This window comes from Streptomyces sp. NPDC056486, assembly GCF_042795295.1.
Taxonomy (GTDB): domain Bacteria; phylum Actinomycetota; class Actinomycetes; order Streptomycetales; family Streptomycetaceae; genus Streptomyces.
The window spans coordinates 37,295-94,965 of sequence record NZ_JBHTSF010000015.1; the positions used below are offsets into that span (position 1 = coordinate 37,295).

At 69.0% G+C, this 57,671-nt stretch carries 45 protein-coding genes (1 of these 45 cut by a window edge); 22 read left to right on the forward strand and 23 right to left on the reverse strand.

Going from position 1 to position 57,671, the window contains the following annotated elements; all coding sequences use genetic code 11:
• From ACFQ7F_RS09270 to ACFQ7F_RS09285, 4 genes are all read right to left on the reverse strand, one after another.
• Positions 1 to 1,058 (reverse strand): ATP-binding protein (locus ACFQ7F_RS09270; protein WP_383268464.1); only part of this gene is annotated, 1,058 nt, incomplete at its 3' end.
• Positions 1,045 to 2,346 carry a cation:proton antiporter gene (locus ACFQ7F_RS09275; protein ID WP_383268467.1) on the reverse strand — a complete coding sequence of 434 codons (1,302 nt, stop codon included), beginning with the start codon at positions 2,344 to 2,346 and terminating at the stop codon, positions 1,045 to 1,047. The genes ACFQ7F_RS09270 and ACFQ7F_RS09275, both read right to left, overlap by 14 nt.
• A gap of 60 nt (positions 2,347 to 2,406) precedes the next feature.
• Positions 2,407 to 3,699: an NAD(P)/FAD-dependent oxidoreductase gene (locus tag ACFQ7F_RS09280; RefSeq protein WP_383268470.1), complete on the reverse strand. Its 1,293-nt coding sequence runs from the start codon at positions 3,697 to 3,699 to the stop codon at positions 2,407 to 2,409.
• Positions 3,700 to 3,848: 149 nt separating this feature from the next.
• Positions 3,849 to 5,831: a BTAD domain-containing putative transcriptional regulator gene (locus ACFQ7F_RS09285; protein WP_383268474.1), complete on the reverse strand. Its 1,983-nt coding sequence runs from the start codon at positions 5,829 to 5,831 to the stop codon at positions 3,849 to 3,851.
• Between the two features lie 798 nt (positions 5,832 to 6,629).
• Here ACFQ7F_RS09285 and ACFQ7F_RS09290 point away from each other — a divergent pair.
• Positions 6,630 to 7,301 carry a helix-turn-helix domain-containing protein gene (locus ACFQ7F_RS09290; RefSeq protein WP_383268477.1) on the forward strand — a complete coding sequence of 224 codons (672 nt, stop codon included), beginning with the start codon at positions 6,630 to 6,632 and terminating at the stop codon, positions 7,299 to 7,301.
• Between the two features lie 367 nt (positions 7,302 to 7,668).
• Here ACFQ7F_RS09290 and ACFQ7F_RS09295 read toward each other — a convergent pair whose 3' ends face one another.
• From ACFQ7F_RS09295 to ACFQ7F_RS09340, 10 genes are all read right to left on the reverse strand, one after another.
• Positions 7,669 to 8,430, reverse strand: a complete 762-nt coding sequence (locus tag ACFQ7F_RS09295; RefSeq protein WP_383268480.1) for a thioesterase II family protein — start codon at positions 8,428 to 8,430, stop codon at positions 7,669 to 7,671.
• Positions 8,427 to 9,509, reverse strand: a complete 1,083-nt coding sequence (locus ACFQ7F_RS09300) for an alpha/beta fold hydrolase (protein ID WP_383268484.1) — start codon at positions 9,507 to 9,509, stop codon at positions 8,427 to 8,429. The genes ACFQ7F_RS09295 and ACFQ7F_RS09300 overlap by 4 nt, the downstream gene beginning before the upstream one ends.
• A 5-nt stretch (positions 9,510 to 9,514) precedes the next feature.
• The gene (locus ACFQ7F_RS09305) at positions 9,515 to 10,390 is read right to left on the reverse strand and encodes a 4'-phosphopantetheinyl transferase family protein (protein ID WP_383268487.1); all 876 of its coding nucleotides are present in this window, start codon (positions 10,388 to 10,390) and stop codon (positions 9,515 to 9,517) included.
• A complete protein-coding gene (locus ACFQ7F_RS09310; protein WP_383268490.1) occupies positions 10,311 to 11,156 on the reverse strand; it encodes a 2-oxo acid dehydrogenase subunit E2 in 846 nt (281 codons plus the stop codon). Before ACFQ7F_RS09310 ends, ACFQ7F_RS09305 begins: the two co-directional genes overlap by 80 nt.
• The gene (locus ACFQ7F_RS09315) at positions 11,153 to 11,389 is read right to left on the reverse strand and encodes an acyl carrier protein (protein WP_383268493.1); all 237 of its coding nucleotides are present in this window, start codon (positions 11,387 to 11,389) and stop codon (positions 11,153 to 11,155) included. Before ACFQ7F_RS09315 ends, ACFQ7F_RS09310 begins: the two co-directional genes overlap by 4 nt.
• A 24-nt stretch (positions 11,390 to 11,413) precedes the next feature.
• Entirely contained in the window at positions 11,414 to 13,360 is a 1,947-nt protein-coding gene (locus ACFQ7F_RS09320; RefSeq protein ID WP_383268496.1) for an HAD-IIIC family phosphatase, read from the reverse strand.
• Between the two features lie 49 nt (positions 13,361 to 13,409).
• Positions 13,410 to 14,432: a 3-oxoacyl-ACP synthase III family protein gene (locus ACFQ7F_RS09325; RefSeq protein ID WP_383268499.1), complete on the reverse strand. Its 1,023-nt coding sequence runs from the start codon at positions 14,430 to 14,432 to the stop codon at positions 13,410 to 13,412.
• Positions 14,429 to 17,440 (reverse strand): type I polyketide synthase, encoded by a 3,012-nt coding sequence (locus tag ACFQ7F_RS09330; RefSeq protein WP_383268502.1) that lies wholly within the window; start codon positions 17,438 to 17,440, stop codon positions 14,429 to 14,431. The genes ACFQ7F_RS09325 and ACFQ7F_RS09330 overlap by 4 nt, the downstream gene beginning before the upstream one ends.
• A complete protein-coding gene (locus ACFQ7F_RS09335; protein WP_383268505.1) occupies positions 17,437 to 17,712 on the reverse strand; it encodes an acyl carrier protein in 276 nt (91 codons plus the stop codon). The genes ACFQ7F_RS09330 and ACFQ7F_RS09335 overlap by 4 nt, the downstream gene beginning before the upstream one ends.
• 123 nt (positions 17,713 to 17,835) lie before the next feature.
• A complete protein-coding gene (locus tag ACFQ7F_RS09340; RefSeq protein WP_383268508.1) occupies positions 17,836 to 19,605 on the reverse strand; it encodes a fatty acyl-AMP ligase in 1,770 nt (589 codons plus the stop codon).
• A 458-nt stretch (positions 19,606 to 20,063) separates the two neighbouring features.
• Between ACFQ7F_RS09340 and ngcE the strand changes: the two genes are divergently transcribed.
• The 13 genes from ngcE (at position 20,064) to ACFQ7F_RS09405 (ending at position 37,258) form a co-directional block, all read left to right on the forward strand.
• Positions 20,064 to 21,497 (forward strand): N-acetylglucosamine/diacetylchitobiose ABC transporter substrate-binding protein, encoded by a 1,434-nt coding sequence (gene ngcE, locus ACFQ7F_RS09345; protein ID WP_383268511.1) that lies wholly within the window; start codon positions 20,064 to 20,066, stop codon positions 21,495 to 21,497.
• Positions 21,498 to 21,774: 277 nt separating this feature from the next.
• Positions 21,775 to 22,641: a carbohydrate ABC transporter permease gene (locus ACFQ7F_RS09350; protein WP_383268582.1), complete on the forward strand. Its 867-nt coding sequence runs from the start codon at positions 21,775 to 21,777 to the stop codon at positions 22,639 to 22,641.
• Between the two features lie 20 nt (positions 22,642 to 22,661).
• Positions 22,662 to 23,558 (forward strand): carbohydrate ABC transporter permease, encoded by an 897-nt coding sequence (locus tag ACFQ7F_RS09355; protein ID WP_383268514.1) that lies wholly within the window; start codon positions 22,662 to 22,664, stop codon positions 23,556 to 23,558.
• Between the two features lie 149 nt (positions 23,559 to 23,707).
• Positions 23,708 to 24,970: an ABC transporter substrate-binding protein gene (locus tag ACFQ7F_RS09360; protein WP_383268517.1), complete on the forward strand. Its 1,263-nt coding sequence runs from the start codon at positions 23,708 to 23,710 to the stop codon at positions 24,968 to 24,970.
• 68 nt (positions 24,971 to 25,038) lie between these two features.
• The gene (locus ACFQ7F_RS09365; RefSeq protein WP_383268520.1) at positions 25,039 to 25,986 is read left to right on the forward strand and encodes a carbohydrate ABC transporter permease; all 948 of its coding nucleotides are present in this window, start codon (positions 25,039 to 25,041) and stop codon (positions 25,984 to 25,986) included.
• Positions 25,986 to 26,870 carry a carbohydrate ABC transporter permease gene (locus tag ACFQ7F_RS09370; RefSeq protein ID WP_383268523.1) on the forward strand — a complete coding sequence of 295 codons (885 nt, stop codon included), beginning with the start codon at positions 25,986 to 25,988 and terminating at the stop codon, positions 26,868 to 26,870. The genes ACFQ7F_RS09365 and ACFQ7F_RS09370 overlap by 1 nt, the downstream gene beginning before the upstream one ends.
• 199 nt (positions 26,871 to 27,069) lie before the next feature.
• The gene (locus ACFQ7F_RS09375; RefSeq protein WP_383268526.1) at positions 27,070 to 28,269 is read left to right on the forward strand and encodes an ROK family protein; all 1,200 of its coding nucleotides are present in this window, start codon (positions 27,070 to 27,072) and stop codon (positions 28,267 to 28,269) included.
• A gap of 120 nt (positions 28,270 to 28,389) precedes the next feature.
• Entirely contained in the window at positions 28,390 to 29,505 is a 1,116-nt protein-coding gene (locus tag ACFQ7F_RS09380; protein WP_383268529.1) for a sugar ABC transporter substrate-binding protein, read from the forward strand.
• Between the two features lie 223 nt (positions 29,506 to 29,728).
• Positions 29,729 to 30,517, forward strand: a complete 789-nt coding sequence (locus tag ACFQ7F_RS09385; protein ID WP_383268531.1) for an ATP-binding cassette domain-containing protein — start codon at positions 29,729 to 29,731, stop codon at positions 30,515 to 30,517.
• Positions 30,518 to 30,531: 14 nt separating this feature from the next.
• Positions 30,532 to 31,833 (forward strand): sugar ABC transporter permease, encoded by a 1,302-nt coding sequence (locus tag ACFQ7F_RS09390; RefSeq protein ID WP_383268585.1) that lies wholly within the window; start codon positions 30,532 to 30,534, stop codon positions 31,831 to 31,833.
• 210 nt (positions 31,834 to 32,043) lie between these two features.
• Positions 32,044 to 33,978, forward strand: coding sequence for a 1-deoxy-D-xylulose-5-phosphate synthase (gene dxs / locus ACFQ7F_RS09395; RefSeq protein ID WP_383268534.1), 1,935 nt, complete (start codon positions 32,044 to 32,046; stop codon positions 33,976 to 33,978).
• A gap of 172 nt (positions 33,979 to 34,150) precedes the next feature.
• Positions 34,151 to 35,644, forward strand: coding sequence for an amino acid permease (locus tag ACFQ7F_RS09400; protein ID WP_383268536.1), 1,494 nt, complete (start codon positions 34,151 to 34,153; stop codon positions 35,642 to 35,644).
• 93 nt (positions 35,645 to 35,737) lie between these two features.
• Positions 35,738 to 37,258, forward strand: coding sequence for an ArnT family glycosyltransferase (locus tag ACFQ7F_RS09405; protein WP_383268538.1), 1,521 nt, complete (start codon positions 35,738 to 35,740; stop codon positions 37,256 to 37,258).
• Here the strand turns inward: ACFQ7F_RS09405 and ACFQ7F_RS09410 are convergent.
• Positions 37,255 to 38,226, reverse strand: a complete 972-nt coding sequence (locus ACFQ7F_RS09410) for a hypothetical protein (protein ID WP_383268541.1) — start codon at positions 38,224 to 38,226, stop codon at positions 37,255 to 37,257. The two genes, ACFQ7F_RS09405 and ACFQ7F_RS09410, sit on opposite strands and share 4 nt — an antisense overlap.
• Before the next feature lie 23 nt (positions 38,227 to 38,249).
• Here ACFQ7F_RS09410 and ACFQ7F_RS09415 point away from each other — a divergent pair, with 23 nt between their 5' ends.
• The 5 genes from ACFQ7F_RS09415 (at position 38,250) to ACFQ7F_RS09435 (ending at position 45,084) form a co-directional block, all read left to right on the forward strand.
• Positions 38,250 to 39,458: a CapA family protein gene (locus ACFQ7F_RS09415; RefSeq protein ID WP_383268543.1), complete on the forward strand. Its 1,209-nt coding sequence runs from the start codon at positions 38,250 to 38,252 to the stop codon at positions 39,456 to 39,458.
• Positions 39,459 to 39,736: 278 nt separating this feature from the next.
• Positions 39,737 to 41,977 (forward strand): HAMP domain-containing protein, encoded by a 2,241-nt coding sequence (locus tag ACFQ7F_RS09420; RefSeq protein ID WP_383268587.1) that lies wholly within the window; start codon positions 39,737 to 39,739, stop codon positions 41,975 to 41,977.
• A gap of 5 nt (positions 41,978 to 41,982) precedes the next feature.
• A complete protein-coding gene (pgsB, locus tag ACFQ7F_RS09425; RefSeq protein WP_383268546.1) occupies positions 41,983 to 43,512 on the forward strand; it encodes a poly-gamma-glutamate synthase PgsB in 1,530 nt (509 codons plus the stop codon).
• Complete coding sequence (locus ACFQ7F_RS09430) at positions 43,509 to 43,991, forward strand: poly-gamma-glutamate biosynthesis protein PgsC/CapC (RefSeq protein ID WP_249587145.1); 483 nt, start codon at positions 43,509 to 43,511, stop codon at positions 43,989 to 43,991. The genes pgsB and ACFQ7F_RS09430 overlap by 4 nt, the downstream gene beginning before the upstream one ends.
• 16 nt (positions 43,992 to 44,007) lie before the next feature.
• The gene (locus ACFQ7F_RS09435; RefSeq protein ID WP_383268549.1) at positions 44,008 to 45,084 is read left to right on the forward strand and encodes a C40 family peptidase; all 1,077 of its coding nucleotides are present in this window, start codon (positions 44,008 to 44,010) and stop codon (positions 45,082 to 45,084) included.
• Positions 45,085 to 45,091: 7 nt separating this feature from the next.
• On the opposite strand, the gene ACFQ7F_RS09440 is transcribed toward ACFQ7F_RS09435, so the two are convergent.
• Positions 45,092 to 45,460, reverse strand: a complete 369-nt coding sequence (locus ACFQ7F_RS09440) for an NTP pyrophosphohydrolase (protein ID WP_383268552.1) — start codon at positions 45,458 to 45,460, stop codon at positions 45,092 to 45,094.
• A gap of 100 nt (positions 45,461 to 45,560) precedes the next feature.
• Between ACFQ7F_RS09440 and ACFQ7F_RS09445 the strand changes: the two genes are divergently transcribed.
• Complete coding sequence (locus ACFQ7F_RS09445; RefSeq protein WP_383268554.1) at positions 45,561 to 46,616, forward strand: hypothetical protein; 1,056 nt, start codon at positions 45,561 to 45,563, stop codon at positions 46,614 to 46,616.
• A 93-nt stretch (positions 46,617 to 46,709) separates the two neighbouring features.
• Here ACFQ7F_RS09445 and ACFQ7F_RS09450 read toward each other — a convergent pair whose 3' ends face one another.
• From ACFQ7F_RS09450 to ACFQ7F_RS09470, 5 genes are all read right to left on the reverse strand, one after another.
• Positions 46,710 to 48,851, reverse strand: a complete 2,142-nt coding sequence (locus tag ACFQ7F_RS09450; RefSeq protein WP_383268556.1) for a 3-hydroxyacyl-CoA dehydrogenase NAD-binding domain-containing protein — start codon at positions 48,849 to 48,851, stop codon at positions 46,710 to 46,712.
• Positions 48,848 to 50,074 (reverse strand): thiolase family protein, encoded by a 1,227-nt coding sequence (locus ACFQ7F_RS09455; protein WP_383268559.1) that lies wholly within the window; start codon positions 50,072 to 50,074, stop codon positions 48,848 to 48,850. The genes ACFQ7F_RS09450 and ACFQ7F_RS09455 overlap by 4 nt, the downstream gene beginning before the upstream one ends.
• Before the next feature lie 624 nt (positions 50,075 to 50,698).
• Complete coding sequence (locus ACFQ7F_RS09460; protein ID WP_383268562.1) at positions 50,699 to 51,970, reverse strand: HRDC domain-containing protein; 1,272 nt, start codon at positions 51,968 to 51,970, stop codon at positions 50,699 to 50,701.
• Between the two features lie 78 nt (positions 51,971 to 52,048).
• Entirely contained in the window at positions 52,049 to 52,711 is a 663-nt protein-coding gene (locus ACFQ7F_RS09465; protein WP_383268565.1) for a LuxR C-terminal-related transcriptional regulator, read from the reverse strand.
• 302 nt (positions 52,712 to 53,013) lie between these two features.
• The gene (locus ACFQ7F_RS09470) at positions 53,014 to 53,685 is read right to left on the reverse strand and encodes a DUF3000 domain-containing protein (protein ID WP_383268567.1); all 672 of its coding nucleotides are present in this window, start codon (positions 53,683 to 53,685) and stop codon (positions 53,014 to 53,016) included.
• A 120-nt stretch (positions 53,686 to 53,805) separates the two neighbouring features.
• Here ACFQ7F_RS09470 and hemE point away from each other — a divergent pair, with 120 nt between their 5' ends.
• Positions 53,806 to 54,873 carry a uroporphyrinogen decarboxylase gene (gene hemE / locus ACFQ7F_RS09475; RefSeq protein WP_383268569.1) on the forward strand — a complete coding sequence of 356 codons (1,068 nt, stop codon included), beginning with the start codon at positions 53,806 to 53,808 and terminating at the stop codon, positions 54,871 to 54,873.
• Between the two features lie 145 nt (positions 54,874 to 55,018).
• Here the strand turns inward: hemE and ACFQ7F_RS09480 are convergent, their stop codons facing one another.
• Positions 55,019 to 56,401 carry an FAD-dependent oxidoreductase gene (locus ACFQ7F_RS09480; protein ID WP_383268572.1) on the reverse strand — a complete coding sequence of 461 codons (1,383 nt, stop codon included), beginning with the start codon at positions 56,399 to 56,401 and terminating at the stop codon, positions 55,019 to 55,021.
• 36 nt (positions 56,402 to 56,437) lie between these two features.
• Entirely contained in the window at positions 56,438 to 57,394 is a 957-nt protein-coding gene (locus ACFQ7F_RS09485; RefSeq protein WP_383268574.1) for a DUF4349 domain-containing protein, read from the reverse strand.
• A 139-nt stretch (positions 57,395 to 57,533) separates the two neighbouring features.
• On the opposite strand from ACFQ7F_RS09485, the gene hemG reads away from it, so the two are divergent.
• Positions 57,534 to 57,671, forward strand: partial view of a protoporphyrinogen oxidase gene (gene hemG / locus ACFQ7F_RS09490; RefSeq protein ID WP_383268577.1) — the beginning only. Its footprint extends 1,314 nt past the window's final position; 138 of the gene's 1,452 nt are visible here — the first part of the coding sequence; it begins with the start codon at positions 57,534 to 57,536; the stop codon falls past the right edge of the window.

Sequence of the window (57,671 nt, forward strand, 5' to 3'; positions counted from 1 at the left end):
GGGGGGTTATTCGGGGGGGGTGGGTGCGTGGTTTGTTGTCGCCGCCGGGGCCCCGGGGGGGGGGTTTGCGGCTCGCGGCGCGCCGGGGGGCGCCCGCCCGCTTCCAGGGCGATGCGGCACTGTTCGACCGCGGTCGCCTCCTCGTCGAGGAGCCGGACCGGTCGGCCGGTTCCGGTGTCCGGTTCGTCGAGGATCGCGAGTGCTTGTGCCAGCCGCAGCGCAGGGGTGCGCCCTCGGTGCAGACAGCTGAGCACGGTGTCGGCATAGGCATCGCCGACCACGAGTTCCTGCCTCGCGTCGGTCAGCGCCGCAGTGTGCCGCTGGTCCTCCACCAGAGCACGTACGAGAAGCGGGTTGCCGCCGCTGATGCGATGGCAGTCCGCCGTCAACGCGGCCGCACGGTGCGCGTCCATGTGCCCGGCGAGCACCGCACCGACCCCGGCCGGGGACAGCGCACGCAGATCCAGGCGCCGGTAGTTGGGCTGGCGCAGCAGTTCCGTGTGCAGATGCGGATGGGCGGACTTCGAGAGGGTGCACTCGGCGACCACCAGGGCGATGCGTGAGGAACGCAGGGCATGCACCAGTTGCAGGATCCAGTGCAGGGACAGCGAGTCGGTGAACTGGATGTCGTCGACGCACAGCAACACCGGCGCTTGTGCGGAGATCCGCACGATCTCCGTGGACAGCTGATGCAGGGCGGCCGCGGTGGCGGCGTCCAGCGGCCATCGCTCAAGGGTGCGGCCGTCCGCGTCCGCGCGGATGGCGCCCAGACGGGCGAGCACCTTCGAGACGGCACCGCTGTGATCCGGCGCCGTGTCGGCATACCGGGGCAGTTGCTCGAGGACACTGCCCGGCGAGAGCCGCTCCGCCCAGGAAGCGGTGGCCTGCAGTGCGACGAATCCGGAGTCGGTGGCAAGGCCGCGCACGATATTGAGGAGTTCGGTCTTGCCGCTGCCCGTGCCGCCACTGACCACGGCGATGCCGCCGTGGCCCTGCTCGGTCTGGCGGAGCAGGTCAGTGAGCGCGGCGACCTCACGTTCCCGCTCAACCAATCGCATGGTTGCCTCTCCCTCCTGCGCTCGCCCGATCTGATGCGGCGGCCTTGTCGGCCTGCCCCTTCGGTGCGTCCTCGTCGTCGGGGCGTTCGGCCTTCGTCCGGCGGTCGATCAGGTGGAGCAGTGGTCCGGTCATCGCTGTGGTCACAAGCGCCATGACGACCATGAGCGAGTACAACCGCCCGTCCAGCAGCCCCAGTTCGAGGCCCACGCCGAGGATGACCAGCTCGGTGAGGCCGCGGGTGTTCATGAGAGCCGCGAGCGTCGCGGAGCCCTGGGCGGGCAGCCCCTGGCTGCGGGCACCGATGTAGGTGCCGCTGACCTTGCCGCCGATGGCGACGAGCAGGATGACCCCGAGTTCGGCGAGTCCGCTGAGGCCCACTCCGCGCAGGTCCACCTTGAGCCCTGCCACCACGAAGTAGACCGGCAGGAGCAGCGTGGTGATCTGCCCGGTGCGTTCGCACAGTTCGTCGCGCACCGCTCCGATGCCCTCACGCGGCATCACCGCGCCGAACAGGAAGGCACCGAAGATGTAATGCATGCCCATGGCCTCGGTGGCTGCCGCGGACAGCAGGGCACCGATCAGCGCGACGGCGATCCCCGACGAGGAGATCGGCTGTCCTGCGTTCTTGGGCTCGAACACCCGCCGCAGCAAAGGCCGCAGGAGGAGCAGCACTGCCGTGAAGGGGATCAGGAGTGCCACCCGCCAGTAGTCGTCGGCTCCGCCGACCACCGCCTGCACCGCGGCGAGGGCCGACCAGGCCACGACATCGACGAGCGCGGCCGTGGCCAGAGCGAGGCCCCCGATGTGGGTGCGGGACAGGCCACGGTCGGCGAGGATCCGGGCGAGCACCGGGAACGCGGTGACCGACACCGACAGGCCGACGAACACCAGGAACGCGGCGCGCTGGCTGGTCTGGTGATCCCGTAGCAGAAAGAGGGCGAGGCCGATTCCGAGGACGAAGGGCACCAGCGTCGAGCCGAGGGCGGCGCCCGCCGTGACCCTGGTCCGGCCGCGCAGCGCCCGGTGCTCCAGCTCCAGCCCCACGACGAACATGAACAGTGCCACGCCGATCTGGGCGAGCGCGGTCAGGAACGGGCGTACGTCATCCGGAAAGAGACGGTCGGTGAGTGCCCCGTCGAACAGTGTCGGGCCGAGCAGAATGCCGGCGAGGATCTCGCCCACGACGGGAGGCTGCCCGATGCGTGCGGCCAGCGCTCCGAGTCCTCTGGCGATCATCAGAATGAGAGCGAGATCCAGGAAGAGCAACTGCACTTGGTGGCTGGTCATGGGCTGCGGAGACCTCAATCAGCACGCGGGGAACAGTGGGGGGCGCGGGACGCGGCGCGGTCACGCGGCCGACTCGTCCTCGTCCTTGTCCTCGTCCCCGCTGTCCGGGACGAGGTCGTCGAGCGTGATGTTGAACATCGCGTGGGTACCACTGAGACCGGAGATCAGCTTCACGAAGTCCGCGGACGGCTCGTCCTTCTTCTCCGGGTCGATCATTTCCTGGGCGAGGCTGAAGTAGAACTCCTTGTACTTGGTGCGGTCGTAGAAGCGCTCGACGAACTCGCGGATCTCGTCGAAGAACCCCGAGTAGGCGGTGGCATACCGGTCGAGCGCCTTCTCCTCGATCTCCGGGTGCTTGATCACCTGGTCGACGATCTTGGCCAGGACACTGCCCGCCAGCGTGGCGAGCGCCACTCCGGTGGAGAACAGCGGGTCGACGAAGGCCGCGGTGTCACCCACGAGCACCCAGCCGTCCCCGTAGAAGCGATTGCTGTGGTACGACCAGTCGCGGGCGGTGCGGAAGCCGGCGGAGCGACGTCCGGGCGCCAGCATCTTCTTCAGCTTGGTGGACTTCTCCAGTTCGGCGGCGAAGTGCTCCTGGAGCGACTGGTCGGACTCGCCGACGGTGGCGGAGCGCGTCACGTAGCCGACGCTGATGGTGCCCTTGTCGATCGGAATGGCCCAGAACCAGCCGTCGTCGAGTCCCTCGATCAGGATGTTGGTGTACTCGTCGCCGGGCAGCCGGTCGCAGTTGTCGAAGTAGGTCCACACGGCGACGTTGCGCAGCTCGTCGTGCCAGCGCAGATCGGTGAAGCGGCGGCTGAGCACGCGGGCCTGCCCCGACGCGTCGATCACCAGGCCGGCGGTCGCCTCCTTGATGTCCTCCTCGCCGCGTACGGCGAAGCGCACCCCGGTGACCCGGCCGTCCTCGTTCTGCAGCGGCTCCTTCACCGTGGCGTCCTCGATGATGTACGCACCCAGCTCCCTGGCCCGGTCGAGTATCAAGGAGTCCAGGTCGGCGCGGCGTGTGTGGTAGGCGTACGCGTGGGCGCCGCCTTTCACGAAGGAGAAGTTCCAGGGCACCTGCTCGTTGCCCCACACCAGCGAGCCGCCGTACTTCCGCTCGAAGCCGCGGGCGTCCATCCTCTCGGGCAGCCCGAGCTCTTCCATCGGGCGCATGAACGCGGGGATGAGCGACTCGCCCACGTGGTAGCGGGGGAACCGCTCACGGTCCAGGACGAGGACGCGGTGGCCGCGCTTCGCCAGGAGGCCGGCTGTGGTTGCTCCGGCGGGACCGCCACCGATCACGATGGCGTCGAAGTGCTCGGGGATGCCGTAGAGAGTGGATGACATGCGTAGACCTTCCCTTTGCCGACTTCTGGACGGCCCGCAGAACGCGGGCATCGTTCTCTTGCGCACGGTGCACGATCAGTCTGCGTCGCTGTATCTGCAGAGCCTCTGGACACCCTCTGGATGCTGTTGGCGGAGGCCCCAGAAGGTGGTCAGCGGCAGTCGCTTGAGGCCAAGTGGCGCCTGCTGAAGAGGCTTTCGCCGTGCGTCGGTGCGTCGTCGTGGCGGGCGTACAGACGCAGTGCGCGGTCGAGTGCCTCGGTTCTGGCCGGGACTGGTTCCTCGTCCGAGCACTCGTTGGCGTAGGCACCGATGAGCTCTTGGAAGCGATAGGTGCCTTCGCCGGTCTCCATCAGCAGATGCGCCTCGGCGAGGGACTGCAGCAGGCGGCGTGCGTGCCCTACGTCCGTTCCCGCGAGGGTGGCAGCGGCGTCGGCGGTGATGGTGGCTCCCTCGCACAGCCCCAGCAACCGGAACATGCGTGAGACATCGGGCGACAGTGTGCGGTAGGACCGGGCGAAGGCGCTCCGCAGGCTTGCCGCCGCGTCGCGCACCACGTCGAGCCGGTCCATCCGGCGGTCCGCGACGGCCTTCACGAACTCGTGCGCCGACACATGGGGCATCGTGGCGAGCATCTCCGCGATGATGCGCAGGGCCAGCGGGAGGTGACCGCAGAGCCGGGTGAGGGCCGCTATGTCGTCGGCCTCCGCCTTCATCCGCTCCAGGGGGGTCAGACAGGCCAGGAGATTCATCGACTCCTCGGGGCTGAGCGGGCTGAGCTCCACGCGGTAGGCGCCGTCCCGCGCCACGAGGCCGCTGTGTCGCCAACGGCTCGTGATCAGGACGTAGGCGGGCCCTTGCGGAATGAGCGGCCGCAACTGGTCGGCGGCGTACGCGTCGTCCAGGACGAGCAGCGTGCGTTTGCCGTAGAGCAGGCTGCGGTACAGGGCGGTTCGCCCGGCCAGGTCCCCGGGAATGAGCGTTTCGTCGATGCCCAGACTGCGCAGCACCTGCGCAAGCGCCTCCGTCGCCGTGAGCGGTTCGCGGTGCGCGTTCGTGCCGCACAGGTCGACGTACAGCTGACCGTCCGGAAACTGATCGGCCAGGTCGTAGGCGACGCGCAGCGCGAGCCCACTTTTGCCCACGCCGGGCGGACCGGTCACCACTGCCATGGTGGTGCGCCCCGACGGGGTGCCGTCAGAGTCTGTGGCGAGCCGTATCAGTTGCGCCTTCTCCGCGGCTCTTCCGGTGAACCCGCGTGCTATGGGAGGGAGTTGGGCAGGGCGTACTGCGCTCCAGATGGCGGGTGCGCGATCGTCGGCCGACGCAGCTGTGTGCGCCGTGGCACTTCCGCGGCCGTCGGGCTGCGCGTCGGCGCCCAGATCGGGATGGTCGGACAGCATCTGTTGGTGCAGGAGGCTCAGGTCCCGCCCCGGTTCGATGCCCAGTTGGTCGCGGAGCAGGATGCGGGTGTCGTGGTATAGGTTGAGCGCCTCGGCGCGGCGGCCACAGCGATAGAGGCTCAGCATGAGCAGCCAGCGCAGCTTCTCACGCAACGGCTCCCTCGCCATCAACGCGCTGAGTGGCGACCACACTTCGGAGTGCCGCCCCAGCGCGAGCAGGGCGTAGGCCCACTCCTCGGTGGCCGAGAGACGCAGCTCCTGCAGGCGGATGCGCTCCATGTCGGCGAAGGGTCCTGGCACGCTCGCGAACGCGTCACCGTGCCACAGGGGAAGTGCCGTCTCCAGCACCCCGATTGCGCCCGCCAGGTCACCGTCGGCCCGCAGCCGGCGTGCCCGGGAGTGGCGGCGGGCGAAGACATGGGCGTCCACCTCTTCCGGCGCGAGGCGCAGAAAGTAGCCACCGCTGGATGAGACGAGCAGGCCGCTGGTTTCCCGGCTGCCGCGCTCCGGTTCCAGGACGCGGCGTAGCCCGCCCACGTAGGTGTGCACTCCGTTGACGGCTGTGCGCGGGACGTCGCTGCCCCATACGGCGTCGATGATCTCTTCGACGTGCACGACCTCGTTCGCGCGGCTGGCCAGCAGTCCCACGACCGCCAACTGCTTGGGAGGGCCTAGCGCCAGTTCGGCATCATCGCGCCACGCTCGCACTGGGCCCAGCAGTTGAAGCCGCATGTGGTTCCCCCGTTTCTAGGACATGCCAAGGGTTTAAGCCACCCCTCGTTCCGGCATTCCGTCGGCTTATTCAAGCTTCCTGTTTTCGTCAACTCACTGTCATCGCTCAGATTGCTCGCGGGCCGGTCGGGCTTCTGCCCGCTGCGCCGCACTGGGCGTCTCTCGCTGGTCGCGGGCCTTGTCACGGCGAGTGCGAAACCTCGGTGCCCCAGTGGACGGCCGGGATGTCACTCGCGATTTTCGGTCAGAGGCAATCCAATTCCGGCCATACTGCGTTCCGGCTTCCTTGCTCCTCTCCTTCGTCCTGAGGCGTGTGTCGGCCATCGAAGCCGGATCCTTTCGTTCGTCCGGCCGTGATCGCCCAGGGGCGTGTGCGACCTGGCTGAATCGTTTCGTCGGCCCGTCCGTGGGCCCGGCCGACGCGGCGCTCTCGACGCCGCGTCGCCGCCACTCGTGCTCACAGGACCGTTCGGCCGTCGACGGCGGCCGAACGGGTTAGCCGGTGACCTGTCGGCGCTGATCGTGGGGCTCCCCGTCGCCACAATCTTCCGAACAAGAATCAGTGTCCTATTGATCAAGAAATGCTGCTGTCGACGACAGTCGGTGTGCTTGATCGGCAGCTTAGACTGCCCTTGACAAGTTTTGTAGGCCCTTGGTTCACTACCGCGATTGCTTCATTTTTGCTTGTTTCTCCGCTACAGTGTCACGGATTTTGCACCAAACACGGGGGTCCGGATGAGGGTAGAAATAGAGCGTGTTGTCCAGGGAATAAGAGAGAGGTACGAGGAGCCGCTGTCCTTGAGTGATCTCGGGGAGATAGCCAGGCTCACTCCCTTTCACATGGCCCGGCTGTTCAGGGCTGAAACGGGTTTGCCGCCGGCGCAGTTTCTTACTGCGGTGCGCCTGGAGGAAGCGAAGCGGAAGCTGCTCAACACCGACACAAGCGTCGCCGACATTTCGAACCAGGTCGGCTACACCAGCCAGGGCTCCTTCACCACGCGCTTCAGCAGGACGTTCGGTGTGTCGCCCGGGCAGTACCGCAAGATGACGAGCCTCGGTCCGGACGCGGTCGAGGTCGCGGGTGGGCAGGATGACGCGTCCTTCGCCTATGGCACCGTCAAGGGCCGTCTGTACAGGTCCGACGGCTTGGACGACGCGGCCGCCTTCGTGGCGGCCTTCCGTGCCGGGCCCGCCGGTAGCAGCGTGCCCGCCCGCTGCTACCGCATGCAGAGGTCCGCGGACACCTGGAGTATTTCTCACGTGCCCGCAGGCATGTGGAAGATCGAGGCGGTTTCGCTCACCTCCGCGACGGGACGCAATGCCGTCGTCGCGGGAAGCGTCGGACCGGTCCGGGTGACCCCGGGAGCAGTGCTCGAAGCGGATGTCACACTTCAGTCGGCGCGCACTGCCGACGTGGAAGGCGACCGTTGCTCGTTCGCCTTTGCGCTGCCGGAACTCTACGGCTCCTGATGGAGATGCCCCGCTTCCCTTCCTCGTAAATGCGCGAGGAAGGGAAGCGGGTCCCGGGCGGCCCTTGGCGGGCCTTGTTTCTGGAAATCCCCAGAAACTCCATGACCGGAGGCAATGAATCCGTATTGTCGCGCAGACAATAAGGAACTACGGGTTCCGCCGTGCGGGGTCCGGCCCGTTCAGTCATCTCCCGCCGAAGAATGCGTCAAGCGCACGGTTCAAGCGGAATGAGAACGGCGTGGACAGACGTCCTTAACATTCGGCGGTCGCTCAGTGCCGCGTAAACTATCCGCGAAGGTGGATGGAAATCCAATGCGGATATGGATGTGAATCGCGGCCCCTCATTCTCCTGTGGTGCCCCGCTGATTCAGCAGGCGTTGAGGAAGCTGCTGCTGGGGACGTGTGCGTGCACGGCCCAGATCAGGGCGCTGAAGAATGCCTCGGGTCGGTCCCTGGCGAAAAAGTGGCCCCCGGGGAGCACCTCGGCCCGGAAGGATTCCGACGTGTGCTCCTGCCAAGCGAGGACCTTGTCGACGTCGACGAGGAGGTCGTCGTGCCCGGCGAGTACGTGCAGGGGGACGGGCAGCCGGCGCGACGGGGCCGGGCAGCGATCGCCGCAGACCGCGAGATCGTCACGGATCACCGGCAGCAGCGCCGCCAACCACTCGGGCTGGTCGGCCAGTTCGGCGGGGAGTCCGCCCATCCCGATCAGGAGCTCGGCGAGCTCTGGGTCGGACATGCCCCGGGGCAGGTTCAGGGTGGGCCCCTCGTGCGGGGCGGGGCAGCCGCCGACGATGAGCGTCTCGGGCAGCCGCGTACCGGGAGCCGCCCGGTCGACCAGCGCGTGCGCGAGCAGAGCACCCATGCTGTGCCCGTAGAACGCGTACGGTTGGTCCAAGTAGCCCGCGAGGGCGGCCTCGACCTCGGTGACGAGCGGCATGAGCCGGGTGAAGCGCGGTTCGCGGATCCGGCTCTCGCGGCCGGGCAGCTGCACCGGCACGACTTCGACCCGCGGGCCGAGGACGTCGCTCCAGCCGCGGAACGCGGAGGCGCTGCCGCCGGCATGGTGGAAGCAGAACAGCCTCAGGTCCGCGCCGCCCGCCGGAGGGTGCGGCAGGTAGCGGGTCATTGACGGCCCTCCCCGCCCTGCAGCGCGCCGACGGTGGGAACCCTGTCGTCGTCGCCGACGCCTGCCCCGGTCATTCGGGCGACGGCCCTGGCCATCCACGCGCGGGTCTCGTCGACGTGAGACGGCGAGCCGTGCACGTCGTCGAAGGAGATCAGGTCCAGATCGGGGACGTGCCGCGTCAGGAGGTCCGCATCGGCGCCCGGGATGATCTCGTCACGCAGGCTGCGCGCGTACGCGACCGGAATGTCCAGTGAGGCCAGTTCGGAGTCTGTCAGACCCCAGTCCTGGAGATGGGCGCGCAGACCTTCGAGCGGGACTCCGCAGTGGTGGGCGATCGTGTGGGTGGTGAGCGCCGGTACACGCGGCCACCACTGTCCGTCGGTGAAGAATCCCCGCACCGGCGCGCCGACCGTGATGACGCCGCGGATCCGGGCGTCGTCGACGGCTTGCCGGAGTGCGAGATGGCCGCTGAAGCTGAGGGCGACAAGGACGGCACGGGTGGTGTCGGCGCGATCCGTGAGGGCGTCAAGCACCGCCCCGTACATGCGGTGGCTGTCGCGTCGGTAGGGCAGGGAGTTCTCGCCGACGCCCGGCATCTCGGTGACGACCGCCGCGACACCCAGTTGCTGTGCCAGGAGCAGGAACGGCGCCCACTGCTCCTTCACGCTCACGATGCCTCCGGTGACGACGACGACCGGTTTCAGGACGGGGCCGTCGAGCCCCGTGGTCCAGCAGCGCACGGTCGCGTCGCCGATGGCCACATCGAGGCGGCCGACATCCGGAAGCGTGCGTCGCCAGCGGTCGAAGGCGCTCAGGGCGCGGTCGCGGGCGGTTCGCCGCGCCGCGCCGTCGGGATAGGGGAAGCTCGCCAGGATGGCGCGGCAGACGACGCCGGGGAGATCACCGGCGGCCTCGGACCGGTCGATCAGGGAGCTCCACTCTCCCGTCCATGAGCCAGGTCCGTCCCAGCCGTCGTCGTGCCGGATGCGGCCGAGCACGGTGGCGGCATCGCCAGGGTCGAGCCCGAGGGCCCTGGCGTGCAGCATGACGAAGTTCTTGAGTTCCGTGAGGTCGTGCACGGGTCTCAGCCTCTCTGTCGCTCTGGTGGAGGTGGAGTGGTCGGGCCTTGTTCGGCACTCATGAGCCAGGAGGTCAGACCGGCGTTGAACAGGTCGTCCGCCGCGCGCTCGGCGAGCGTGCCGCCCCCGGCGTCCTGGACGACGACGCCGACGCGGTAGCCCTCCTTGAGGACGAAAGTGCGAGAGATCCACTCACTGTCGGCGTCGACCTGCCCGTCCGGGTGCAGCACACGCCCTTCCTCGCGGCCGACGGAGAACTCGACCTCGGTGAACCGGAGGCGCAGCCCCTGTCCGACGGCCTTGCTGTACGCCTCTTTCAGCGTCCAGAGCCGGACGAGCTCCGCGTTGCGACGCTCCGCGGGAAGCTGTTCCAGGAGACCGAGTTCATGTGGGGTGCAGATCTTCCGGTCGAGCCCGAACCCGTACATCGGCCGCTCGGTGCGTTCCACGTCCACGCCGATGAGGCCGCGGGTGGTGATGCCGACCAGCAGCACGTCGTCGGTATGACTCAGGCTGATGTCGACCTGGTCGTAGTCGCGCAGGTACGGGCGCCCGCCTGGTTCGTACGCCAGCTCGATGCTCTCGGCGGGCACCCTCAGGACGGCGGAGGCCGCCTCCTTCAACAGGACGCGGGACGCGGTGAACCGACGGCGCAGTCCGGGGCGCCCCAAGGACTCGTAGCGGTCGAGGTCCCCACCCAGGAGGCGACGCAGGCCCGCTGTGCCCAAAGGCGCGGCGGGGCAGTCGTCAAGGGTGGTGTACAGCAGAGCGGTGCCTTGGCGGTCGACCGTGTCGCGCACCTCATTCCAGGGTCTGGGGGAGGCGATCCGCAGCGGCTCGGGAATGGTCGTCCGCGGCGCCCGGTGCTGTTCGGTCAGCATGGAAGCCCTCCAGGGTGGTCTTGATGTCGCCCAGGACGTCGGCCGCCGGCGCGCCGTCGACGACCCGGTGGTCGAAGGTGAGATTGACCCGCATGACAGGCGCCACGGCCAGCTCTCCGTCCCGGACCCAGGCGCGGTCCCGCATCTGGCCCACGTTGAGGGTCACGGCGGTGCCGCCCGCACCGGAGAAGGCGTCGATGGGGCGGCTCCCGAGGGAACTGACGGAGAAGGTGCCGAGCACAGCGGCGCGTGCGGCGGGCCTGCTCATGAGGCGTCGGAACAGCAATGAGCCGACGGGAGCGGGAAGTTGGTTGATCTTGCGGACCCCGGCGAACTCGGGGGCGCGTTCCGGATCCGCGTTCCGGTAGCGGTCGATGACGTCCTGGATCTCGTCGAGCGAGGCCTGCTCCGCCTCCGGGACGAGCGCCGAGAGCACCACGCGCCGCCCCTGACGGGTGCGGTCGAGGGCGACCTTCGCGGTGGCCGTGGGGTGTCGTACGAGCCGGGGAGCGAACCGGCCGGTCAGCGAGGAGTTGGCCTCCGGATGAGCTGCGACGGCGCGGGCGCCCGCCCACACGACGTAGCTGACGAGACCGTATCTGCGGCCTTCCGCGCGGGCGGCCCGTCGGTGCGCGACGACGGCTGTCATGTCGACCTCGGTGTCGATGGAGACGGTGCGTTGCCGCGCGAAGGCGTGCTCGAGGAAGTAGAGGGTGTGGCGGCGCTGGCGCTCGGGGACGACGTCCGGCCGGGGCGCGGAGCTCATCCGGTCACCGCCATGCCGAAGATCTCGTTCAGCGACCGGGCCTCGAGGACGCGGGTGACCGGCAGGCGCACTTGGGCCTCACGCTCGATGGCGGTGACCAGCTTAAGGAGGTGCACGGAGTCCCAGCCGTTCAACTGGTCGAACGGAGTGTCGAGTTCCTCGGGTGTGACAGGGAATCCGACGAGGTCACGCAGGATGCCGAGATAGTCGTCGAGCGTTGCGAGTGCGGCCATGGTGGTGTCCTCAGCAGTGGTGGATCAGTGGTGGGCGCGGGCGGCTGCCTCGGTGAGCGCCGTCAGGTCGGCGTCGAGGGCCACATGGGGCGGCGGCGGGGTGATGGCGTCCAACGTGTGGGTGAAACGCGATTCCCGCCCGCCGCCGCCGCTCCTGACGAAGGCGTTTTCGGCGTAGAACTCGCGCATGCGGTGGTTCTTCTTGGTCGGCAGGTACCTGCCGTGCACCGCGGGGACGCGCGAGGCGCGCGCGGTGGACAGGAGCGCGGCCAGACAGGCCTGTTCGATGCCGCGGGCGAAGACGCGGCAGCTGAGCAGGAAGTTGTCGAGGTGCAGACCGTCGTCGGAGAGGTGCGCGAAGACCGCTCCGACCAGACCGTTGTCGCCGAACCGGTCCGCGGAGCGGACGGCGAGGACGAGCTGAGCGGGGTCGTCGAGGGCGGTGCGCACGTCGTCGGGCTGAAGACGCCGTGTGGTCAGGTTGAACTGATTGGTGCGCTGGGTGAGTTGTGCGACCCGGGCCACCTCCAGGGGGCCTGGCGGCGAGAAGCGCACGGTGACACCGAGTCCCGCCAGATAGTCCCCCACGCACCCGGCGTCAGCGTAGAACTCCTGGCGTGCCGCCTCGGTGCGGTAACGGGCACCGCGGGCCCGGTCCTCGTCGGTGACCTCCCGCACGTCGAACCAGCCGTCGGCGAGCAGCTTGTCGATGTGCAGGGCGGGTTCGTCGTCGAGCCGGATCACGGCGGCGCCGGGCACGCCCGCCTCGACGAGACCGCATTCGAAGGGACTGTCGTCGGTGAAGACGAAACTGTCCGCGCCCAGGTTGATCCGCTCGGCAAGAGCCAGCAGATTGCCGTCCTTCGGCTGCCAGTTGGCGGTCACGTCCACGAAGTCGTTCTCGCGCAGCGCCATGTCGGGGTGGTCCCGCAGCACCGCCAGGAGGGGTTCTCGGTCGTTCTTGCTGCACACCGCGAGGAGTACGCCCTGCGCGCCGAGCTGCTTGATCACCTGCTGGAAGGCGCCGAACGCCTCGCCGCGAAAGCTGCCCGCGGCGGCGATGCCCTCGGGGCCGTCGTCGCCGAGGATGCCGTCCCACAGGGTGCCGTCGGCGTCGAGGACCAGGCACTTCTTGGTGCGTCCCGTCAGGGCGCCGACCAGACGGCCGATCTCGGCGGCATACGCGACAAGGGTCTCGTCGCTGAGCCGGACCTTGGCGTAGGTGCTCAGGCGCGGGTCCGCCACGGGGCCGCCGGCGGCGACCAGCGGGTCGAGGTCGAGAACGAGGACGTCGGCGTGCTGCTCGCTCAGGTCGAGGAGACCGGCGTTGAACCTCCGCCAGGCGGCGCCGAGCCGGGCCCGCGACGCCCAGTCGACAAGCTGGTGAGTGAACCGGGTCAGCAGCGGCAGCGTGTTGAGTACCAGAGTGCCGGAGCCCTCTGCCGCGTAGGTCCCGGCCAGCGCGGAGAGCTGCGCGAGCCGGGATGTCAGTGCGGCCTCCGCGTCCTCCACCTGCCAGGGCACGGGCAGCTCGTCGAAGACGGACTCGGCGTCCAGGACGCACAGCACCAGATCCGCGTCCTGGCGGTACACGTCGCTGCGGGGGTCGGCCAGGTCGCGCAGGTAGCCGTCGTAGTCGCAGAGCCGATGGCGTAACAGAAGCCCGTGGCGGGCCAGTTCACCGGTCAGCGGTGCGGTCAGGCCCACCAGGGTCGAGTGCCCTGTGACCGCGACCGTGAAAACCGGTGTGTCGGGGTGGCGACGCAGCACTTCCTCCGTGTCGAGCCGGGCGAGCAGCTGACCGATCGAGGCGCGCGCGGACAGGCCGAGCCCGGACAGCAGCGCGAGCGTCTGCGGATAGTGCTCGACGAGCGTCGCCTCGGCATTCCAGGCGCGGATCTGCGCCAGTGGATCGGGAGTCGGCGGCGCTGCCGCGGGCGCTGCGGCGGTCACGTCGTCGTATGTCGTCATGGGTGTCGTCTTCCTCGTCTCCTCGTTCGCCTGGCTGTCCCGCGGTCGCTCAGACCTTTTCCAGCGCGAAGCCCGCCTTGATCCACTTGCTGGACTCGACGGCGACGCCGATGGCCTTCTGACCCGGTTCGATGAGGTCGACGAGACGGGACATCTGCATGAACGGCAGGGCGTTGCTGGTGTTGCCGGTGTCGGCGACGCAGGAGATCTCCGTCGCGAAGGGCATGCTCATCTCCTCCACGATGCGTTCGGTCATCCGGGCCGACAGCTGCGGCGGCAACAGGTAGTGCAGATCGCTCTCGTTCCAGCCTTGTTCGTCGAGGAGCTCCCAGAGGATTTCGGAGGCCATCACCGGCACGGTGGACTCGATCGCCTTGTAGTCCTCCTTGAGGGCCTGGCGCCCGGAGTCCCGGTCGGCGATCCCGAACCACTCGACGGTCTGGCCGGGTTCGCGGCCCAGGCCGATGAGCCGGTTGAGTACCCGCAGCAGGCAGAGCCGGGCACCGACGGGCTCGGCGGTCAGCACGGCGGCGCCCGCGCCGTCGCCGAAGAGAACGAAGTTGACCAGTTCCGAAGGGGCCAGGCCCGCGAAATCCTGGTCCAGCGGCAGATGTTTGGCGCAGACGTCGCCGCCGAGGACGAGACCGGCCTTGTGCGTACCGGAAGTGATCATGGTGCGTCCCAGATCGAGGGCCTGGAGGGCCCCGGCACAGCCCGACTGAAGCTGGTATGTGGGCAGCTGATCGAGGCCGAGTTGGTCGGCGACGAGGTTGACGGTGGCAGGCATCAGCGCGTCCGGGGTGGCGGTGCCCATCACGATGAAGCCGATGTCGTCCGGGGAGACGCCGGACGCGGCAAGGGCACGGGCGCCGGCCCGGGCGGCGAGGTCGGCAAGGGTGTGCCGGAGTTCGCCGTCGTCGAGGTTCACGGCGAAGTGCCGGGTGCGGTTGCCGATGAACACCTCGATCCAGTCGGCGTCGATGCCGAACCGTCTGGCGAGTTCCTCGTTGCCGATGGGGTCGCCGGGCAGGGCGGTGCCCACGGACGCGATGTACGCCGGCTGATCTGTCATGACGCGCGGCCTTCCTTGGCTGAGGTGTCTCGTGGGGGTCCGGCGGCCTCGGCGGTGTGCTCGCGCAGGAAGACGATCAGTGCGCCCACCGAGGCGAGATGCGGAAGGAGTTGCTGGACGGAGAACTCGGCGAGCTCCGGAAGCGCCGTCTCGACCTTGGTCTTCAGCTGCATGATCGTGACCGAGTCGAAGCCGAGGTCCTCGTAGAAGCGGGCTCGCAGCGCGATCTCGTCCGGCGCGTATCCACCGGTCGCGGCGATGGCGCCGAGAACGGCGTCGGTGACGGGGTCATCGCGCGAGGGCTGGTCGGCAGAGGCGGCGGGAGCCGCGCAGACAGCGGGGGAGATCGACTCCCACGCTGCGAGCCCGCTCTCGGCCCCTTCCCCTGCGGACACCTTGACCCCGTGCCAGAACCGGTGCCGGGTGTTGAACTCGTAGGGCCGCAGACGCTGGTACGTGCGGTCGTCGGCGTCGTAGAGCGCCTCCCATCGCGGGGTCACTCCGGACCTGAAAAGTGCCGCGACCGTCTCAGCGAGTTCCTGCCCGCCGGCCGTCTCACCTGTGCCGGGGGCCAGCAGCACGAGGTCGTCGGCGGCCCGGAGTCTGCGCACGAGCGGGGCGAGAACCCGCCGCGGGCCGATCTCCACGAGCAGCCGGGGGCCGTCCTTGATCAGATCGGTGACGCTGTCCGCGAAGTGCACGGGGTGGTCGACGTGGTCGGTCCAGTAGCCGCCGTCGAGTGCCTCGTCGTCCAGGGCTCGGCCGCGCACGGTCGAGTAGAAGGGAACCTGGGGCGGCCGGGGGCGGCAGGCTGAGGCGACCCGGCCGAATGCGGCGAGCATGGGCTGCATCAGCGTGGAGTGGAAGGCGTGCGAGACGCGCAGTGCCGTGGGCTCGACACCGCGCTCGCGCAGGGTGCGGGCGATCCGTTCGAGGGCCTCGATGTCCCCGGACAGAACGGTGGCCTGCGGCCCGTTGTGGACGGCGATGTCCACGAGCGGTTCGTCCGCGACGAGTTCGGCCAGATCGCCGGCCGCGGCACGGACGGAGATCATGCCCCCGCCATCCGGGAGCTGTTGCATGAGACTGCCGCGGGCGGCGACCAGCCGGGCGGCGTCGTCCAGACAGAGCGCGTCGGCCGTGACGGCCGCCGCGAACTCGCCGATGCTGTGGCCGAGTACGGCGGTGGGGCCGATACCGAGGTCGATGAGGGTGCGCGCCATGGCGTAGCCGACGGCGAACAGCGCGGGCTGCGCGTTGTCGGTCCGGTGGACGCGTTCGTCGCCGGAGAGGATCAGGTCGCGTACCGAACGGCCGAGATGAGGCCGGAGGGCGTCGTCGGCGTCGCCGAGGTGACGGCGGTAGGAGGCGCAGTCCTCGTACAGCGGCTTGGTCATGCCGGGGAACTGAGCACCCTGCCCGGTGAAGAGGAAAGCCACTTGGTGCGGGCCCTCGGGGTGGCCGGTCAGCGCGCTGAACTCCTCGGCGTCCGCGACCGCCCCGTTCAGGCGGCGTACCAGCTCGGAGGTGGTGCGCGCAGCGACGGCGAAGCGGTGCGGCAGGCCGGTCTTGACCTGGTTGCTGGTCCAGGCGAGCGGGGCGAGCGGCTCGTGGCCGCGTCGGGACAGCGCAGCAGCCTGGGCCTCGATGTTGCGGCGCAGACCCTCGGAATTGTTGGCGCTGAGCGTGAACACGGTCGGTGGGGAGGTGTCGCCGATGTGGACGGGTCTGTGGTCGCCCACCGGGGCCGTTTCGAGGACGGCATGGGCGTTGGTGCCGCCCATACCGAAACTGGACAGGCCGGCCGACTGGGGCCCCGGGGGCAGTCGCAGCGGCGACTTGATGAGCTTCAATCCGTGCTCGGCCAGGCCGAGTTTGCGGCTCTCGCGGGTCGCGAAGGGACTGACGGGCACGATCCGGTGCTGCAGCGAGAGGGCCACCTTGATGAGCCCGGCGATCCCGGCGGCCGCCTCGGTGTGGCCGAGATTGCCCTTGACCGAGCCGACCGCGCAGGGTTTGGCGCGCCCGCTGCCGTAGACGTGTCCGAGGGCGCGGGTCTCGATCATGTCGCCGAGTGCGGTGCCGGTGCCGTGCGCCTCGACGAAGGCGACCTGCGCCGGATCGACGTCGGCCCGTCGCAGCGCGGCGGCGAGCACCTCCTGTTGTGCCCAGCGGCTGGGCGCGGTCAGGCCGTTGCTGCGACCGTCCTGGTTGACGGCGGTGCCCCGGATGACGGCGTAGATCTGCTGACCGTCGGCGAGGGCGTCGTCGAGGCGGCGCAACACCACCGCGCCGACCCCGTCGCCTCGGCCGATACCGTCGGCCTGGGCGCTGAACGGTTTGCAACGGCCGTCGGGCGCGGACAGGCCCGTCGCGGTATAGAAGATGCCGAGCGCGGGTGTCAGCTGGAGGTTGACGCCGCCCGCGACAGCATGGTCGACCTCACGGGACAGCAGTGCGTTCACGGCGAGGTGGACGGCGACCAGGGACGAGGAGCATGCGGTGTCCACCGCCAGGCTCGGGCCCTTGAGGTTGAGGTGGTACGAGATGCGGTTGGGCACCATGCAGTAGCCGCTGCCCGCGCCGGTGTGTGCGGTGATCTCCTCGTATCGGGAGAGGTGCAGCTGACCCCACTCCGAGGCCATGATCCCGGCATAGACGCCGGTGGTCGAGTCGCTCAGGCGCTGCGGCGGGATGCCCGCGTCCTCCAGTGCGCGCCACACGGTCTGCAGGAACAGGCGTTGCTGGGGATCCATGGCGCCGGCCTCGCGCGGCGACAGCGCGAAGAACTCGTGGTCGAACGCGTCCGGATCGTCGACGAACCCGCCCCGAGTGGTGTTGGTGCGGCCGGGCCCGCCGTCCGGGTCGTGGAAGGCGGCGGCGTCCCAGCGTTGGGACGGCACTTCGTCCACGCCGTCCGCGGCCCGCATGAGCAGGTCCCAGTAGGCAGCGGGGTCCGGCGCTCCGGGGAAGCGGCAGTCGAGGCCGACGATGGCGACTGCGCTCATGAGTGCGTGCTTTCCGAGAGGACACCGGCGAGGTGGCGGGCGAGCTCGACGATCGTCGGGTAGTCGTAGACGACGGTGGGGTCGAGCTCGATGCCGTACGCGTCCTCCGCGTCGCCGCACAGGCTCAGTGCGATCACGGAGTCGAGTCCGTAGGCGGCGAGCGGCACTTCAAGGCCTATCGCGTCGGGCGACTGGCGCACGTGGAGCGCCAGCCGCTCGGTGAGCCACTGGCACAGCTCGGCGACGACGTGGTCGTGGGCCGCAGTGGTCATGACGGTGCTCCTCGGGGGTGGGGTGGAACGTCGTGGGCCGTCTCGGCGGGGCTTGGCGCGCCCGCCCGTCAGCCGGACACCGGCACGCCGCACGGGTCGAAGGTGCGCCGGAGCAGTCGGGCGTCAGACGGGGGAGAGCCCGTTCACCTTGCGGCCGATCAGTGCGGCGACCTGGGGAGTGAGCAGTTCGTGCAGGGTCTTGAGCTCACCGGCCAGAAACAGTTCGCGCATCAGGGTGCGCTGGATCTTTCCGCTGGTGGTCTTGCGGACGGTGCCCGGCCGGGCGAGCAGAATGCCGCCGACGGGGATGTCGAACTCGCGGGAAACGCTCCACTGCACAGTTTGAGCGAGTGCTTCCAGATCGATGGCGCTCATGCCGCGCGGGCGCAACTCCTGCACTACGACAGCGACGTCGCGGTCGGCCGCCTCGACCGTGAAGACGGCACCGGGGCTCTGAGCGGGCGCGGGCATGAGCGACTGGACGGTCTGCTCGATGTCCTGCGGATAGAGGTTGCGGCCCTGGAAGATGAGCAGTTCCTTGCGCCGCCCTGTGACATACAGTTCGCCCTCGGACAGGACCCCGAGGTCGCCGGTGCGCAGGTACGGCCCACGGCCGTCGGCGGTGCGGGCCGCGAAGATCTCTCGGTTGACCTCGTCACGCTTCCAGTAGCCGCGTGCCACGCTCTCCCCGGAGAGCCAGATCTCGCCGACCGTCCCCTCGGGGAGTACCGCGCGGCTCTCCGGGTCGACGATGAGCATCTCGAAACCGTAGGGGCGGCCGCAGCTGACGACCTCGCGCAGCGGCTCGCCGGGCTCGGCGTCCATGAGCAGGTCCCGCTCCAACTGCCGTGCCGACGAGACTCGGACGACTGGTTCCACGCCCAGGTCGCTGCCGGTGACGCCGAGGGTGGCCTCGGCCATGCCATAGCCGGGGTGGGAGGCGCCGGGCCGGAAGCCGACGCCGGCGAATCGCTGCGCGAAGTCGCGCATGGAGGAGGCGCGGATCGGTTCCGAACCGTTGACGGCCGACTTCCAGCTGGAGAGGTCCAGGGCAGCGAGCTGAGCGTCGGTGACGCGGCGGGTGCACAGGTCGTACGCGAAGTTGGGGCCGCCGCAGACGGCGATCTTGTAGTCGGTGATCATCTGCAGCCAGCGATACGGGCGTTTGAGGAAGGAGATCGGTGCCATCTGCACCAGGGTGCAGCCGGTGTACTGGGCATGCAGGATGAAGCCGATCAGGCCCATGTCGTGGAAGTACGGCAGCCAGGAGCCGAGCACGTCGCCGTCGGCGGTGCCGAGCACGGAGACGAGCACCTCTTCATTGGCGAGCAGATTGCGGTGCGAGACCATGACGCCCTTGGGCTCGCTGGTCGAGCCGGAGGTGTACTGAAGGAAGGCGAGATCGTCCGGGCGGATCGTGGGGGGCTGCCAGCGCTCCGGGGCTCCGTAACCGTCCTGGTCGGTGGCGAGTACCTCGATGCCGGTGAGGTGTTCGCTCTCCAGCCATCCGGTGACCTCGTCGAGACTGGCCAGGTCGGTGAGGACGACACGGACACCGGCGTCCTTGACGATGCCGGTGACGCGGGAGAAAGCTTGGCCGTGTCCGCCGGGCAGCGGTGAGGGGACGGCGACGGCGCCGGCGTACAGGCAGCCGGTGAACGCCTTGGTGAAGGCGAGTCCGTGGTCGTACAACATCAGGACGCGCTCGCCCTGCAGTTCCCTCTCCTGAAGCCAGGAGGCCAGACGCCGGGCTGCTGTTTCCAGGTCGCCGAAGGTGAGGTGTTCGCGATCGCTCACGGTTCCGCCGTCGTGCAGGAAGATGTACGCGTCCTGCCCGGCGCGGCGCACGCACTGCTCAAGAACCAGGTCGGTGAAGTTCCGGTGGGCGGGCAAGGAGGATCCCCTCGTCTGCGGAGTGCGGCCGGTGCGGACGCGGGAGGACTCGGCAGATGTGATCGTGGTCCCCACCCGCCAAAGGAACCCTGCAGGCCTTCCAAAGGCGCTGTTGGAGGGGCCGCCGGACACGCGTGGGGCAGGGGCCCGCCCTCAGACGCTCCGTCACGTCACCGTGACGGAGTTTGCTCACGCCGTGAACGAACCAGTCCGTATCTCTGCGAGGTCTCAACTCGGGAAAGACTGCTGGCCCAAGCTGCATTCGATCTTGCTCTGCTGCCGAGAAGTGGACTATACCTATCGGCACCCTGAGTGGCGGGTGCGAGCCCTTGCCATGTGGTTGTCGCACGTTCGGTACCACCAAGCTTCAACTGACCCGCGGTGTCGGGCCCTTCGCCACTGGCGAGTTGTCGGGAGCCCCGTGCGCCGCCTGAGTCCTGGAAGGCGAGGACTTGAGCATGGGATCCACCAGCATCAACCGTCGTGACGTGATGAAGAGGACGGTGGCCGCCAGCCTTCTCGCAGTGCCGGCCGTGGGCGCCCTGAGCTCCTGCGCGAGCGGTGGCGGTGAAGAGAACAAGGCGGAAAAGGGTACGAAGTCGAAGAAGAACCCGCTGGGCGTGAAGACCGACGCCGGTCTCGCGGTCTACATCTTCAACGGCGGCTACGAGGACAAGTACGCCCTGTTCGTCACCGACATGTACAAGAAGCAGTACCCGAAGTCCGACGCGCAGCAGAAGGCCACCACCAAGATCGCCACTCAGGTGCAGCCGAAGATCGTGCGCGGCAAGCCGACGGCGGACGTGGTCAACAACTCCGGCGCCGACCAGATGAACCCCGGCAAGCTGGTGCACAACAAGCAGGTCGCCGACCTCAGCGAGCTCCTCAACGCCCCTTCCTGGGACGACCCGAGCGTCACGGTGCGCGAGACCCTCGTACCGGTGGTCGAGCAGATGGGCACCTTCGGCGGCAAGGAGGTCTACCAGCTCAACATCGCGCAGACGGTGTACGGCAACTGGTACTCCAAGAAGCTCCTCGAGCAGGGTCTGGACAGCGAGTACCCCAAGACCTGGGACGAGATGCTCGCGGTCTGTAAGAAGGCCAAGGCCAAGGGCATCCACGGCTGGAGCTACCCCGGCGGCCACCCCCGCTACGTGTTCTTCAGCATGTACGCGATGTTCGCCCAGCGCGGCGGGCGCGACGTCATCACCGCCATGGACTACCTGGAGCCGGACGCCTGGAAGCACGACGCGGTCAAGGACGTCTTCGAGGCGTGGGAAGAGCTCGTCGCCAAGAAGTACGTGCTCACCGGCTTCGACGGCACCGAGGCGCACACGGAGATGCAGACCGCCTGGACCAAGGGCGGCAAGTGCGTCTTCGTGCCCAACGGCTCCTGGGTGGAGAACGAGGCCAAGGACACCACGCCCAAGGACTTCGAGATGACGGTCGGGGCGACCCCGTCCCTGGACTCCGGCGACAAGATGCCCTTCGGCACGCTCTACGCCCCGGCAGGTGAGCCCTTCATCGTCCCCTCCAAGGCCCAGAACGTGCAGGGCGGCATGGAGTGGCTGCGGATGATGTACAGCAAGGAGGCCGCCCTGAACCTGTTCAAGGAGGTCGGCTCGATCCCCGTGGTCAAGGGTGCCATCGACGGCCAGAAGCTGCCGTCCGGTACGGCGAGCGCGAAGGCGGCCGTCGAGACGGCCGGCGAGAACGTCGTCATCCCCAAGTTCTTCGACTGGTACAACGAGCTGTTCCGCGAGGACTACAACAACATGATCGCCAAGTTCATGCTGGGCCAGATTGGCACCAAGCAGGCGATGGAGACGATGCAGAAGGCATCGGACCGGATCAAGAACGACCCCGACATCAGCAAGATCAAGAAGTCCTGATCACCACCGGAACCACCACCGGCACCGGAACCACCACCGGAACCGGCACCGGAACCGAGAACTCAGGTATGTGAGCGAGGCGGGGCGGAGCAGCATGACGACCGACACCCGGGTGGACGATTCCCCACCCCCGAAGAAGACGACGGAGCGGACGCCCGGGACCAAGTCGGCGAACCGGCTGTTGTTCCTCCTGGCGGTGCTCCTTCCGCCCCGCTTCACCCCCGAGAGCGTGCGCTACGACCGGCGCTACCGGACGCTCGACAAGTACCGCTTCATCATGGGCTTTCTGGGCCTGCCGCTCGCGTTCTACGCCCTCTTCGTCATCTCACCCTTCGTGCAGGCGATCTACTACTCGTTCACCGACTGGTCCGGCGGCCCGGTGGCGAACTTCATCGGCTTCGACAACTTCACGAAGATGTGGAACGACGAGCGCTTCTGGGACTCGCTCGAAGTGAGCGTCGTCCTCGCACTCGTCGCCCCGGTGATCACGCTGATACTCGGCATGTTCTTCGCCTACATGATCACGTCGGGCGGCAGGCACCGTAAGGGCCAGGCCATCGCCGGTGTCGCGGGCTCGTCGTTCTACAAGGTCGTCTACTTCTTCCCGCAGGTCCTGTCCGTCGCCATCATCGCCGTCGTCTGGGGCCGCGTCCTCAACACCAACAGCGGCCTGATCAACGGCGGCCTCGACAAGGTGGGAATCGACGGCCCCGCCTGGCTCGGCGGCGACCGCAGCCTCGCCCTCATCGCCGTACTCGTCGTGCTCTCCTGGAGTTTCGTCGGCTTCTACGTGGTGCTGTTCTCCGCCGCGATGGGCGCGATCCCCAAGGACATCTACGAGGCCGCGCTGCTCGACGGCGCGGGCCGGGGGCGGACCTTCTTCAGCGTGACGCTTCCGCTGATCTGGGACACCGTACGGACGGGCTGGATCTACATGGGCATCCAGGCGCTCGACTCGTTCGCGATCGTCCTGGTCATGGTGCCCGAGCACGTCCTGAAGGTGACCCCGGTCTTCCTCTACGAACGATTCCGTGACGGCCAGTACGGCTATGCCACCTCCATCGGCGTCGTCCTCCTCGTCCTCAGCATGGCGTTCTCGCTGATCGTCATGAGGATCGGGAATCGCGACCGGATCGAATACTGAGACCGCGGGAGCACTGCATCATGACCACCTCCTCCACCGCGCCCCGCACCGAGCCGGACGACGCGCCCGGCCGTGAGACGGGTTCGAAGAGCGGCGCCACGCTGAACGTCTTCTCGCACGCGTTCCTCGCCCTGTGGGTGATCCTCGCGGCCGGGCCCCTCGTCTGGGTCGCCCTCACCGCGTTCCGCCCCTCGGTCGACATCCTCAGCGATCCGATGGGCTGGCCGTCCTCCTTCCACTGGGAGAACTTCACCAATGCGTGGACCGAGGCCAACATCGGTCAGTACACGCTCAACTCGCTGATCATTTTGGCGGGTTCGCTGACCGGCACCATGCTGCTCGGGTCGATGGCCGCGTATGTGATCGCCCGCTTCACCTTTCCGGGCAACCGGCTTGTTTTCATGCTCTTCGCGGGCGGCATGATGTTCCCGGTCATCCTCGCCCTCGTGCCGCTCTTCGCGGTCATGGAGAACTTCGGCCTCCTGGACACCCGCCCTGGCCTGATGATCGCGTACATCGCGTACTCGCTGCCCTTCACCGTCTTCTTCCTGACGTCCTTCTTCCGGACACTGCCGACCGGCGTACAGGAGGCGGCGATGGTCGACGGGGCCTCGCACACGCGCACGTTCTTCCAGATCATGCTGCCGATGGCCAAGCCGGGTCTGGTCAGCATCGGCATCTTCAACTTCCTCGGCCAGTGGAATCAGTACCTGCTTCCGCTGCTGCTGAACAACGAGGAGGAGAAGAGCTATGTGCTTCCGCAAGGACTCGCCACGCTTGCGGTCTCCCAGGGTTACCGGGGCGACTGGGGCGCGCTCTTTGCGGGCCTGACGATCGCGATGGTTCCTGTACTTGTCGTGTACGCGGTATTCCAGCGTCAGGTGCAGGCGGGCCTTACCGCCGGGGCCCTCAAGTGACCCTGACAGGCGGTGATTTCAGCTTGGCCACGAAAGTGGTCTAGGCCTGTTGCGCCAATTCCGGCCGTGAGTAATGTCGGCCCCACGGCGCCGCGGGGGGAACCTTTGCCCGCGTTCAAGTCGACACCGATGTCGAAGGGTTGAACAGCATGAGGAATCGAGTAATCGCCACCGGTGCGGCAACGCTCGCGATGGCACTGGGTCTCAGCGCCTGCGGCGGTGACAGCGACAGCGGCGACAGCAAGACCATCAAGCTCGTCGCCGCCGACTACGGCGACAAGGCCTCCAACGCCTCCAAGAAGTACTGGGACGGCGTCAAGAAGGACTTCGAGGCGCAGAACAAGGGCTACAAGGTCGACGTCCAGGTCATCAACTGGAACGAGATCGACAAGTCCGTCAAGAACATGATCCAGGCGGGCAACCAGCCCGACCTCCTGCAGACCGGCGGCTACGCCGACAAGGTCGCGGACGACCTGCTCTACAAGGCCGACGAGGTCCTCTCGCCCAAGACGCAGGAGAACCTCATCCCCACCTTCGCCAAGGCCGGCGAGGTGAAGGGCACGCAGTACGGCATCCCGTGGGTCTCCTCCAGCCGCGTGATGTTCTACAACAAGGCCGTCCTGAAGAAGGCGGGCGTCAAGACGCCGCCCAAGACGTGGGACGAGGTCGCCGCGGCCGCCAAGAAGATCAAGTCGTCCAAGGCCGCCGAGACCCCGTACGCCCTCCCGCTCGGCCCCGAGGAGACCCAGGGCGAGACGATGATGTGGGAGCTCGGCAACGGCGGTGGCTACACCGACGCGAGCGGCAAGTACACGATCGACAGCGCCAAGAACGTCGAGACCTTCGACTGGCTGCAGAAGAACCTGGTCAAGCCCGGCCTCACGTACTCCAACCCGGCCTCCACCGACCGCAAGACGGCCTTCGCCGACTTCGCGGCGGGCAAGGTCGGCATGCTCAACGGCCACCCGAGCCTGATCCAGATGGCCAAGGACGGCAAGGTCGACTACGGCGTCGCGCCGATCCCCGGCAAGGCGGGCCCGCTGGACTCCACCCTCGGTGTCGCCGACTGGATGATGGCGTTCAAGGACGGCGGCGCGGAGAAGGCGGGCGTGAAGAAGTTCCTGGACTTCACGTACTCCAAGAAGATGCTGCAGTTCGACGAGATGTACAACCTGATGCCCGTCACCCAGGACACGCTCAAGACGATGCAGTCCAGTGGCAAGCACAAGGACCTGGAGCCGTTCTTCGAGGTCCTGCCGAACGCCAAGTTCTACCCGCTCGGCGACACCTCCTGGGACGTCATCTCCGCGGAGATGAAGAAGACCGGTGGCAAGGCCGCGAGCGACGACCCCAAGACGGTCCTCGGCGACCTGCAGAAGAAGGCGGAAGCGGCGGCTGCCGAGAACAAGTAGCCAGCAGGCACGCGCACTTCTTCCCGTAGTCCCGTGAGTCCCGTCAGTCCCGTTCGCTAGGAGACCTTGTGTCACTCAAGGCCCCTCCGCCCCCGGCCGACACCGGCCGGGGACGGAGCGGGCGCGCCAGCAGGCCGGTGAGCCGTCGCAGCGGTATCGCCCGACTCGGTCCGCTGCCCTGGATCGCGCCCGTCATTCTGCTGATCCTCGCCGTGGTCATCTGGCCGGTCGTCGAGCTGATCCGCACCTCGTTCCTCAACATCTCGATCGCCGGCATCGTGCGCGGCAGCGCGGGGACCGACAAGTACAAGAAGCTCTTCGAGGAGACCGACTTCGGGGCGGTCCTGCTCTGGACGGTCGTGTGGACCGTCGTCGTCGTGAGCGTGACGATGCTGCTCTCGCTCGCCCTCGCCCAGCTGTTCAACCAGAAGTTCCCCGGCCGCACCGTCACCCGCTGGGCGCTCATCGCGCCCTGGGCGGCATCCGTCCTGATGACCGCCATCGGCTTCAAGTGGATGCTCAACCAGACCGCGGGCGTGCTCAACACGCTGATGCTGGACCTCGGCCTGATCGACAACTCCAAGGACTGGCTCGGCAAGCCGGAGACGGCCTGGCCGTGGATGATGGCCGTGGCGATCTTCGTGTCACTGCCCTTCACCACGTACACGCTGCTCGCCGGTCTGCAGACCATCCCGGGCGAGGTCTACGAGGCGTCCAGGATCGACGGGGCGAGCCCCTGGCAGACGTACCGGCACATCACGCTGCCGATGCTGCGGCCCGCGTTCCTCGTCGGTGTGGTCATCAACCTCATCAACGTCTTCAACTCCTTCCCGATCATCTGGGCCATGACGCAGGGCGGTCCCGGCTATGACACCTCCACGACCATGGTGTTCATGTACAAGCTGAAGGAGACCGACATCGGCGAATCCGCCGCCATGTCCGTGGTCAACTTCGCGATGGTCGTCGTGCTCGTGCTGATCTTCCTGAAGGTCAGCCGGTGGAACGAGGAGGACTGATGGCCACCGCGACGGCGCCTCGCGCGAGGCCCCCGAAGGGCTCCGCGCCCCAGCTCAAGCCCAAACGCACCTTCCGGCCGCGCACCCTGGTCATCACGGTGGTCGCCTGGGCGCTCGCGGCGATCTTCCTTGCTCCGTACCTGGAGATGGTGATCACCGCACTCCGCCCCAAGAGCGAGCTGCGGGACCGGACCTATCTGCCGAACGACCTGGAGTGGTCGAACTTCATCGAGGTCTGGAAGGAGTCGGAGCTCGGCCAGAACCTCCAGGTGACCCTGTTGGTCGCGGGCGGCGCGACACTTCTGGTGCTCCTGGTCTCGCTGCCCGCCGCGTACTACACGGCCCGCATGCGTTACCGCGGACGCAAGGCCTTCCTGCTCCTCGTCCTGATCACCCAGATGTTCCAGCCCACCGCCCTCCTGGTCGGTCTCTACCGCGAGTTCCACCAGCTGGACATGCTCAACTCGGTCTGGACGCTGATCATCACCAACGCGGCGTTCAACCTCGCGTTCGCGGTGTGGATCCTGACGGCCTACATCAGCTCGATCCCGCCCGAGCTCGAAGAGGCGGCGATGGTGGACGGCACGAGCCGTTTCGGCGCCATGATCAAGGTGACGATGCCGCTCGCACTGCCGGGCGTGGTCACCGCGGTGATCTTCACTTTCATCACCTCGTGGAACGAGTTCGTGATGGGCCTCACGCTCACCACCGAGCCCGACAAGCAGCCGCTGACCGTCGGCATCAACAACTTCATCGGCGCCTACACCGTGGAGTGGAACTACCTCTTCGCGGCCTCCGTGGTGGCGATCGTGCCGGTCATCGTGCTGTTCGCCTTCATCGAGCGGCACGTCGTCTCGGGTCTCACCGCGGGATCGGTCAAGTAACGGATCGGCCCTCTCAGGCCGGGTCTGGGTGGTTTGGGGTACATCCTCGCCACTTGGACCCGGCCTGTCCCGCTGTTCAAGAGTGCCGATTTGGGTCAAGGACTTGACTGCGCTAACCCCTTCAGCAGAGCTTGGAGTTCACAACTTGTACGGGCGGCTAAGTAGCCGTTACGTCATACCGAAAAGGGTGGCTGAGTCAATGGAGACTCCGGGGTCGCAGTCGTCGCTGCACCGGGCCAATCTCGAGCGGGTCGTACGTGCCGTGCGGCTCGCCGGATCGCTCACTCAGGCGGAGATCGCCAGGTCGACCGGTCTGTCCGCGGCCACGGTCTCCAACATCGTCCGGGAGCTCAAGGACGGCGGAACGGTCGAGGTCACGCCCACCTCGGCAGGCGGCCGCAGGGCCCGCAGCGTCTCGCTCAGCGGTGACGCGGGCATCGTCATCGGCGTCGACTTCGGTCATACGCACCTGCGCGTGGCGGTCGGCAACCTCGCCCACCAGGTGCTCGCCGAGGAGTCCGAGCCGCTGGACGTGGACGCGTCCGCCGCGCAGGGCTTCGACCGCGCCGAGCAGCTGGTCAGCAGGCTGATCTCGGTGACCGGCGTGGACCGCGAGAAGATCGCGGGCATCGGTCTCGGCGTGCCGGGACCCATCGACGTGGAGTCCGGGACGCTCGGCTCGACCTCGATCCTGCCGGGCTGGACCGGCACCAAGCCCGCGGAGGAGCTCAAGGACCGCCTCGGCGTCCCCGTGCACGTCGACAATGACGCCAACCTCGGCGCCCTCGGCGAGCTGGTCTGGGGGAGCGGCCGCGGGGTCAAGGACCTCGCGTACATCAAGGTCGCGAGCGGTGTCGGCGCCGGGCTCGTGATCAGCGGACGGATCTACCGGGGCCCCGGCGGCACCGCCGGCGAGATCGGGCACATCACCCTGGACGAGTCGGGCCCGGTCTGCCGCTGCGGCAACCGCGGCTGCCTGGAGACCTTCACGGCGGCCCGCTATGTGCTGCCCCTGCTCCAGTCGAGCCACGGCACCGAGCTGACCATGGAGCGCGTGGTCTCCCTCGCGCGCGACGGGGACCCGGGCTGCCGGCGCGTGATCGCGGACGTGGGGCGGCACATCGGCAGCGGGGTGGCGAACCTCTGCAACCTCCTGAACCCCAGCAGGGTCGTACTCGGCGGTGATCTCGCGGAGGCCGGTGAGCTGGTCCTTGGGCCCATAAGGGAGTCCGTGGGGCGCTACGCGATCCCCAGCGCCGCGCGCCAGCTCTCCGTGCTCCCCGGGGCCCTCGGGGGCCGTGCGGAAGTCCTGGGCGCGCTGGCTCTCGCGCTCAGCGAGATGGGCGATTCGACCCTTTTGGACGGCTCCCTGTCCGCGACGGCACCTGCCTTCACTTAGATAACGCATGGCACCGTTGTCATCTCGTTAAGGATTTACTCCTTGACGCCGGTGTGGCGGCCGAGTTGACTTCGAGCCACCTCGGCCGCAACGACGCGGCCACGTCAGGGAGGTTCCCGAATGAACACGCGTATGCGTCGTGCCGCCGTTGCCGTTGCCGCCACCACGATGGCCGTCACCCTTGCTGCCTGTGGCAGTGCCAAGGAGTCCGACGGTGACAAGGGTGATGAGGGCGGGTCCAAGAAGGGCGACGCGCTGAATATAGGTCTGCTCCTGCCGGAGAACGAGACCGCGCGTTACGAGAAGTTCGACAAGCCGCTGATCGAGAAGACCGTCAAGGATCTGACCAACGGCAAGGGCAAGATCACCTACGCGAACGCCAAGCAGGACGCGTCCACGCAGAACCAGCAGGCCGACACGATGATCACCAACAAGGTGGACGTGTTGATCGTGGACGCGGTGGACTCCAAGGCGATCGCCGGGTCGGTCAAGAAGGCCAAGGAAGCCAACATCCCGGTCGTGGCGTACGACCGTCTCGCCGAGGGCCCCATCGACGCGTACACCTCGTTCGACAACGAAGAGGTCGGCCGCGTCCAGGGCAAGGCCCTCGTCGAGGAGCTCGGCGACAAGGCCAAGGACGGTGAGATCGTGATGATGAACGGCGCGATCACCGACCCGAACGCCAAGCTCTTCAAGAAGGGCGCCGAGTCCGAGCTCAAGGGCAAGGTCAAGATCGGCAAGTCGTACGACACCAAGGAGTGGAAGGCGGTCAACGCCAACGCCAACATGGAGGGCGCGATCTCGGCGATCGGTAAGGACAAGATCGTCGGCGTCTACTCCGCGAACGACGGCATGGCGGGCGGCATCATCACCGCGCTCAAGGCCGCGGGCATCTCCAAGCTTCCGCCGGTGACAGGCCAGGACGCCGAACTCGCGGGTGTCCAGCGCATCGTCGCGGGCGAGCAGTTCATGAGCGTCTACAAGTCCTACCCGCAGGAGGCCAAGGTCGCCGCGGAGATGGCCGTGGCGCTCGGCAAGGGCGAGAAGCTCGACTCCATCGCCAAGACGACGGTCGACAGCCCCACGACCAAGGACGTTCCCACCGTGCTCGTGCCGGTCGTCTCGCTGACCGACAAGAACATCAAGGAGACCGTCATCAAGGAAGGCATCTACTCGGTCGACGAGATCTGCACGGCCAAGTACAAGGCCGACTGCGCCAAGGTCGGCCTGAAGTAAGTCCCTCCGTTTCTCCGGGACTTCACCACCATTGAGCCCTGTCCGGCGCCCCGCTCCAACAGCCCCGCAGCTATGGCGGGGTGCCGGACAGAAACGCGCTCTGGTCGTTCTGCCGTTCTGTCGCTCTGAAGTTCTCTGCGGTTCTCGATCCGCCGAGTTCTCGTTCTTTTCGTGCTTTTCGTTCTCTTCTGTTCAACCTCCCGCCGGTCAGGCGGCGAAGGAGATGGTTCACGTGTCCGCTACGCCCGTGTTGGCGTTGCGCGGGGTCTCCAAGCGATTCGGTGCCGTCCAGGCGCTCACCGACGTAGAGCTTGAGGTCCACGCCGGTGAGGTGGTCGCCCTGGTGGGCGACAACGGCGCAGGAAAGTCCACGCTGGTCAAAACGATCGCCGGCGTGCATCCCATCGATGACGGCGTCATCGAGTGGGACGGCAAGGCCGTATCGATCAACAAGCCGCACGACGCCCAGAACCTGGGCATCGCGACCGTCTACCAGGACCTCGCGCTGTGCGACAACATCGACGTCGTGGGGAATCTCTACCTCGGTCGTGAGCTGCGCAAGCGTGGCGTGCTCAACGAGGTCGAGATGGAGCGCCGCGCTCGCGAGCTGCTCACCACGCTCTCGATCCGCATACCCAGCGTCCGCATCCCGATCGCCTCGCTCTCCGGCGGTCAGCGGCAGACGGTGGCGATCGCCCGCTCGATGCTCGGCGAGCCCAAGCTCGTCATCCTCGACGAGCCCACCGCCGCACTCGGCGTCGAGCAGACCGCCCAGGTCCTCGACCTGGTGGAGCGGCTGCGCGAGCGTGGCCACGCGGTCATTCTCATCAGCCACAACATGGCGGACGTCAAGGCCGTCGCGGACAAGGTGGCGGTGCTCCGGCTCGGCCGGAACAACGGAGTCTTCGACGTGAAGGCCACCTCGCAGGAAGAGATCATCTCCGCCATCACGGGTGCCACGGAAAATGCCGTGACCCGTCGCGCGGCGCGCAATGGGGAGGCCCAGAAGTGAACGGCGACTCAGAAGTGAGCATCGACAAGACCTCCACGCCCGGCGACGCACCGGCCGACGCACCCGTCGACGCCCCGGCCGCCGCCGCTGACGCCGTCACCGCGGTCGACCCCCGCCTGCTCGTGCGCGAGCAGGGCTTCGCCGGATACATCACCGAGTTCAAGCGGAAGATGCGCGCCGGTGACCTGGGCTCCATCCCGGTCGTCGCGGGCCTCATCATCATCTGGGCGATCTTCGCCTCGATGAACTCGCGCTTCCTGACCGCGGAGAACCTCAACAACATCTCCGTCGCCATGGTCGGCACCGGCATGATCGCGGTCGGCATCGTCTTCGTGCTGCTGCTGGGCGAGATCGACCTGTCGGTCGGCTCGGTCAGCGGTGTCGCGGGCGCGGTCGCCGCCGTGCTCGCCGTCACGCACGGAGCGCCCGAGTGGATCGCGATGATCGTCGCCATCCTCTCCGGCACCGTGATCGGCACCATCCACGGCTTCTTCTTCGCGCGCATCGGCGCCCCGGCGTTCGCCGTCACCCTGGCGGGCCTGCTGTTCTGGCAGGGCTTCATGCTCCAGATCCTGGGTGACAACGGCACGATCAACCTGGACTCCGAAGGCCTGATCGCCAAGCTGACCTCGTACTACTTCACGGACGTCGCCGCGGCCTACGGCCTCGCGGTCGTCGCGGTCGCCGCCTTCTTCCTCTCCGCCTTCTTCGACAGCCGCCGCCGCGACGCGGCCGGTGTGCCGTCGAGGCCGCTGAGCGAGATCATCGTGCGCACCGCGGTCCTCGCCGTGGTGGCCTTCGCCGCCGCGATCATGTTCAACCAGTACAAGGGCCTGCCCCTCGCCCTGGTGATCTTCCTGGTCTTCCTGGTCGGCACCGACTTCGTGCTGCGCCGCACGACCTACGGCCGCAAGGTCTTCGCCCTCGGCGGCAGCGTCGAGGCGTCCCGCCGTGCCGGTATCAACGTCACCCTGATCCGTACGTCGGTCTACGCGATCGCCGGTACGTTCGCGGCGGCGGGCGGCCTCTTCATGGCCTCCAAGATCGCGGCGGCCAACCAGGGCGCCGGTACCGGTGACCTCCTGATGAACGCCATCGCGGCGGCCGTCATCGGCGGCACCAGCCTCTTCGGTGGCCGGGGCCGCACCTGGAACGCCCTCCTGGGTGTCATGGTCATCACGTCGATCCAGTACGGCCTGGCGCTCGAAGGTATCGCGACGCCGGTCCAGTACATGATCACCGGTGGCGTACTGCTCGCCACGGTCGTGATCGACTCCATCACTCGCAAGACCCAGAAGACGGCAGGACGCGCCTGACCTGCCAGAACCCAGAGCAGAGCTGCCCGGTACCGCAATGGCGCGGTGCCGGGCAGTTCTCTGTGTGCCTCCGGGCGGCGTCGGCGTACCGCCGATCGCGTGACGCGGAACTCACGGCCCAGGCGCCGTCGTCAACGGCGGAACATTAGACTCAACAGGCCCGGCAACATCCGGTCAACGCTCGAACAGCTCTACTGCAAGGAGGCACGGGTGCCGCTGCTGACCCGCATCAGGGGACCGCGCGATCTGGACCGGCTCAGCCCGGAGGAGCTGAACCAGCTGGCCGGCGAGATCCGCGCCTTCCTCGTCGACGCAGTCTCCAAGACAGGCGGCCACCTCGGCCCCAACCTCGGCGTGGTCGAGCTCACGATCGCCATGCACCGCGTCTTCGAGTCGCCGCAGGACAAGGTGCTCTTCGACACCGGCCACCAGAGCTACGTGCACAAGCTGCTCACCGGCCGCCAGGACTTCGCGAAGCTGCGCACCAAGGGCGGCATGTCCGGCTACCCCTCGCGCGCCGAGTCCGACCACGACGTGATCGAGAACTCGCACGCCTCGACGGTCCTCGGCTGGGCCGACGGCCTCGCCAAGGCCAACGAGGTGCAGGGCAAGGACGACCACGTGGTCGCCGTCATCGGTGACGGCGCGCTCACCGGCGGTATGGCCTGGGAGGCGCTCAACAACATCGCCGCCGCCAAGGACCGCCCCCTGGTGATCGTCGTCAACGACAACGAGCGTTCGTACGCCCCGACCATCGGCGGCCTCGCGAACCACCTGGCGACCCTGCGCACCACGGACGGCTACGAGCGCTTCCTGGCCCGCGGCAAGGACTTCCTGGAGCGCACCCCGGTCGTCGGCAAGCCCCTCTACGAGACGCTGCACGGCGCGAAGAAGGGCCTCAAGGACTTCATCGCCCCGCAGGGCATGTTCGAGGACCTCGGCCTGAAGTACGTCGGCCCGATCGACGGCCACGACATCGAGGCCCTGGAGTCCGCCCTGGTGCGCGCCAAGCGCTTCGGCGGCCCGGTCATCGTGCACTGCATCACCGAGAAGGGCCGCGGCTACAAGCCCGCCCTGGAGGACGAGGCCGACCACTTCCACGCCGTCGGCGTCATCCACCCCGACACGGGCCTGCCCATCGCCGCGTCCGGCATGGACTGGACGTCCGTCTTCGGCGAGGAGATGGTCAAGCTCGGCCGGGAGCGCGAGGACATCGTCGCGATCACCGCCGCCATGCTGCAGCCGGTGGGCCTGAAGAAGTTCGCCGAGGAGTTCCCCGACCGGGTCTACGACGTCGGTATCGCCGAGCAGCACGCGGCCACATCGGCGGCGGGCCTGGCCACCGGCGGCCTGCACCCCGTCTTCGCGGTGTACGCGACCTTCCTCAACCGCGCCTTCGACCAGCTCCTGATGGACGTGGCCCTGCACAAGTGCGGCGTCACCTTCGTCCTGGACCGTGCGGGCGTCACCGGCACGGACGGCGCATCGCACAACGGCATGTGGGACATGTCGATCCTGCAGTGCGTGCCGACCCTGCGGATCGCCGCCCCGCGCGACGCCGACCAGGTCCGCCTCCAGCTGCGCGAGGCCGTCGAGGTCGACGACGCCCCGACCGTCGTCCGCTACTCCAAGGGCGCGGTCGGCCCGGCGGTCAAGGCCGTCGGCAAGGTCGGCGGCATGGACGTCCTGCGCAAGGCGGGCACCAGCCGCCCCGACGTCCTCCTGGTCTCCGTGGGCGCGCTCGCGCCCATGTGCCTGGAGATCGCCGACCTCCTGAACAAGCAGGGCATCACGACGACGGTCGTCGACCCCCGCTGGGTCAAGCCCGTCGACGAGGCGCTCGCCCCGCTCGCCGAGCAGCACCGCGTGGTCGTCACCGTCGAGGACAACTCCCGCGCGGGTGGTGTCGGTTCGGCCATTTCTCAGGCCCTGCGCGACGCGGGCGTCGACGTGCCGCTTCGTGACTTCGGTATCCCGCCGCGCTTCCTGGACCACGCGTCCCGCAAGGAGGTCATGGCGGAGATCGGTCTGACGGCCCCGGACATCTCCCGCCAGGTCACCGGCCTGGTCGCCAAGCTGGACGGTCGCTTCGAGCGCACGGCCGCCGTGGACTCCGTCGAGGCGGGGGAGCCCGCGCGCGACTGAGTCAACCCGCACCGCCGATGGGCCGGTTTCAGCACCCTGTACGGGTGGTGGAACCGGCCCATTCGCGTGAATAGGTCCGTGCCGGGGCATACGGGGTACTCGGCCTCCCGATCATGTCGAGGACGACCGGCGACGACAAGCGCGTGGGACGACAATCGTGGGAGGTACGCCCGTGAGCAGCACCCTCTTCAGGACGAAGAGTGTCGAGCAGTCCATCAGGGACACGGAGGAGCCGGAGCACGCGCTCAAGAAGTCGCTTTCCGCCCTCGATCTCACGGTCTTCGGCGTCGGTGTCATCATCGGCACCGGCATCTTCGTACTGACCGGAAAGATCGCCAAGGAGACGGCGGGGCCATCGGTCGCCCTCGCCTTCGTCGTCGCGGGACTCGTCTGCGGCCTCGCGGCCCTCTGTTACGCCGAGTTCGCGTCGACGGTGCCGGTGGCGGGATCGGCGTACACCTTCTCCTACGCGTCGCTGGGGGAGCTGCCCGCCTGGATCATCGGCTGGGACCTCATCCTTGAGCTCGCGCTCGGCTGCGCGGTGGTCGCCGTCGGCTGGTCGGGCTATATGCGCTCGCTCCTCGACACCGCGGGACTCCACATGCCGCAGGCGCTGAGCGGCACGCACGAGGGGAAATTCGGCTTCGACCTGCTCGCCTGCGTCCTGGTGCTCGTCCTGACCGCCATCCTGGTCGTCGGGATGAAGCTGTCCTCGCGGGTCACGAACGTCATCGTCGCCATCAAGGTGACGGTGGTGCTCCTGGTCGTCATCGTCGGCGCCCTGTTCATCACCGGCTCCAACTACGACCCGTTCATCCCGCCGTCCGAGCCCGCCGATGGCGGCAGCGGCATCGCCGCGCCCCTCGTCCAGCTGATGTTCGGCTTCACGCCCTCGCACTTCGGCGTGATGGGCATCTTCACCGCGGCGGCCGTGGTCTTCTTCGCGTTCATCGGCTTCGACGTCGTCGCCACGGCGGCGGAGGAGACGCGCAACCCGCAGCGTGACGTGCCGCGCGGCATCTTCGGCTCGCTCATCATCTGCACGATCCTGTACGTCGCCGTCTCCGTCGTCGTCACAGGGATGCAGAAGTACACCGAGCTCTCCACGGACGCGCCGCTCGCGGACGCCTTCAAGGCCGTCGGGCACCCCTTCTGGGCGGGCCTGATCAGCTTCGGCGCGGCGGTCGGCCTGACCTCGGTCTGCATGATCCTGCTGCTCGGCCAGGCCCGCGTCTTCTTCGCGATGAGCCGTGACGGACTGCTGCCGCAGACCTTCTCCAAGGTCCACCCGAAGTTCGGGACTCCTTACCGCTCGACGCTCCTGCTCGGCGGAATCGTCGCGATCGTCGCGGGCTTCACCTCCATCGACGAGCTGGCCGAACTGGTCAACATCGGGACGCTGTTCGCCTTCGTGGTGGTCGCACTCGGCGTCGTCCTGCTGCGCAAGCAGCGCCCCGACCTGCCGCGCGCCTTCCGCACCCCGCTGGTGCCGTTCATCCCCGTCCTCTCGGTGCTCGCCTCGCTGTGGCTGATGCTGAACCTGCCCGCCGAGACCTGGCTGCGGTTCGCCGTCTGGATGGTCATCGGCGTAGTGATCTACTTCGTGTACGGGCGTTCGCACAGCCGTCTGCACCAGCGCGACGCGAAGGCTGACGACGCACGGTAGTCGACATTCTTCGGTACTCCTTCATACTCCTTCACGCCCGGCCCCGTATGTCCCGTTCCGGTAGGGACTGCGGGGCCGGATAGCGTGCATCGCATGCCCGTCGCGCCCGCCGCATCGCTACGCTCCGTACGTACCCTTCGGGGCCCGGGTCCGCTCGGGGCGCAGGTTCCCGGCAGCGGGGGCGCCTATTGGGCACGCCTGCTCCCGCTGCTCGCCGCCCTGGCGTGCGTGACGCGACTGCCCTCCTTCCGGTGGCCGCTGTGGAGCCCGGACGAGGGCTATCTCGCCGTGCAGGCGCGGATATTGGCGCACGGCGGCGAGCTCTACGAGACGGTCGTCGACCGCAAGCCGCCCCTCGTCCCCTGGCTCTACGAGGGGTCCTTCGCACTCTTCGGCGACTCCTCGCTCCTCCCGCTGAAGGTGCTCGCCGTCACCGCGCAGCTCCTGACGGCCGTGCTCCTTGCCTCCCTGGCCCGGCGGCGCTGGGGGGACGGCGCGGGCCGCACGGCGGGTGTGCTGTACCTCCTGATCTCGATCGGCCTGAACCCGCAGGACGCCCAGGCGGCCACCTTCGAGATCTTCATGCTGCCGTGCACGGCGGCCGCCATGTGGTGCGCGGACCGCCGCAGATGGGGCGCCGCCGGAGTGGCGGTGGCGTGCGCGCTGCTCGCCAAGCAGACCGGGGGAGCGGTGCTCCTGCCGGTGGCCTGGCTGCTGTGGCGGGACGGGGCGTCCCGGCGGTGCGTGGCGCGCATCGCGGCGGGCCTGTGCGGCCCCGTACTCGCCGCGGCCCTCCTGACGACCCCTTCGGGCTTCGTATTCTGGACGGTGACGGGCTCGGGCGCGTACGCCTCCTTCACGGGCTCCGAACTCCATGTGCTCGGGCGGGGGTTGGTGAACGCCTTGGTGCTCGCGGGGGCGTGCGCGGGCATCGTTCCGCCGGTCGTACGCGTCCTGCGCGTCGCCCGTACAGGGGCGCCGGAGCTGTGGCTGTGGCTCGCGTCCTCGGCGGCCGCCGTACTGCTCGGCTTCCACTTCTTCGGCCACTACTACCTGCAACTCATGCCGCCGCTCGCCCTCTTGGGCACGGCGGCGCTGCAGATCCTGCCGCGTGAACGGACGGCCAGGGCGATCGTCGCCACGGGGTGCTCGTGCGCGGTGTTCCTGGCCTGGGGCTTCCTCGCGCCCCGCCCCGACCTCGCGCACGCGGCACGGCTCGCGGAGGCGGTCGAGTCCCGCACCGGACCTAAGGACAAGGTGCTGGTGTGGGGGATACACCCGGAGACGTACTGGCTCGCCGACCGTGCTCCCGCAAGCCGCTACCTCACGGCCGGGCTGCTCACCAACTACAGCGGGGGCCGCAACGGCCCCCAGGTGGGGGAGAAGTACGCGGTGGGCGGCACCTGGCCCGTCTTCCGCGAAGAGCTGCGCCGCCACCCGCCGACCCTGGTGATCGATGACTCCCGGGGCAAGCCGTACGGCCCGGACCGGGTGCCGTCGCTGAGGCGGATCCTCGCGGAGGGCTACCGGCCGGTGCTGCGGGTCGAGGGGGCAGTGGTGTACGCGCGGGTGGGCCGGGGCGGTGAGGGGGAGGGTGCGGTGCGGGGCGGCTAGTCGCGGCGTCGCCAGGTGCGTGTGACGTCCGCCAGTGCCTCGACCGTCTCCTGTGAGCGGTCGCGGTCCTCGCGGATGCGGGCGCCGAACTCGACGTGCAGGAACGGCACATCGTGCGCCGCCGCCGTACGCCCCTGCACATTGGTGCGGCCCGCGAGCGGGCAGGATCTGGCCCAGGCCCGGCAGACGTCGTACCCCCGTTCCCGCAGCGCGTCCGCGAGGTCGCGGCCCTCGGCGACGGCCTCCCTGCCCCGGCCCGTGGAGGCGACGACATCGTGCTTCGGCGCGGAGTCGTCATCCATCCCGTGCAGCTGAATGCCGGGAAGCCCCCGGCGTACGAGTTCGGCGCAAACCGCATGAAAGACGCTGTCCCTGCGGTGCGCCACATCCGCCGCGTCACCGCGCCCGGCTTTGCGATGTGCGCCAGCGACGACCAGTACGCCACCGGGGGAGCGGCTCAGGAGCTGCGCGCCGAGTTGTTCCGTGTTCCGGTCGGCGACGGGGTGGGGGATCTGGACCGACCAGCGGACGGGCGATTCGAGGTCGATGTAGACGCGCCCCCAGCCGCGCGGTGCCGAGCCGCCCTCGGAGCGGTCGGCGACCTCGGCGAACCGTCGGCCGCTCGCCGGATCGGCGACCGTGCGCACCGCGAAGTCCACGTCGGCCAGGCGGCGTTCGGCCTCCGTGCGTTTGTGGTCGAGGAGCAGCGCGACGCCCGCTGCCATAATGCGCCGGTCCTCGCGTGTGGGGTGGCGGTATCCGCTGTCCTCGTGGAAGCCGGAGGTGTAGTCGGTGATCAGCCGTTCCAGGCCGGGGCGGCCGGAGGGCTTGTGGCCCTTCTCCGGGGTGTCCGAGGTGTCCGAGGGGGCCGATTCGCACTGTACGAGGCTGAGCGCGACCGCCGTCACAGCGGCGGCGACCCCGAGCTTCTTTGCGATCGTCATCAGTCGGGTGCGGGAGTGCTCCATGGTTGTATAAAGATATCCCTGTGATGACACGTCCCTCCCGCAGGCATTTTGTGACCTGTGCGGCCTCCGCGTTCCTGCTCGCCGGCACCGCCACCGCCTGCGGCCCCTTCGGCGACGACGACAAGCCCGCCGCCGACGGCGGCCCCTCGTTCACCGTCGCCGCCGCGGGCGACATCCTGATCCACCCGCAACTGACCGATCAGGCCCGCAAGGACGCCAAGGCCACGGGCAAGGGCGAGAAGGGCATCGACTTCCGGCCGATGATGGCCGGGATCAAGCCCGTCATCAGCAAGGCCGACCTCGGCATCTGCCACTTCGAGCCGGTGGTGGGCAAACCGGGCGGCCCCTTCCAGAGCTACCCCGACTTCCTCGTGCCGCCGCAGATCGCCACGGCGGTCAAGGACGTCGGCTACGACCAGTGCTCGACCGCGTCCAACCACACGCTCGACCACGGCCCCGCCGGAGTCACCCGCACTCTGAACACGCTCGACAAGGCGGGCCTGAAGCACACCGGGTCGGCGCGCAGCGCGGCGGAAGCGGGCAAACCGCTCATCACCGAGGTGAAGGGCGTCAAGGTCGCACAGATAGCCTTCGCCTTCGGGTTCAACGGCCGCGAGGTCCCCAAGGGCAAGCCGTGGATCGTGAACCAGACCAAGTTCGACGCGATCGCCGCCGCCGAGAAGAAGGCGCGCGCGGCGGGCGCCGACGTCGTGATCCTCAGCGTCCACTGGGGGCGTGAGAACCAGCCCAACGCCAGCTCCTCGCAGCTCAGTCTCGGCCGCAGGATCGCGCGCGAGACCGGCATCAACCTCGTCATCGGCCACCACGCGCACGTCGTCCAGCCGATGGAGAAGGTCGACGGCACCTGGATCGCGTACGGACTCGGCAACCAGGTCGCCCGGCACGACGTGCCGAACGGGCTGACCGAAGAGGGCGCCATCGGCTGGTTCGAGTTCGTCGAGCGCGGCGGGAAGTGGGACGTCGACGCCAAGTACGTACCGACGTTCGTGGACATCCCGCCGGACCCGGACGAGGCGGGAGCCCTGCCCAAGGACGCGGTCCAGGACCACCGGCTCCTGGACGTGGCCGCCACACTCCGGGACGGCGACGACCTCAGCGAGGAGCAACGCTCCCGCTACCGCCTCGCCTTCGAGCGCACCCAGGGAACGCTCCTGAACCGGGGCGCGAGCAAGGACGGTCTCGAGCCGCTGGAGGCTCTGCCCGGCAGCTGACGCGGGCGCACACCCCTTCGGGCCCGCCTGCATCGGCTGGCGGAGGGGACGTGCGTCTCCTGACGTAAGGGATGTCGAGCGATCAGCGCGAGCTAGCTCACATTTCCCATATCTCGTACATCCCTTCGGGTGTCTCGTAGGTCCAAGCACTCCGGAACGCATCACTCTGCGCTCATACGTTCCCGCGTCACCTACGTCCCCGCGTCACTCCAGGAGAGGAGCCTCCCTTGGCCGCTTCGCGTTCGAAGCGGCGGCACAAGGTCCGCCGACGAACCGACATGTCTCTGTTGGGTGGCATACGTCCCCCCATCGCCGTGCTGTCGGTTCTGCTCCTCGCCCTCGCGGGCATCACCGCCCTGACCCTCGGCCGCGCCGGCCAGGAAGCCGTACCCAAAGCGATCAAGTCGTCGCAGCAGCACTTCGCCGAGGACGGCGCCATCGCACTGCGCGCCTCCGTCGACGAGTCCGTCACCGACCTGACCCGGACCGCCGAACTCTTCAGCGCGGGCGAGCCGGTGCCCGCCGACGCCGTGCTCGACAAGATCGGCAGCGTCTACCAGAAGTGGATGGGCACCGCGGTCGTCGAGATCTCATCCGGCAAGCTCCTCGCCGCCCGCGGTGAGAACCTGCCGCTGACCGCCATCGACCGCGGCAAGCTCGCGGACGAGGACGGCCTCGCCCCGCGCATGGTGCGCCTGGAGAACGGCGAGACGCGCCTCCTCTCCTTCGCCCTGCTCACCTGGAAGGGACAGCCGCAGCAGCTCCTCGTCGCCTCGGGCAGCCTGCGCTTCCCCGGCATCAGCCTCGGCAAGTTCCGCTCCATCGCCGTCGTCGGCCAGGACGGCAAGGTGCTGAGCACCGACGGCATCCCCGAGCCCGAGCAGGTCCTCACCGATCTGCAGCGCGACGAGGTCAAGCAGTCCAACAAGCAGCTCAAGTCCTTCGCCGCGACCGCCGCCAAGAAGACCCGCGCGCACCCGATCAAGTCCAAGGAGCCCGGCTCCGGCGGCTTCCTCGGCGTCAGCGGCCACCTCACCGGCGAGCGCTACCTCGGTGAGCGCGCCATCGGCGGCTACGCGAGCCTCGCCGGGCCCGAGGCGGGCGAGGCCACCGTGGCAACGCGGCTCGGCCTCAGCGTCGTCGCGATGGTCCCCGTCGCCGAGGACCCGACGGCCACCAGCAGTTCGGCCTTCGGTCTTTTCGCCGCTGCCGCCCTGCTGCTCATCGGCGGAGTCACCGTCTTCCTGCTCCTGCGGACCGTGCAACGCCCGCTGATCCAGCTGTTCCTCGAGGGCCGCAGGCTGACCCGGGGCGACCTCGAACGGCCGGTCTCCGTACCGCGCCGCGGCGAGGCCGCCCGCATCGGCGCCGCCCTCGAACGACTGCGCCGCCAGCTGCTCGGCGCTCCCGCCGACACGCAGCCGGAGCCCGCAAGCCGCCGCAGGTTCGGCAGCCGCACCCTGCTCGGGGTCTGCGCGGTGCTCCTGCTCGCGTGGTCCGCGCCGCTCATGCTGATGCTCAACCGAGCGGGCGACACCGTCGTCGTACCCCAGCAGATGGTCAACGACCAGCGCGAACGCACCGACACCCTCACCGACCGGGTCCGCCGCGCCCTCAACGAAGGCCACGCCGACCTCACATCGGTCGCCTCCCTCATGGGCGACCGCACCGAGCCCTCCGACATGGCCAAGGTCCTTGACAGCACCCTGAACCAGCACGCCCGCTATCAGTCCCTCTACGTGCTCGACGCGCAGGGCAAGGTCCTGGCGAAGGCGGGCGACGACCCGCGCAGCCCGTCAGGCAAGGGACCGTCGAACGCGGCCATCCGGGTCGTCGACGAGGGCGGCAAGGAGCCGGTCATCTTCGGTACGGCCGAGGTGCCGGGCCGTGAAGGGGCCGCCGTGGTCGGCGAGTTCCGCATCGAGTTCCTCAACTCGCTGCTCAAGCGCCCCGGCCTCGGTGAGGTCCGCGTGGTCGACGAGAAGCGCAAGGTGATCGGCGCCAACACCGGCTACCGCGAGTTCGAGAGCCTGCCCAACGGCCGGCTCAACGCGCTCGCGGAGGGCACGGGGCAGAAGGTGGGCCTCAGTCCGCGCCCCAGCGGCGTCCTCTACCGCGGTGGTGGCGACGGGATCGAGATCGCGGCCGCGGCGCCCTTCGCGGGCGGCGGCGCCGCCGGTTCACTGCGCTGGACCGTGCTCAGCTGGCAGCCCGCGTCGAACCTCGCCATCCCCGAGTACAGCCTGCAGAACCGCACCGTCCTCGCCGGTCTCCTCGGCATCACCGCCGCGGCCGCCTGTCTCGGCTGGCTGCACATCGTCGTCGTACGGCCGCTGCGGCACCTCGCGGAGCAGGCCGAGGCACTCGCCGACGGAGACCGCCGCACCGTCCTCTACCCGCGCCATCACGACGAGGTCGGCGCCGTCACCCGCAGCCTGGAACTCCTGCGGCAGCAGCTGCCGACGGGCACACAGCGCAAGCGGGACGGCGTCACGGCCGGCCTCGCCGGAAGGAACTGAACCCCGTGCTCTTCCTCTACACCGTGCTCGTGGTGTGCGGCGCCATCCTGTTGGTGGCCGGAGTCGTCGAACAGCGGCGGCACTTCACCAACCTGGAGCACATTCCGTCGCGGGTCCTCGTCAACGGGATCCGCGGCAAGTCCTCCATCACCCGCCTCTGCGCGGGCGCCCTGCGGGGCGGCGGGCTCAACACGGTCGCCAAGACCACCGGTACCGCGGCCCGGTTCATCCACCCGGACGCCACCGAGGAGCCCGTCTACCGCAAGTTCGGCATCGCCAATGTCGTCGAGCAGATCGGCATCGTGCGCCGTGCCGCCGCGTACAACCCGGACGCCCTGGTCATCGAGTGCATGGCGGTCATGCCCGCGCTCCAGGAGATCAACCAGTCCAAGCTGATCCGCTCCACGATCGGCGTGCTCTGCAACGTCCGTGAGGACCACCTCGCCGAGATGGGCCCGACCCTCGACGACGTGGCGCGCTCCCTCTCGCGCTCCATGCCGGAGGGCGGGATCTGCGTCACCGCCGAGCAGGATCGTTTCGACATCCTCAAGGAAGAGGCGGACGCGCGGAACTGCGAGCTGATCTACGCCGACCCCGAGACGGTGAGCGACGACGAGCTGCGCGGCTTCAGCTGGTTCACCTTCAAGGAGAACGTGGCGATCGCCCTGAAGGTCGCCGAACTCCTCGGCGTCGGCCGCGAGGTCGCACTCCAGGGCATGTACGACGCCCCGCCGGACCCCGGTGTCCTCTCGGTCGAGCGGTACGCCACCGAGGACGGCAAGAAGGTGCGCTTCGCCAACGTCTTCGCGGCGAACGACCCCGAGTCGACGCTGATGAACATCAATCAGCTGCTCGACCTCGGCGCCATCCACCGCCCGCTGCACGTGGTCATCAACTGCCGTCCCGACCGCGTCGAGCGCAACGGCCAGATGGGCGAGATCATCCCCGAGCTCCAGCCGGAGAAGGTCTTCGTCATCGGCCACCCCGCCAAGTCCGCCATCGACGCGATCCCCGCCGAGTGGCGCGGGCGCGCGGTGGACCTCGGCGGCGACCGGCGCGACCCCGAGGAGTTCATGGCCGAGATGCTCGCGCAGCTCGGCGCCGACTCCTCGCTCGTGGCGATCGGCAACATCCACGGTCAGGGCGAGCTGCTCCTGGAGCGCCTCGCGGAACTGCCGCCGGACGAGAGCGAGGAGGCCGCCCCCGAGGAGCCCGCCCCGTTCTACGAGCCGCACGTCGACCCGTACCAGCACTATCCGGAGGCGTACGAGTCGCGGTACTCCACGGCCCAGCTCCCGCAGGTCCAGCTCCCGCAGACCCAGGTTCCGCAGGCTCAGGCCCCGCAGGTCCACGTTCCCGTGCAGCGCACCCCGGACCAGCAGTACGAGGCCTACGCGCCGCACGAGCAGTACGCGCGCCAGGAGCCGCCTCCCAACACCCCCGCGCCCCGCGGCATGTTCGAGCCGCGGGTGCCGCCCGTACCGCCCGCCCAAGACGACAACCAGCAGTGGCACAGTCCAGGAGAGCCCCGTTGATTCCCTCCGTCCTCACCCCCGAGATCGCCGCGGTCGGTATCGCGCTCGGGCTGCTCTTCTCCCTGGTCTGCTACCTGACGACCAACCTCTCGCCCGGCGGCATGATCACCCCCGGCTGGCTGGCCCTGACCCTCGTCGAGGACCTGCAGCGCGCGGCCATGGTGCTCGGCGTGACCGTGCTGACCTACGTCGGCACCCTGCTCATGCAGAAGTTCGTGATCCTTTACGGCAAGCGGCTCTTCGCCGCCGTCGTGCTGCTCGGCGTCACGCTCCAGGCGACCGTGATGATCGTGCTCTCGATCGAGTTCCCGCTCATGTACGCGAACCAGACCCTCGGCTTCATCGTCCCCGGCCTGATCGCCTATCAGCTGGTACGCCAGCCCAAGGGCCCCACCCTGCTCGCCACGGGCTCGGTGACGCTCATGGCCTACGTCGTCCTCACCGCCGGGATCCTCCTCGGCTTCATGCCGTCCGCCTGATTCCCAGGAGTCATTCATGCCGCCCAAGAAGAAACGTCCCGTCCTGCACGCGGCGACCGTGCTCGCCCTCCTCGCGGGCAGCGCGTACCTGACCGTGGAACTGCGCAAGGACGAAGAAGCCAAAGCGCCCAAGGTGCAGGCCGTCACCGACACCCCCGGCGGCCTGCAGAACAGCAACGGGCAGCCGGGGAGCGGGAAGCAGAAGTGGGAGCGCCTCAAGAACCCCGACCGCTCCGTCCTGCGAACCGAGAGCGGCAAGGTCATCGCCACCTTCACGGACGGCGCCCGCAGCGCGACGCTGACCGGACCGAGCCGCACCTTCACCGAGCCCGCGAACACCAAGTCCCGCGTCGTGACGAACGACTGGGTGCGCCTCATGCCGGAGAACTGGCGTGAGGGCGCCGAGAAGGAGAAGTGGTTCAAGGACTGGTACAAGGAGTTCTCCGGCAGCGAGGAGGACGACATCTTCGCGATGGCGTTCCAGTACGTGGAGGGCGCTCCGGTCAAGAAGGACGACGAGGGCATCTCCTACGCGGGCGACGCCAACTTCGGCCCGATCAACCCCGACGGCAGCGCGGGCAACGACCTGCGTCTCGAACAGTCGGACTTCTTCGACTACCTCGGCATCCCGTACACGTTCCGCAACGGCACCACCATCCAGCCGGAGAAGATACGGGCCCGCTCCATGGACTGCTCCGGGTTCATCCGCACAGTCTTCGGCTACCGCGCCCGCTACCCCCTGATGGCCAACGACCAGGCGGGCGACGGCCTGCCCCGCACCGCCAACGGCATGGCGCGCGGCAAGGCCGGCACGGACGTCATCAAGCTCAAGGGCATCGGCTCGGCGGACCGTCCCAAGTCCATCGACGTCGTCCAACCCGGTGACCTGGTCTTCTTCAAGCTGGACGCCCGCACCAAGCAGCGCCTCGACCACGTGGGGATCTTCCTCGGCCACGACGCCGACGGCCACAAGCTCTTCATCTCGAGCCGCGAAGAGGTCAACGGCCCGACGATCGGCGACAAGGGCGGCACATCGCGCCTCGACGGCAACGGCTACTACGCCTCCACCCTGCGGAGCGCGAAGAGGCTCTAGAGCAGCCCTAGGGACGAACCGTACGGGGGCCCGCGCACCGGGCCCCCGACTCGGCCACTCTGCCGCGCAGTTCACGGTCCGCCGTGATGACGAGACAGGGGTGCCCCTCGGCCTCTGCGGCCAGCTCCGCGATACGGTCGTCGCCGCTGCCCGGCGCGCTCTCGACCCGTACACCCGGCACCGAATCCACGCCCCGCGCCGCGCCCTCGACGACGAGGACGATCTCCAGCGGCCCCGGGTGTTCCGGCAGGCCCTCTTCCGCGTACCCGACGAGCCCGTCCCGCAGTCGCTCCGCGGCACCGCGGCGATCGCGCCACCAGCCGTCGGGGACGGACCCGACGACGTTCGCGGCATCGACCACGACGAGAGTTCTCATACGGCAAACGTAAACTAACGAGTAGAACGTTGTGCGTACGTGGACGGGGACAGGAACGTGGAAGGGGTGCCGCCGAGTCATGTCGTCGGGGTCGAGAACCGTGAGCACCGGTGTCCTTGAGAGTGCCCGCTGGCTGCTGCGCGGACGGGACGGCCGCCTCACCGCGTACACCCGTACCGAAGGCGGACTGCTGCGCTGGACGGAGAGCACGCCCGGCGGCCCCGACTGGACGGGACCGGAATTCTTCGAGGTGCCCGACCTGACCTACCTCACCCTGGCGCAGGGAGCCGACGGGTACGTGCACTTCCTCGGCCGCAGGGAGAGGAGCGACGGCGAGGGAAAGACGGCCGTCGACATCGTGCACTCGGTCCAGTACCAGTCGGGGCGACCCCTCATGGACTGGCGATCCCTCGGCAACCCGCACACCAAGCTCGTCGAGCGCGCGCCGCACCTCGGTGCTCCCGCCGCCGCGGTGGACGCCGCGGGCACGGTCCACGTCTTCGTGCGGGACGCGGTGAACAGCGTCCGGATGCGCCGCGAGGGCAAGGGCGGCAAGTGGGAGGGCTGGAAGGACTTCAAGGTCCGCAAGGCCCTGGACGGCATCGTCGCCCTCGCCACGTCCGCGGGCCGCGTGGAGGTCCTCGCGCCCGGCGCCGACGCGACCCTGCGCTGGGCCCAGGAGGAGCGGGGCGGTGAACTGCTGCGCACGGACGACGTGCCGCTCGCCCCGGCCCCCGGCTCCGGCACGGCCCTGGAGACCGCCCCCGACCGCCTCACGTACTACGCCGCCGACGTCCTCGGCAGCGGTGTCCTGGCCCACCGCCCCGCGGACGGCGGCCCCGCGGTCCCGCTCGGCGGCGCCCCCGGCACCGGGCCCACCGCGGCCGTGCGGACGACCATAGACGGCCACGACTGCACGGTCCTCGCGCACCGCACGAGCACCGGGCGCCCGGCGATCGCCGCGTTCCCCACCGAGGACGAGGACGCAGGACTGTGGTGGGCCGAGACCGGCGAACCGTGCCTCGGTGCCCCCGCGTTGGCCCTCGACGCGCACGGCCGCGTGGTCATCGCGGCGGTCGGCGCCGACGGGACGCTGCGCCTCGCCCGCCAGAAGGCGGAGAAGGGGCTCGCCCTGGAGGCGTGGACCACGCTCTGACGCCTCGGGCTCTTCCGGTCCGGAAACGACGGCTGGGCCGTACGGGAGCGAATCCCGTACGGCCCAGCCGTGTTGACGTGTCGAGGCGGAGAGTTACGCCGGGACGCTCGCCACGCCCTGCGCGAGGAACCGCTTGGCGTTGACCCGCTCGCTGACGCCCTCACGGTCCAGGTACGGCGTGATGCCGCCCAGGTGGAAGGGCCAGCCCGCACCGGTGATCAGGCACAGGTCGATGTCCTGGGCCTCGGCGACGACACCCTCGTCGAGCATGAGCCCGATCTCCTGCGCCACGGCGTCGAGCACGCGGTCGCGGACCTGCTCCTCGGTCAGGACGACATCGCCCTGCTTGAGGAGCGCGGCGACCTCGGGGTCGAGCTCCGGCTTGCCGGAGTCGTAGACGTAGAAGCCGCGCTTGCCGGCCTTGACGACCGCCGCGAGGTTCGGGGAGACCGTGAAGCGCTCGGGGAAGGCGCGGTTGAGCGTCTCGGAGACGTGCAGACCGATGGCGGGACCGACCAGCTCCAGGAGCACCAGCGGCGACATCGGCAGACCGAGCGGCTCGATGGCCTTCTCGGAGACCTCGACCGGGGTGCCCTCGTCGATGACGTTCTGGATCTCGCCCATGAAGCGGGTGAGGATGCGGTTCACGACGAACGCCGGGGCGTCCTTCACCAGGACCGCGGTCTTCTTCAGCTTCTTGGCGACACCGAAGGCCGTGGCAAGCGAGGCGTCGTCCGTCTGCTCGCCGCGCACGATCTCCAGGAGCGGCAGGATCGCGACGGGGTTGAAGAAGTGGAAGCCGACGACCCGCTCGGGGTGCTTCAGCTTCGACGCCATCTCGGAGACCGAGAGCGAGGAGGTGTTGGTCGCGAGGATCGCGTGCGCCGGGGCGACGGCCTCGACCTCCGCGAACACCTGCTGCTTGACGCCGATCTCCTCGAAGACGGCCTCGATGATGAAGTCGGCGTCGGAGAAGCCCTCGGCCTTGTCCAGGACACCGGAGACCAGGCCCTTGAGGCGGTTCGCCTTGTCCTGGTTGACGCGGCCCTTGAGGAGGAGCTTGTCGATCTCCTCGTGGACGTAGCCGACGCCCTTGTCTACGCGCGCCTGGTCGATGTCGGTCAGGACGACCGGTACCTCGAGGCGGCGCAGGAAGAGCAGCGCGAGCTGCGAGGCCATCAGACCGGCGCCGACGACGCCGACCTTGGTGACCGGGCGCGCCAGGTTCTTGTCCGGGGCGCCCGCCGGGCGCTTGGCGCGCTTCTGGACGAGGTTGAACGCGTAGATGCCGCTGCGCAGTTCGCCGCCCATGATGAGGTCGGCGAGCGCCTTGTCCTCGGCGTCGAAGCCCTGCTGCAGGTCGCCGTCCTTTGCGGCCGCGATGATCTCAAGGGCGCGGTAGGCGGCCGGGGCCGCGCCGTGCACCTTGGAGTCCGCGATGCCACGGCCGCGCGCGACAGCGGCGTCCCAGGCCTCGCCGCGGTCGATCTCGGGGCGGTCCACCGTGAGCGAGCCGTTGAGGACGGAGGCCGTCCAGATCAGCGACTGCTCCAGGAAGTCGGCGCCCTCGAAGAGCGCGTCGGCGATGCCGAGCTCGAAGACCTGCTTGCCCTTGAGCTGTCGGTTCTGGTTCAGCGAGTTCTCGATGATGACCGAGACGGCCTTGTCGGCGCCGATCAGGTTCGGAAGCAGCGCGCAGCCGCCCCAGCCCGGTACGAGACCGAGGAAGACCTCGGGCAGCGAGAAGGCCGGAAGCGCCTTGGAGACGGTGCGGTACGAGCAGTGCAGACCGACCTCGACACCGCCGCCCATGGCAGCGCCGTTGTAGTACGCGAACGTCGGCACCGCGAGCCCGGAGAGCCGCTTGAAGACCTCGTGGCCGCCCTTGCCGATGGCGAGCGCGTCCTCGTGGTGCTTGAGGATCTCGACGCCCTTGAGGTCGGCGCCGACGGCGAAGATGAACGGCTTGCCGGTGACACCGACACCGACGATCGTGCCCTCGGCCGCCTCCTTCTCCACCTGGTCGATGGCGGTGTTCAGGTTCGCGAGCGAGCCCGGACCGAAGGTGGTCGGCTTGGTGTGGTCGAAGCCGTTGTCGAGCGTGATGAGCGCGAAGCGGCCCGCGCCCGCGGGCAGGTCGAGGTGGCGCACGTGCGCCTGCGTGACGACCTCGTCCGGGAACAGCTCGGCCGCACCCTTCAGAAGCTCGGTGGTGGAGCTGGTGGAGCTGCTCACTTGTCGCCTCCGGCGTCCTTGTGGTTCGGGTTCTCCCAGATGACGGTGGCGCCCATGCCGAAGCCGACGCACATCGTCGTCAGGCCGTAGCGGACGTCCGGCTGCTCCTCGAACTGCCGCGCCAGCTGCGTCATCAGACGCACGCCGGAGGAGGCGAGGGGGTGGCCGTACGCGATGGCGCCGCCGTACTGGTTCACGCGCGTGTCGTCGTCCGCGATGCCGTAGTACTCAAGGAAGGCGAGCACCTGCACGGCGAAGGCCTCGTTGACCTCGAAGAGACCGATGTCGGAGATGGACAGGCCCGCCTGGGCGAGCGCCTTCTCCGTGGCCGGGATCGGGCCGTAGCCCATGACCTCGGGCTCGACACCCGCGAACGAGTACGAGACGAGCCGCATCTTGACCGGCAGGTCGTGCTCGCGGGCGAAGTCCTCGGAGGCGATGATCGACGCCGTGGCGCCGTCGTTGAGGCCCGCCGCGTTGCCCGCGGTGACGCGGCCGTGCGTACGGAACGGCGTCTTGAGCGTGGAGAGGCTCTCCAGGGTCGTGCCGGGACGCATCGGCTCGTCGGCGGTCGCCAGACCCCAACCGGTCTCGCCCGCTTCCTCGTTCGTCCGCCGTACGGAGACGGGCACGAGGTCCTGCTGGATCTTGCCGTTGGCGTAGGCCTTGGCGGCCTTCTCCTGCGAGCGCACGGCGTACTCGTCGGCGCGCTGCTTGGTGATGCTCGGGTAGCGGTCGTGCAGGTTCTCGGCGGTCATGCCCATGAAGAGGGCGGACTCGTCGACGAGCTTCTCGCTCACGAACCGCGGGTTCGGGTCGACGCCCTCGCCCATGGGGTGGCGGCCCATGTGCTCGACGCCACCGGCGATGACGGCGTCGTACGCACCGAACGCGATGGAGCCCGCGGTCGCCGTCACGGCGGTCAGCGCGCCCGCACACATGCGGTCGATGGAGTAGCCGGGCACGGACTGGGGCAGGCCCGCCAGGATCCCGGCGGTGCGGCCCAGCGTCAGGCCCTGGTCGCCGATCTGCGTGGTCGCGGCGATGGCGACCTCGTCGATCTTGGCGGGGTCGAGGGCCGGGTTGCGGCGGAGCAGCTCCCGGATGGCCTTGACGATCAGGTCATCCGCACGGGTCTCGTGGTAGATGCCCTTCGGGCCCGCCTTGCCGAACGGGGTGCGGACGCCATCAACGAAGACGACGTCCCTGACGGTACGAGGCACGATGGCTCTCCTCCAGGGTGCGGGGCGCCTGGCGGCGCTTTTCCTCGTCCATGCTACTTGCCGGTAACTACGCGGCCAAGGGGTGGCGCGGACTGCCTCGGGGAGTCGAAGGTCACACTCGCGTGTGGCGTGGGCCGACCGCCCTGTCCCGCCGCTCCGCGCCGGCTCTCCCCCCCGCTTGCCGGGAGCCGCGTCGGGCGCGCGTGGGCGTGTCACCGCTGGCCGGTGGGGGCGGCCCCTGTCCCGTCGCTCCGCGACGGATGTCTCCCACCCACCCGCCCGATTGCCCGGCGTCTCCCCGGGAGCCGCGTCGGGTGTGCGTGGGTGTGTCTCTGTCGTCCGGTGGGGGTGGTTCCTGTCCCGCCGCTTCGCGACGGATGTCTCCCACCCAGCCGCCCGATGGCCCGGCATCACGTCTCCGCTGCTCGGTGGGGCGGTTCCTGTTCCGTCGCTTCGCGACGGGTGTTTCCCGCCCGCCCGCCCGATTGCCCCGAATTCGGCAGGGGCCGTAGGGGCGTGCCCCGCCGATCGCACCGTCACGCGAACCACCCACCCACCCCCTCACCCCGTCATGCGGGGTAAACGGGTGGGTGGGTGGGAGACATCCCGCCGCGAAGCGGCGGGTCAGTCGGTGGTGAGGGCCGTTACCAGGGCCGGGGTGACCTGGGTGATCTGCCAGCGCCGCGCCCCGTGCGCGGCCAACGCGGCGGAGACAGACTCGGGGTCAACCTGAGCCGGAGGCTCCCAGCAGACCCGGCGCACCGTGTCCGGAGTGATCAAGTTCTCCTGCGGCATGTTCAACTCCTCGGCCAGCGCCGAGACACCCGCCCGCGCCGCGGAGAGCCGCGCCGCGGCAGCCGGGTCGCGGTCCGCCCAGGACCGGGGCGGCGGAGGCCCGGAGACGGTCTGTCCCGGCTGCGGAAGCTCGGAGTCGGGCAGGGCCTTGGCCCGGTCCACCGCGGCCTGCCACTGCTCCAGCTGACGGCGGCCCATGCGATGCCCGAAGCCGGTGAGGGCGGAGAGCGCGTGCACGTTGGGCGGAAGACCCAGCGCCGCCTCCACGATCGCGCCGTCGCTGAGCACCTTGCCCGGCGACACGTCACGCCGCTGGGCCACCGCGTCGCGGGCGGTCCACAGCTCACGTACGACGGCCATCTGACGACGCCGCCGCACCTTGTGCATGCCGGACGTACGCCGCCAGGGATCCTTGCGCGGCGGCGCGGGCGGCGCGGAGGAGATCGCGTCGAACTCCTCGCGGGCCCACTCCAGCTTGCCCTGCCGGTCGAGCTCCTTCTCAAGCGCGTCCCGCAGGTCCACGAGCAGCTCGACGTCGAGCGCCGCGTAGCGAAGCCAGGGGTCGGGCAGCGGCCGCGTCGACCAGTCGACCGCCGAGTGGCCCTTCTCCAGGACGAAGCCGAGTACGCCCTCGACCATCGCGCCGAGGCCGACCCGGGGGAAACCGGCGAGGCGCCCCGCCAGTTCCGTGTCGAAGATGCTGGTGGGGATCATGCCTATTTCGCGGAGGCAGGGCAGATCCTGCGTGGCGGCGTGCAGCACCCACTCCGCGCCGGAGATCGCCTCGCCGAGCCCCGACAGGTCGGGGCAGGCGACGGGGTCGATGAGGGTGCTGCCCGCGCCTTCACGGCGCAGCTGCACGAGGTAGGCACGCTGGCCGTACCGATAGCCGGACGCACGTTCGGCGTCCACGGCCACGGGGCCACTGCCTGCCGCGAATGCGGCGATCACTTCGGCCAGCGAAGTTTCGTCGGCGACCACCGGAGGAATTCCATCACGCGGCTCGAGCAAAGGGATCGGCGCCGTTTCGACGTCGTCCGGAGGGCCGCCTCCGGTGGTTCGCAGTGAATTGTCTGCTGCGGTCTCTTGGGCGTCGGTCACCTGTCAAGGGTATCTGTGTATGTACAGCGCCCGTCGACGGAACGTTCCGTCGACGGGCGTGCGAGGGGTGTAAATCAGTCAGTGGATGATTCCGGTGCGCAGGGCCACCGCTACCATCCCGGCCCGGTCACCCGTGCCGAGCTTGCGTGCGATCCGGGCGAGGTGGCTCTTCACGGTCAGTGCCGAGAGCCCCATCGAGACGCCGATGGCCTTGTTCGACTGGCCCTCCGCGACGAGGCGGAGAACCTCCACCTCGCGGCCGGACAGCTCGCGGTAGCCACCGGGGTGGCTCGGGGAGCCCGGCGGGCGGCGGTGCATTCGGGCGGCGGCCGAGCCGATGGGCGCGGCGCCGGGACGGGTGGGGAGACCGACATTGTTACGGGTGCCGGTGACTACGTAGCCCTTGACGCCGCCCGCGAGGGCGTTGCGTACGGCACCGATGTCATCGGCTGCGGAGAGGGCGAGGCCGTTCGGCCAGCCCGCCGCGCGGGTTTCTGAGAGGAGCGTCAGGCCGGAGCCGTCGGGGAGGTGGACGTCTGCGACGCAGATGTCACGGGGGTTGCCGATGCGGGGACGAGCCTCCGCGATCGACGAGGCCTCGATCACGTCGCGAACACCGAGGGCCCACAGGTGGCGGGTGACGGTGGAGCGTACGCGCGGGTCGGCCACGACGACCATGGCGGTCGGCTTGTTCGGGCGGTAGGCGACCAGGCTTGCAGGCTGCTCGAGGAGAACGGACACCAGGCCTCCTGGGGTGCGGGACTGAACCGGCTCGGGGATGAAGCCGGGACGAACCGTGCTTTCAAGGTCACCAACCTCTTCGGCATCAAACCCGCCCGCCTTTAGAGAATGATCACGATTTGGTGAGTAACAATTCGGACCATTCGGACACATGATCGATCATCCGAAGATCAACCCGAATCGCAGTCGTTCAGAATCGCTCATCCGCGTGACCGTTCAGCCCAACCGCATCCGGCCACGTTCAGTTCTGTCCGGTTCCATCCGGTCCCATCCGGCCACGTCCGGGTTCGCCCCGCCGTCGGTCACGGCGTCTGCGGCCCCCGCCGCTGCGGCAGCGACACCACGGACCCGTCGCCGCCGCCGTGGCCCTGGTTCGTCGGCGGAAGGCCCGCCACCTGGCAGAGCAGATCGCACCAGGCCGCGAGATGCGCCGCAGTGTCCGGCACCCCGCCGATCCCCTCGCGCGGTGTCCACGACGCCCGGATCTCGATCTGCGACGCGGGCGCCCGCTCGGAGAGCCCGCCGAAGTAGTGCGAGCTCGCACGCGTGACGGTGCCGCTCGGCTCCTCGCAGGCCAGGCCGCGCCCCTGCAGCGCACCCGTCAGCCAGGACCAGCAGACCTCCGGAAGCAGCGGATCCGCCGCCATCTCCGCCTCCAACTCCGCCCGCACGAGCGTGACGAGGCGGAAGGTGCCCTGCCAGGCGTCGTGTCCCGCCGGATCGTGCAGCAGGACGAGACGCCCGTCCGCGAGGTCCTCGTCGCCCTCGACCACCGCCGCCTCCAGGGCGTACGCGTGTGGGGCGAGGCGCTGTGGCGGCCGCGTCGGGTCGATCTCGATCTCAGGCCGAAGCCGTGCCCCGCGCAGCGCCTCGACCGCCGCGCGGAAGGGCAACGGAGCCGATTCCGCCACCTTCCCCTCCGTACTTTCCATCTCGCCAGCGCCGTCCGACCGTTGTCCTTGAGCCGCAGCCATGCGGGGAAGGTTAAGGGGAACGGTGGCTTCGTGCAGGGAGGGACACCCTTGCGAGGGTCCCCGGTCAAGGCAGGGTGTCCCTCGGGGAGGGGGTCATGCGGCCCGTGCGAGACTTTCCGCGTGAGTGCCAAAAACAGCCCCGAGGGCCAGCAGAACGCAGCGACGTACGACTCCGCCTTCATGAAGGCCTGCAGGCGTGAACCCGTGCCGCACACGCCGGTCTGGTTCATGCGCCAGGCGGGGCGCTCACTTCCCGAGTACCGAAAGGTGCGCGAGGGCACGGCCATGCTGGAGTCCTGCATGATGCCCGAGCTGGTCACGGAGATCACGCTGCAGCCTGTGCGCCGCCACAAGGTCGACGCCGCGATCTACTTCAGCGACATCGTCGTCCCCCTCAAGGCCATCGGTATCGACCTCGACATCAAGCCGGGCATCGGCCCGGTCGTCGCCAACCCCATCCGCTCGCGCGCCGACCTCGCCCAGCTGCGGGATCTGACGCCGGACGACGTGAGCTTCGTGACCGAGGCGATGGGCATGCTGACGGCCGAGCTGGGGTCGACCCCGCTCATCGGATTCGCCGGTGCGCCTTTCACTCTCGCGAGTTACCTGGTCGAGGGCGGCCCGAGCCGTAATCACGAGCACACCAAGGCGCTCATGTACGGCGACCCGGAGCTCTGGGCCGACCTGCTCGACCGCCTTGCGGAGATCACCGGCGCCTTCCTCAAGGTGCAGATCGAGGCGGGTGCGAGCGCCGTGCAGCTCTTCGACTCGTGGGTGGGCGCGCTGGCTCCCGCCGACTACACGCGCTCCGTGATGCCCGCCTCGAAGAAGGTGTTCGACGCGGTGGCCTCGTACGGAGTGCCGCGTATCCACTTCGGTGTCGGTACGGGCGAACTGCTCGGTCTGATGGGCGATGCGGGCGCCGACGTGGTGGGCGTCGACTGGCGCGTGCCGATGGACGAGGCGGTCCGCAGGGTCGGTCCCGGCAAGGCGCTGCAGGGCAACCTCGACCCGGCGGTCCTCTTCTCCACGCGGGAGGCGATCGAGGCCAAGACGGACGAGGTGCTGGCCGCCGCGTCCGGTCTTGAGGGGCACATCTTCAACCTCGGCCACGGCGTCCTGCCGACCACGGACCCGGAGGCGCTGACGCGGCTCGTGGAGCACGTCCACACGCGGACCGCGCGCTGACGAAGACGGTACGGAGCCGGTACGGGGGTCGGTTCGTAGTTGGCTGAAAATCTCGCCTGAATGTGACGGGTGAGACGGGGGAGGGGACGCGTCCGCGGTGGAATTCACGGTGGATTCCGCGGTGGAAGACGCCCCCTCCAGAGGCCTAGCGCGCCGACCGCACCGCCGCGACCGCCTTGCGCGCCGCTACCAGGACCGGGTCCCACACCGGTGAGAACGGCGGCGCGTAGCCGAGGTCGAGCGCGGTCATCTGGTCCACCGTCATCCGGGCCGTCAGGGCGACCGCCGCGATGTCGACGCGCTTGCCCGCGCCCTCGCGGCCGACGATCTGGACGCCGAGCAGCCGTCCCGTGAGGCGCTCGGCGAGCATCTTCACGGTCATCACGGCCGCGCCGGGGTAGTAGCCCGCGCGGCTCGTCGACTCGATGGTCACCGACACGTACTGCAGACCGGACGCCCGCGCGTCCTTCTCGCGCAGACCCGTGCGGGCGATCTCCAGGTCGCAGACCTTGCTGACGGCCGTGCCGACGACACCGGGGAAGGTCGCGTAACTCCCGCCCACGTTCGAGCCGATGACCTGGCCGTGCTTGTTGGCGTGGGTGCCGAGCGCGATGTGCCGCTCGCGGCCCGAGACCAGGTCCAGGACCTCGACGCAGTCGCCGCCCGCCCAGATGTCGTCGTGACCGCGCACCCGCATCGCCATGTCCGTGAGCAGCCCGCCGTGCTCGCCGACGGGCAGGCCCGCCGCCTTCGCGAGTTCCGTCTCAGGGCGCACACCGATGCCGAGCACCACCACGTCCGCCGGATACTCCGCGTCCTCGGTGGCCACCGCCCTGACCCGGCCGTCGTCACCGGTGAGGATCTTGGTGACCTCGGCGTCGTTCACCATCTCGATGCCCATGCCGGACATCGCGTCATGGACGAGGCGGCCCATGTCCGGGTCGAGCGTCGACATCGGCTCCCTGCCGCGGTTGACGACCGTGACCTCGTAGCGGCGCTGGATCAGGGCCTCGGCCATCTCGACGCCGATGTAGCCCGCGCCGATGACGACCGCCCTGCGGCCCGGCGTACGGGCCAGCGTGTCCAGGAGCGCCTGGCCGTCGTCCAGGGTCTGCACCCCGTGCACGCCGGGGGCGTCGATGCCGGGCAGGGAAGGGCGGACCGGACGGGCTCCGGTGCCGATCACGAGCTTGTCGTACGACGTCCAGGCCTCCGCGCCGGACTCCAGGTCCCGGGTGCGGACCCGGCGGACCCCGGGGTCGATCTCCGTGACCTCCGTCCGCATCCGCAGGTCGATGTCGCGGGCCCGGTGCTCCTCGGGCGTACGCGCGATCAGCTCGTCCCGCGAAGGGACGTCGCCGCCGACCCAGTAGGGGATGCCGCAGGCCGAGTAGGAGGTGAAGTGGCCGCGTTCGAACGCGACGATCTCCAGCTCGTCGGGCCCCTTGAGCCTGCGTGCCTGCGACGCGGCCGACATACCCGCCGCGTCGCCCCCGATGATCACCAGTCGTTCCTTCGCGATCCTCATACGGACACGCTACGACGCGGCGGCAGTTGAAGGGCCCTAGTCGTCCTCGCCCTCGCGCGCCGGTGTCGCCGCAGCCGCGGGGGCCGTCGCCACAGCGGGCCGCTGCGGGCGCTGTGACCGGCGGGGCCGCACCACGCGCTGCCACAGCAGGGCCAGGAGCGCCGCCACCGCCACGAACGGCAGGACCGCGCCGAGGGCGACCGCCACCCACCGCAGCATCGTCACGAAGGCGCTCCAGCCGCCGGACAGGGCGTCCACGAACGTCGGGTCGTCATCGTCCGCGTCCGCCTTCTTCACGGCCGTCTCGCTGAGCGAGAGCGTGATCGTGGACATGCTCGTACGGTCCTTGAGCGAGGACTGCTGTGCGAGCAGCGCCTCCAGTTCGGACTGACGGCTGCTCAACTCGCCCTCCAGGGTGACGACATCGCTCAGCTTCGTCGCCTTGTCCATCAGCTCCCGCACGCGGGCCACGCTCGCCCGCTGCGACTTGATGCGGCTGTCGACGTCGACGACCTGATCGGTGACGTCCTGCGCCTTGGCCTTGCGCTCGATCAGCTTGCCCGTTCCCTCCAGGGACGTGAGGACCTCCTGGTACTGGTCCTGCGGGACACGCAGCACGATGCGGGAGCGCTCGTGGCCGCGGTCGTCGCGGTCCGTGGTCTCGTCGCCGACGACACCGCCCGCGTCGGTGGCCGCCGCGCGCGCCTCGTCCAGGGCCTTCGGCACGTCCTTGACGCGGACGGTCAGGGTCGCGGTGCGGATGATGTGGGTGCCGTTGAGCTTGGGCGGCTTCTTCCGGCCGGACTTGTCCGCCGCGCCGCCCCCGCCCGCTCCCTCGTCCGCTCCCTCGTCCGCCCGCAGGCCGGCCGCCTTGTCGTTGCTGCCGCTGTCGCCCCCTGCCGCGCTGCACCCCGTGAGCGCGAGGGCGGCCGCGAGCAGGACGGCCGAGAGTGTCTGGACGGTGCGGTGCCTTGACGTGCTGGACGCGAGCATCTCGACGTACCCCCCGAGTCGTGGTGACTGATGCTCCTTTGACGCCCGGGAGGGCCGGAACGATGGTTGCCGACCGGTCCCGATGGGGTCACGGTCGGGACTCGCCCGACTCGAAGCGGCCGCCTCGTAGAGTGGACGCATGCGCGAAACGGACACACGTACGGGTCATGTGGTGGTCATCGGTGGCGGGATCGCCGGACTGGCCGCCGCCCACCGATTGCTCGACACCGGAGCACGCGTGACCGTCATCGAGGCCTCCGACCGGCTCGGCGGCAAG

Excerpts from the sequence above, each read along its gene's own strand:
- ACFQ7F_RS09415 (WP_383268543.1), top strand. The coding sequence starts at position 38,250 with ATGACACGTCCCTCCCGCAGGCATTTTGTGACCTGTGCGGCCTCCGCG.
- ACFQ7F_RS09315 (WP_383268493.1), bottom strand. The coding sequence starts at position 11,389 with ATGGCCGCACTCGCAACGCTCGACGACTATCTCGGCATCCTGCGTGAC.
- ACFQ7F_RS09485 (WP_383268574.1), bottom strand. The coding sequence starts at position 57,394 with ATGCTCGCGTCCAGCACGTCAAGGCACCGCACCGTCCAGACACTCTCG.
- ACFQ7F_RS09305 (WP_383268487.1), bottom strand. The coding sequence starts at position 10,390 with ATGCTGACCGAACAGCACCGGGCGCCGCGGACGACCATTCCCGAGCCG.
- ACFQ7F_RS09470 (WP_383268567.1), bottom strand. The coding sequence starts at position 53,685 with ATGGCTGCGGCTCAAGGACAACGGTCGGACGGCGCTGGCGAGATGGAA.
- ACFQ7F_RS09325 (WP_383268499.1), bottom strand. The coding sequence starts at position 14,432 with ATGACAGATCAGCCGGCGTACATCGCGTCCGTGGGCACCGCCCTGCCC.
- ACFQ7F_RS09375 (WP_383268526.1), top strand. The coding sequence starts at position 27,070 with ATGGAGACTCCGGGGTCGCAGTCGTCGCTGCACCGGGCCAATCTCGAG.
- ACFQ7F_RS09405 (WP_383268538.1), top strand. The coding sequence starts at position 35,738 with ATGCCCGTCGCGCCCGCCGCATCGCTACGCTCCGTACGTACCCTTCGG.
- ACFQ7F_RS09335 (WP_383268505.1), bottom strand. The coding sequence starts at position 17,712 with ATGACCACTGCGGCCCACGACCACGTCGTCGCCGAGCTGTGCCAGTGG.
- ACFQ7F_RS09355 (WP_383268514.1), top strand. The coding sequence starts at position 22,662 with ATGACCACCTCCTCCACCGCGCCCCGCACCGAGCCGGACGACGCGCCC.
- ACFQ7F_RS09350 (WP_383268582.1), top strand. The coding sequence starts at position 21,775 with ATGGGCTTTCTGGGCCTGCCGCTCGCGTTCTACGCCCTCTTCGTCATC.
- ACFQ7F_RS09280 (WP_383268470.1), bottom strand. The coding sequence starts at position 3,699 with ATGTCATCCACTCTCTACGGCATCCCCGAGCACTTCGACGCCATCGTG.
- ACFQ7F_RS09380 (WP_383268529.1), top strand. The coding sequence starts at position 28,390 with ATGAACACGCGTATGCGTCGTGCCGCCGTTGCCGTTGCCGCCACCACG.
- ACFQ7F_RS09360 (WP_383268517.1), top strand. The coding sequence starts at position 23,708 with ATGAGGAATCGAGTAATCGCCACCGGTGCGGCAACGCTCGCGATGGCA.
- ACFQ7F_RS09285 (WP_383268474.1), bottom strand. The coding sequence starts at position 5,831 with ATGCGGCTTCAACTGCTGGGCCCAGTGCGAGCGTGGCGCGATGATGCC.
- ACFQ7F_RS09370 (WP_383268523.1), top strand. The coding sequence starts at position 25,986 with ATGGCCACCGCGACGGCGCCTCGCGCGAGGCCCCCGAAGGGCTCCGCG.
- ACFQ7F_RS09435 (WP_383268549.1), top strand. The coding sequence starts at position 44,008 with ATGCCGCCCAAGAAGAAACGTCCCGTCCTGCACGCGGCGACCGTGCTC.
- ACFQ7F_RS09320 (WP_383268496.1), bottom strand. The coding sequence starts at position 13,360 with ATGACGACATACGACGACGTGACCGCCGCAGCGCCCGCGGCAGCGCCG.
- ACFQ7F_RS09275 (WP_383268467.1), bottom strand. The coding sequence starts at position 2,346 with ATGACCAGCCACCAAGTGCAGTTGCTCTTCCTGGATCTCGCTCTCATT.
- ACFQ7F_RS09420 (WP_383268587.1), top strand. The coding sequence starts at position 39,737 with ATGTCTCTGTTGGGTGGCATACGTCCCCCCATCGCCGTGCTGTCGGTT.
- ACFQ7F_RS09480 (WP_383268572.1), bottom strand. The coding sequence starts at position 56,401 with ATGAGGATCGCGAAGGAACGACTGGTGATCATCGGGGGCGACGCGGCG.
- ACFQ7F_RS09410 (WP_383268541.1), bottom strand. The coding sequence starts at position 38,226 with ATGGAGCACTCCCGCACCCGACTGATGACGATCGCAAAGAAGCTCGGG.
- ACFQ7F_RS09330 (WP_383268502.1), bottom strand. The coding sequence starts at position 17,440 with ATGAGCGCAGTCGCCATCGTCGGCCTCGACTGCCGCTTCCCCGGAGCG.
- ngcE (WP_383268511.1), top strand. The coding sequence starts at position 20,064 with ATGGGATCCACCAGCATCAACCGTCGTGACGTGATGAAGAGGACGGTG.
- ACFQ7F_RS09295 (WP_383268480.1), bottom strand. The coding sequence starts at position 8,430 with ATGACCCGCTACCTGCCGCACCCTCCGGCGGGCGGCGCGGACCTGAGG.
- ACFQ7F_RS09385 (WP_383268531.1), top strand. The coding sequence starts at position 29,729 with ATGGTTCACGTGTCCGCTACGCCCGTGTTGGCGTTGCGCGGGGTCTCC.
- ACFQ7F_RS09440 (WP_383268552.1), bottom strand. The coding sequence starts at position 45,460 with ATGAGAACTCTCGTCGTGGTCGATGCCGCGAACGTCGTCGGGTCCGTC.
- ACFQ7F_RS09310 (WP_383268490.1), bottom strand. The coding sequence starts at position 11,156 with ATGAGCTCCGCGCCCCGGCCGGACGTCGTCCCCGAGCGCCAGCGCCGC.